This window comes from uncultured Pontibacter sp. (genome assembly GCF_947502515.1).
Lineage (GTDB): Bacteria > Bacteroidota > Bacteroidia > Cytophagales > Hymenobacteraceae > Pontibacter.
In genome coordinates, this window is sequence record NZ_CANNAI010000001.1 from 801,766 (window position 1) to 859,436 (window position 57,671).

General features: G+C 50.9%; 46 protein-coding genes (2 of these 46 only partly in view). 34 read left to right on the forward strand and 12 right to left on the reverse strand.

Translation table 11 applies throughout. The features are described from left to right. Positions 1-978, forward strand: the 3' portion of a protein-coding gene (locus Q1A54_RS03770) for a LysM peptidoglycan-binding domain-containing protein (RefSeq protein ID WP_299985123.1). 285 nt of this gene lie to the left of the window's left edge; the window shows 978 of its 1,263 coding nt (coding positions 286-1,263); the start codon falls outside the window, past its left edge; the stop codon is at positions 976-978. 2 nt (positions 979-980) lie between these two features. Then, positions 981-1,475 carry a DUF6702 family protein gene (locus Q1A54_RS03775; protein WP_299985125.1) on the forward strand — a complete coding sequence of 165 codons (495 nt, stop codon included), beginning with the start codon at positions 981-983 and terminating at the stop codon, positions 1,473-1,475. Here Q1A54_RS03775 and Q1A54_RS03780 read toward each other — a convergent pair. Together Q1A54_RS03780 and Q1A54_RS03785 are read right to left on the reverse strand one after the other, a co-directional pair. After that, positions 1,472-2,218: a DUF4184 family protein gene (locus Q1A54_RS03780; RefSeq protein ID WP_299985127.1), complete on the reverse strand. Its 747-nt coding sequence runs from the start codon at positions 2,216-2,218 to the stop codon at positions 1,472-1,474. The genes Q1A54_RS03775 and Q1A54_RS03780 overlap by 4 nt on opposite strands. Positions 2,219-2,240: 22 nt before the next feature. Further along, on the reverse strand, positions 2,241-4,226 hold the full coding sequence (locus Q1A54_RS03785; protein WP_299985129.1) for an OmpA family protein: 1,986 nt from the start codon (positions 4,224-4,226) through the stop codon (positions 2,241-2,243). A gap of 226 nt (positions 4,227-4,452) precedes the next feature. On the opposite strand from Q1A54_RS03785, the gene lon reads away from it, so the two are divergent. The 25 genes from lon to prfB all read left to right on the forward strand — a co-directional run bounded on the left by lon (position 4,453) and on the right by prfB (position 34,764). Beyond that, a complete protein-coding gene (gene lon / locus Q1A54_RS03790; RefSeq protein ID WP_299985131.1) occupies positions 4,453-6,939 on the forward strand; it encodes an endopeptidase La in 2,487 nt (828 codons plus the stop codon). Positions 6,940-6,942: 3 nt separating this feature from the next. Then, positions 6,943-7,992, forward strand: coding sequence for a type IX secretion system protein PorQ (gene porQ, locus Q1A54_RS03795; RefSeq protein WP_299985133.1), 1,050 nt, complete (start codon positions 6,943-6,945; stop codon positions 7,990-7,992). Positions 7,993-8,046: 54 nt separating this feature from the next. Next, entirely contained in the window at positions 8,047-9,441 is a 1,395-nt protein-coding gene (gene hslU, locus Q1A54_RS03800; RefSeq protein WP_299985135.1) for an ATP-dependent protease ATPase subunit HslU, read from the forward strand. 261 nt (positions 9,442-9,702) lie between these two features. Continuing rightward, positions 9,703-10,431, forward strand: a complete 729-nt coding sequence (locus Q1A54_RS03805) for an SDR family NAD(P)-dependent oxidoreductase (protein WP_299985137.1) — start codon at positions 9,703-9,705, stop codon at positions 10,429-10,431. A gap of 210 nt (positions 10,432-10,641) precedes the next feature. Continuing rightward, positions 10,642-11,061 carry a helix-turn-helix domain-containing protein gene (locus tag Q1A54_RS03810; RefSeq protein WP_007654454.1) on the forward strand — a complete coding sequence of 140 codons (420 nt, stop codon included), beginning with the start codon at positions 10,642-10,644 and terminating at the stop codon, positions 11,059-11,061. A gap of 120 nt (positions 11,062-11,181) precedes the next feature. Then, the gene (locus Q1A54_RS03815) at positions 11,182-12,522 is read left to right on the forward strand and encodes a hypothetical protein (RefSeq protein WP_299985139.1); all 1,341 of its coding nucleotides are present in this window, start codon (positions 11,182-11,184) and stop codon (positions 12,520-12,522) included. A gap of 29 nt (positions 12,523-12,551) precedes the next feature. Further along, positions 12,552-12,815: a DUF4212 domain-containing protein gene (locus Q1A54_RS03820; RefSeq protein WP_007655160.1), complete on the forward strand. Its 264-nt coding sequence runs from the start codon at positions 12,552-12,554 to the stop codon at positions 12,813-12,815. A gap of 26 nt (positions 12,816-12,841) precedes the next feature. Next, positions 12,842-14,533, forward strand: coding sequence for a sodium:solute symporter family protein (locus Q1A54_RS03825; protein WP_299985142.1), 1,692 nt, complete (start codon positions 12,842-12,844; stop codon positions 14,531-14,533). A gap of 334 nt (positions 14,534-14,867) precedes the next feature. Continuing rightward, positions 14,868-15,080, forward strand: coding sequence for a hypothetical protein (locus Q1A54_RS03830; protein WP_299985144.1), 213 nt, complete (start codon positions 14,868-14,870; stop codon positions 15,078-15,080). Between the two features lie 2 nt (positions 15,081-15,082). Next, the gene (locus Q1A54_RS03835) at positions 15,083-17,809 is read left to right on the forward strand and encodes a sensor histidine kinase (protein ID WP_299985157.1); all 2,727 of its coding nucleotides are present in this window, start codon (positions 15,083-15,085) and stop codon (positions 17,807-17,809) included. A gap of 4 nt (positions 17,810-17,813) precedes the next feature. Continuing rightward, complete coding sequence (locus tag Q1A54_RS03840) at positions 17,814-18,194, forward strand: response regulator (protein WP_299985159.1); 381 nt, start codon at positions 17,814-17,816, stop codon at positions 18,192-18,194. Positions 18,195-18,322: 128 nt separating this feature from the next. After that, complete coding sequence (locus Q1A54_RS03845) at positions 18,323-20,251, forward strand: propionyl-CoA synthetase (RefSeq protein ID WP_299985161.1); 1,929 nt, start codon at positions 18,323-18,325, stop codon at positions 20,249-20,251. A 194-nt stretch (positions 20,252-20,445) separates the two neighbouring features. Next, positions 20,446-22,377, forward strand: coding sequence for an acetate--CoA ligase (gene acs / locus Q1A54_RS03850; protein WP_299985455.1), 1,932 nt, complete (start codon positions 20,446-20,448; stop codon positions 22,375-22,377). 125 nt (positions 22,378-22,502) lie between these two features. Further along, positions 22,503-24,440, forward strand: a complete 1,938-nt coding sequence (locus Q1A54_RS03855) for a DUF294 nucleotidyltransferase-like domain-containing protein (RefSeq protein WP_299985163.1) — start codon at positions 22,503-22,505, stop codon at positions 24,438-24,440. Continuing rightward, positions 24,440-25,138, forward strand: coding sequence for a 3'-5' exonuclease (locus Q1A54_RS03860; protein WP_299985165.1), 699 nt, complete (start codon positions 24,440-24,442; stop codon positions 25,136-25,138). The genes Q1A54_RS03855 and Q1A54_RS03860 overlap by 1 nt, the downstream gene beginning before the upstream one ends. A gap of 64 nt (positions 25,139-25,202) precedes the next feature. Continuing rightward, positions 25,203-26,024, forward strand: a complete 822-nt coding sequence (locus tag Q1A54_RS03865; protein WP_299985167.1) for a retropepsin-like aspartic protease — start codon at positions 25,203-25,205, stop codon at positions 26,022-26,024. 98 nt (positions 26,025-26,122) lie between these two features. Beyond that, positions 26,123-26,302 (forward strand): hypothetical protein, encoded by a 180-nt coding sequence (locus Q1A54_RS03870; RefSeq protein WP_299985169.1) that lies wholly within the window; start codon positions 26,123-26,125, stop codon positions 26,300-26,302. Between the two features lie 181 nt (positions 26,303-26,483). Continuing rightward, positions 26,484-27,044 carry an NUDIX hydrolase gene (locus Q1A54_RS03875; protein ID WP_299985171.1) on the forward strand — a complete coding sequence of 187 codons (561 nt, stop codon included), beginning with the start codon at positions 26,484-26,486 and terminating at the stop codon, positions 27,042-27,044. A gap of 69 nt (positions 27,045-27,113) precedes the next feature. Continuing rightward, the gene (locus tag Q1A54_RS03880; protein ID WP_299985173.1) at positions 27,114-27,887 is read left to right on the forward strand and encodes a lysophospholipid acyltransferase family protein; all 774 of its coding nucleotides are present in this window, start codon (positions 27,114-27,116) and stop codon (positions 27,885-27,887) included. Further along, positions 27,862-28,149: an Asp-tRNA(Asn)/Glu-tRNA(Gln) amidotransferase subunit GatC gene (gene gatC / locus Q1A54_RS03885; RefSeq protein ID WP_007653720.1), complete on the forward strand. Its 288-nt coding sequence runs from the start codon at positions 27,862-27,864 to the stop codon at positions 28,147-28,149. The genes Q1A54_RS03880 and gatC overlap by 26 nt, the downstream gene beginning before the upstream one ends. Before the next feature lie 15 nt (positions 28,150-28,164). Beyond that, complete coding sequence (locus Q1A54_RS03890; RefSeq protein WP_299985174.1) at positions 28,165-31,209, forward strand: hypothetical protein; 3,045 nt, start codon at positions 28,165-28,167, stop codon at positions 31,207-31,209. Positions 31,210-31,219: 10 nt separating this feature from the next. Further along, a complete protein-coding gene (locus Q1A54_RS03895) occupies positions 31,220-31,942 on the forward strand; it encodes an ABC transporter ATP-binding protein (RefSeq protein ID WP_299985175.1) in 723 nt (240 codons plus the stop codon). A 3-nt stretch (positions 31,943-31,945) separates the two neighbouring features. After that, on the forward strand, positions 31,946-32,497 hold the full coding sequence (locus Q1A54_RS03900; RefSeq protein ID WP_299985176.1) for a cob(I)yrinic acid a,c-diamide adenosyltransferase: 552 nt from the start codon (positions 31,946-31,948) through the stop codon (positions 32,495-32,497). 32 nt (positions 32,498-32,529) lie between these two features. Further along, positions 32,530-33,603 (forward strand): branched-chain amino acid aminotransferase, encoded by a 1,074-nt coding sequence (locus tag Q1A54_RS03905; RefSeq protein ID WP_299985178.1) that lies wholly within the window; start codon positions 32,530-32,532, stop codon positions 33,601-33,603. Positions 33,604-33,686: 83 nt separating this feature from the next. Beyond that, positions 33,687-34,764, forward strand: a protein-coding gene (gene prfB / locus Q1A54_RS03910) for a peptide chain release factor 2 (protein WP_299985180.1) whose coding sequence is annotated in 2 segments (ribosomal slippage) — positions 33,687-33,746 and positions 33,748-34,764 — 1,077 coding nt in all. Because the reading frame shifts where the segments join, the coding sequence is not laid out codon by codon here. Positions 34,765-34,844: 80 nt separating this feature from the next. On the opposite strand, the gene Q1A54_RS03915 is transcribed toward prfB, so the two are convergent. Then, positions 34,845-36,308, reverse strand: a complete 1,464-nt coding sequence (locus Q1A54_RS03915; protein WP_299985182.1) for a SusD/RagB family nutrient-binding outer membrane lipoprotein — start codon at positions 36,306-36,308, stop codon at positions 34,845-34,847. Next, the gene (locus tag Q1A54_RS03920) at positions 36,308-39,499 is read right to left on the reverse strand and encodes a SusC/RagA family TonB-linked outer membrane protein (RefSeq protein WP_299985184.1); all 3,192 of its coding nucleotides are present in this window, start codon (positions 39,497-39,499) and stop codon (positions 36,308-36,310) included. Before Q1A54_RS03920 ends, Q1A54_RS03915 begins: the two co-directional genes overlap by 1 nt. A gap of 1,062 nt (positions 39,500-40,561) precedes the next feature. On the opposite strand from Q1A54_RS03920, the gene Q1A54_RS03925 reads away from it, so the two are divergent. The 3 genes from Q1A54_RS03925 (at position 40,562) to Q1A54_RS03935 (ending at position 45,993) form a co-directional block, all read left to right on the forward strand. Beyond that, entirely contained in the window at positions 40,562-43,687 is a 3,126-nt protein-coding gene (locus tag Q1A54_RS03925; protein WP_299985186.1) for a TonB-dependent receptor, read from the forward strand. An 18-nt stretch (positions 43,688-43,705) separates the two neighbouring features. Then, positions 43,706-45,286: a RagB/SusD family nutrient uptake outer membrane protein gene (locus Q1A54_RS03930; protein WP_299985188.1), complete on the forward strand. Its 1,581-nt coding sequence runs from the start codon at positions 43,706-43,708 to the stop codon at positions 45,284-45,286. Positions 45,287-45,378: 92 nt separating this feature from the next. Beyond that, positions 45,379-45,993, forward strand: coding sequence for a ribonuclease HII (locus Q1A54_RS03935; protein WP_299985189.1), 615 nt, complete (start codon positions 45,379-45,381; stop codon positions 45,991-45,993). Between the two features lie 8 nt (positions 45,994-46,001). On the opposite strand, the gene Q1A54_RS03940 is transcribed toward Q1A54_RS03935, so the two are convergent. The 3 genes from Q1A54_RS03940 to Q1A54_RS03950 are packed head-to-tail and all read right to left on the reverse strand — an operon-like array spanning position 46,002 to position 48,138. Beyond that, positions 46,002-46,436: a response regulator gene (locus Q1A54_RS03940; protein ID WP_299985191.1), complete on the reverse strand. Its 435-nt coding sequence runs from the start codon at positions 46,434-46,436 to the stop codon at positions 46,002-46,004. 46 nt (positions 46,437-46,482) lie between these two features. Beyond that, positions 46,483-47,952: an ATP-binding protein gene (locus tag Q1A54_RS03945; protein WP_299985193.1), complete on the reverse strand. Its 1,470-nt coding sequence runs from the start codon at positions 47,950-47,952 to the stop codon at positions 46,483-46,485. Positions 47,953-47,958: 6 nt separating this feature from the next. After that, entirely contained in the window at positions 47,959-48,138 is a 180-nt protein-coding gene (locus Q1A54_RS03950; protein WP_299985195.1) for a hypothetical protein, read from the reverse strand. Between the two features lie 220 nt (positions 48,139-48,358). On the opposite strand from Q1A54_RS03950, the gene gcvT reads away from it, so the two are divergent. Both gcvT and Q1A54_RS03960 read left to right on the forward strand, forming a co-directional pair. Next, a complete protein-coding gene (gene gcvT, locus Q1A54_RS03955; RefSeq protein ID WP_299985196.1) occupies positions 48,359-49,447 on the forward strand; it encodes a glycine cleavage system aminomethyltransferase GcvT in 1,089 nt (362 codons plus the stop codon). Between the two features lie 93 nt (positions 49,448-49,540). After that, the gene (locus tag Q1A54_RS03960; RefSeq protein ID WP_299985198.1) at positions 49,541-50,269 is read left to right on the forward strand and encodes a 2-phosphosulfolactate phosphatase; all 729 of its coding nucleotides are present in this window, start codon (positions 49,541-49,543) and stop codon (positions 50,267-50,269) included. 147 nt (positions 50,270-50,416) lie between these two features. On the opposite strand, the gene Q1A54_RS03965 is transcribed toward Q1A54_RS03960, so the two are convergent. The 3 genes from Q1A54_RS03965 to Q1A54_RS03975 all read right to left on the reverse strand — a co-directional run bounded on the left by Q1A54_RS03965 (position 50,417) and on the right by Q1A54_RS03975 (position 51,937). After that, entirely contained in the window at positions 50,417-50,743 is a 327-nt protein-coding gene (locus Q1A54_RS03965) for a nucleotide pyrophosphohydrolase (RefSeq protein WP_299985200.1), read from the reverse strand. Positions 50,744-50,766: 23 nt separating this feature from the next. Continuing rightward, the gene (gene dtd, locus Q1A54_RS03970) at positions 50,767-51,219 is read right to left on the reverse strand and encodes a D-aminoacyl-tRNA deacylase (RefSeq protein ID WP_299985202.1); all 453 of its coding nucleotides are present in this window, start codon (positions 51,217-51,219) and stop codon (positions 50,767-50,769) included. 67 nt (positions 51,220-51,286) lie between these two features. Beyond that, complete coding sequence (locus tag Q1A54_RS03975) at positions 51,287-51,937, reverse strand: hypothetical protein (protein ID WP_196114422.1); 651 nt, start codon at positions 51,935-51,937, stop codon at positions 51,287-51,289. Positions 51,938-52,074: 137 nt separating this feature from the next. Here Q1A54_RS03975 and Q1A54_RS03980 point away from each other — a divergent pair, with 137 nt between their 5' ends. Beyond that, a complete protein-coding gene (locus Q1A54_RS03980; protein ID WP_299985204.1) occupies positions 52,075-52,977 on the forward strand; it encodes a hypothetical protein in 903 nt (300 codons plus the stop codon). Here Q1A54_RS03980 and Q1A54_RS03985 read toward each other — a convergent pair. After that, positions 52,974-53,846, reverse strand: a complete 873-nt coding sequence (locus tag Q1A54_RS03985; RefSeq protein ID WP_299985206.1) for a universal stress protein — start codon at positions 53,844-53,846, stop codon at positions 52,974-52,976. The two genes, Q1A54_RS03980 and Q1A54_RS03985, sit on opposite strands and share 4 nt — an antisense overlap. Before the next feature lie 173 nt (positions 53,847-54,019). Here Q1A54_RS03985 and Q1A54_RS03990 point away from each other — a divergent pair, with 173 nt between their 5' ends. Beyond that, positions 54,020-56,734, forward strand: a complete 2,715-nt coding sequence (locus Q1A54_RS03990) for a hypothetical protein (RefSeq protein WP_299985207.1) — start codon at positions 54,020-54,022, stop codon at positions 56,732-56,734. A 140-nt stretch (positions 56,735-56,874) separates the two neighbouring features. Here Q1A54_RS03990 and corA read toward each other — a convergent pair whose 3' ends face one another. Continuing rightward, positions 56,875-57,671: the 3' portion of a magnesium/cobalt transporter CorA gene (gene corA / locus Q1A54_RS03995; RefSeq protein ID WP_299985209.1), read on the reverse strand. Its footprint extends 331 nt past the window's final position; 797 of the gene's 1,128 nt are visible here — the last part of the coding sequence; the start codon falls outside the window, past its right edge; it ends in the stop codon at positions 56,875-56,877.

Consider the following 57,671-nt stretch of genomic DNA (forward strand, 5'->3'; position numbering starts at 1 on the left):
AAGCCTGCTTCGGCTAACAGCCAGCAGCGCAACAATGCGAATACTTCGCCGCCAGCTTTAAAACCAGCAAACACCGCAGCCAATACACAGGCTACGCCAGCTAAGCAGCCTGTCGCCAAGACCCAGGCCGCACCACCGACACAAGCTTCCAGGTCAGCTGCTACTCCGCCTGCACAGTCAGCAAGAGCAACCAGTACGACTAACCCAACAGCCCCAGCCCGTACGCAGGCAAGTACATCGGCATCGGCTTCCAAGCTGCCTACGCTGGAAAGCAAGGAAAAGCAGCGCATCCTGGTGGTGCCGTTTGATCCCTATCTATACTTTTCTGACGCTGACGACGAAATCGCCCGTCACTCTAAGATACCACGTCAAAACGTGCGCTATGTGTTCCGTGGCAGGCTAAATGCAATGCTGGCGCCGGAGGGTTATGAAACGATCAACCTGCTGGGCGGTGTGTATCGCGACAGCGTGAGCGAATTGAGCTCCCTGTACAAATCTCTGAGCTACGGCTACCAGGACAACAAGCAGTCGCGCTACAACCACCAGCCAGCTGTAAAAGAGCGTGAAAACGCATTGGATTGGGTAAAACGCCAGAAAGAAAAAGTAAACATCAGAGGCGGGCAGCCAGCCACTGTGCCCGTGGCGCAGGACGAGAACAAGCACTTTGGTGTGAAGGTGAAAGACCCGAAATTCTTCTCACACTTCAACGGCCAGTATGGCATTGACTACTACGTGTTCATCAACCAGTTTGAGGTGAAGACCAATTACGAGAATTGCCTCGACCGCGCCAGCTGGAACTACGAACGCGATTTCCTGGTTCACTACTCAATCTATGACAGCAAGGGAGAGCTCGTGTCAGGCAACAAGGTGAAAGTGCCTTATCAGTCGAACATGAACGACGTGCAGCGCATTGTGAGCGACAATATGCCGAACATGGCCCGTCGCGTGCTGGCAGACCTTCCGCAAGCCCAGAAGTAAGTATGTTCCGAATAATCCTGTTGGCACTGATGCTCAGTTTTACGAGCCTTGCCGCCCACGCCCACGACTATCACGCCAGCATTACCGACGCCCGGTACAACCCGCGCACGCAAAGCCTGGAAGTAGCTGTGAAGGTGTTTATGGATGACTTGGAGAATGCACTCTCTCTCAGGAACAAATCAACGGTAAGGTATAGCCAGGCGCCGCAAGTGCAGCAAATGGTGCAGGACTACATGGGGGCGACACTATCTTTTGAATTGGAGAAAGGCAAACCGCTGAAACATACCTTTGTCGGAGCCGAGCAGGAGGCTGATGTCGTGTGGGTATACCTGGAAGTGCCTGTAAAGACGCAAAACCTCACCCACCTGTATGTGCGCAATGTTGTGCTGCAGGAGCTTTTCAACGATCAGATGAACATTGTAAACCTGGACTACAAAGGAAAGGTAAACAGCACCCTCTTCCAGAAGAACGACGGTACCCGCAAAATGTCTTTCTAAGAACGCTGCCTGCGCCAGCTCAATTGCGCCATTATACTGATGATGACCGTCGCCATCATAGAACCTGTCAGAAACGAAACCACCACACCCATCATTGAACGCATAAAAGCGCTGGCGTAAAGGGCATAGCCCATAAAGGCAAAACCCGCCATTGCTATACCTGTCCAGAACCACATTTTCTGCTCCAAACTCACCCTGTCAGGTATAGTCACCGTCGGCTGACGCCAGGTATAGAGGAGGATAAGAAAGCCACCTACCAGCGTACTGCTGTGCTGGATGATACGGCAAAGCATAATCTCTTGACCCATCACATGCACCATGCTGGTCAACAGGGGCAGCCGACTTGCGAAGTAACCTGTTTCGTGCGTAAAGCTATCCCAGAAAATGTGCGAAGCTGCGCCGATGATAACCGATGTTGCAAATACAAACCAACGCTCCTTTAGATAGGTAATCCACTTGAGCTGCGATACAGCCAGGGCGCGGCGTTTCAGCCAATCGGGGAGGTGTGCCACAGCTGGCCGACGTACGATTAGGTGAAAAACACTGGCAATAACCAGCGCCACTGGCAGGTTAAAGTATAGCAAGCCCTCCAGGGTATGGCCGCCATGCTTGAAAAGTGGGAGCAGCAGAAAATACTGAAAATCCGGAGCAATGCTGCCTGTGATCAGGCCGGTAGCCGAGAACCAGCGACTGTGTTTGAGCAAAGGAAGAATGGCAGCGGGATGCGCAGCGGTGAATGGCATAAGGTATAACAATCGAGGTAAACTACTTTCCTATACCTCGTCCCTGCAGTACTGGTTTTATTAGCCTGAACTCTACGCGGCGATTAATGCGGCGATCTTCTTCCGTTCTCTCTTCACGCAGCGGTTTGCTGCTTCCGTAGCCATAGGCATCAATCCGGCCATCGTCGATGCGCACTTTGTGCTGAATGTACATCATGATGGCATCAGCCCGGTCCTTAGACAGAATCTGGTTGAACTCAGGGTCTCCGGCACTGTCGGTATGGCCTGAGATCTCAAGTCGGTAACTTGGGTTTTCAGCCAGGTAATAAGCCACCTCATCCAATATTGGGTGCATCTCCGGTGTAATATTCGATTCGTTCGGTTCAAACTCAATATTTCGGAATACCATTGGGATGCTGTGATCAATCACTTTGGTCATAATCTGCAGCGAAGTATCCTGTTGCAGGGCCAGTTCCCGCTCGATGGTGAAGAAATCCGGACTCTGAATGATCATCATGTAGCGCGAATTGTCGATCAGGTTGAAGGCAAAGGAACCATCGGGACGAATGTACTTCGACGAGATCTCGATGCCGTTATCAAGGTCGATGATGGAGATGATGCCCGACAGCGGTTTATTGGAAACCGAGTCGCGCAAGACGCCTTCTACTTTAGTCACAGCCAGCGGATGTGCTTCCATCGGCAGCGGGAAAGAGTAAAGTTCCAGGTTCTTAATGTCGCTTTCTTCGGAACGGGCATAATACAGGTTCTGCGACTGCGAATCGATGGTGAAGTAGTACTCGCTGCCACGCCCGTTGACAAGAGGACCAATATTGCGCGGTTCCTGCCACTTGCCTCCTACCAGGTAAGTCTTGTAGATGTCGAAATCACCGAAATTGAATAACTGTCCACGGGAGCTGAAGTAGAGCACTTTATACTTTGGATGATAGAAGGGGCTTACCTCACTCTGGCGGGTGTTGATAACTGGCCCCATGTTCTGAGCCGGTGCCCAAGCCCCGTTCTTCAGCTTGTGTGTGAAATAGATATCAGACAAGCCAAAACCACCGAGGCGGTCAGAGGCAAAATAGAGCGTGTCCTCGTTAGGTGACAGAGTCGGCTGCGAGTCCCAGGAAGGGCTGTTCACGTTAGGGCCAAGGTTCTCAATTTCATGCCACTCACCATTGGGTTGCAGCGTGGCTTTATAGATATCGCAATTGCCAAAGCCGTCCGGTGACTCGCAACGGGCAAAGTAGAGGGTCTTGCCATCGCGGGTGAGTGTGGCGGAGCCTTCGTTGTAGATGCTGTTGATCGGCTTGCCAAATGACTGCGCTTCTGTCCAGTAACCATTGCTGTTATCAGAATAGTACAGGTCTTCGTTCGGCTTACTCTCTATACCCTGGAAGGTACGCTTTGAAGTGAAAATAAGCTTATTGTTGTCGGCACTGAGCGTAGGGCCATAGTCTTCGTAAGGAGAGTTGATGCTATTGCCCATGTTCAGGTATACCCCACGCGGCGGCTGGTAGGTCGAGATGGACTTGCGGTACTCCACCAGTTCATAATAGTAACTCAGCGGGACGTAGTAGTCCTTGGTGTTCTGCTCCAGCGAGTCGTAATAGGATTGTACCTGGCGCACATCGCTGCGGTGGTGCTTGAGAACGAGACGGTATACCTCCATGGCCTGGTCCATCATGTCCTGACGCTCATAAAGCTGACCTAGTCTCCAAAGCAGATTCGTGTCCTTGTAGAAGTTCTGAATGCCGAAATTGCGTACGTAGCGCTCCAGCAGGGGAAGTGCCTGCCCGTATTGCTTGCGTCGCTCCAAGCGCTGTATTTCCGAAAGCTTCTTCGAATCCTTGTAAAAGGTGATCTTGTTGAGGTTCGGGAATTCCAGGTGCATCTCCTGGTTCGGAGCCTTTTTCTTCACCTTTACATCAGGTCCGTCTTGCAATGGCGTATGCTTCAGCTGACCCATGCACAGGAGTGGAGCCAGCAAGAGCAGCAGGAAGAAAGCAGGAGTAATAAGTCGTTTCATCGGCACAGAGCATGATACCTGAAACCAAAGATATTATTTTTTAGCCTATGTTCTGAAACGATTTATTAATTATCCCTTATATTTTGTGGATAAGTGCCAACGCTGCTACCTGTGCGACAATTTGGGCGGGAGGGCGCACTTGGCACAGCTCTTGACTATTATACACTCCACAGGCATAAAGCGGAATTTCCACTATCTTTATGTCAATTTGGCACTGATACAACCTATGAACTATACACTGAAGAACTTTTTAAACCATCTTTTAATCGGAAACATGTCGATAGACGATAGCGACGATCTGATTCCGGTAATCACCACAGACCCTGATGAAGAAATGCTGCCGGAAGAGATGCCGGGCGAGCTGCCTATCCTGGCGGTGCGCAACACAGTATTGTTTCCGGGTGTGGTATTGCCTATTACCGTTAGCCGCAAAAAATCAGTGCGCCTGGTGCGCAAAGCCCATAAAGGCGATAAGATTATCGGTGTGGTGGCGCAGCGCAACACGAACAGCGACGATCCCACGGCCGAAGACCTGTACGACATCGGCACCATGGCCAAGATCCTGAAAATGCTGGTGCTGCCGGATGGTAACACGACCATTATCATTCAGGGGCAGAGCCGCTTCAAGATTGAAGAGGTGACGCAGGAGGACCCATACCTGTCAGCGAAGGTAAGCTACTGCAAAGACACCTTCCCAAATAAGAAGAGCAAAGAGGTAAAGGCACTGGTGCACTCGCTCAAAGATGCGGCTGCTAAAATGCTCAAGCTCAACCCCGAAATTCCGCAGGAGGCGCAGGTCGCCCTCGATAATATTGATAGCCCAAGTTTCCTGACCCACTTCCTGTCGAGCAACCTAAACGTGGATGTGGCGCAGAAGCAGAAGCTGCTGGAAGTGAACGACGGTGTAGAGCGCGGTACGCAACTCCTCGAAATCATGCTGCGCGAAATTCAGTTACTGGAGCTAAAGCAGGAGATCCATACCAAAGTACACACTGACATTGATCAGCAGCAACGCGACTACTTCTTGCGTCAGCAGATCAAGGTGTTGCAGGACGAGTTGGGGCAGGAGGGACCTGACCAGGAGATCGAGCGATTCCGGGAGCGTGCTCTTAAAAAGAAATGGCCAGAGCAGATTGCCAAGCATTTCAACAAAGAGATAGAGCGACTGGCCCGTCTCAATCCGCAGGCCGCCGAGTATCCGGTGGCGGTAAACTACCTGGAGTTTTTGCTGGACCTGCCTTGGAACGAGACCACCAAAGATAATTTCAACCTGAAGCGCACCAAAAAGATACTCGACACCGACCACTACGGTCTGGAGAAAGTAAAGGAGCGCATTATTGAGTACCTGGCCGTGCTCAAACTCAAAAAAGATATGAAGGCGCCGATCCTGTGCCTGTACGGACCTCCGGGTGTGGGTAAGACCTCGCTTGGTCGTTCCATAGCCACAGCTTTGGGTCGCAAATATGTCAGAATGTCACTGGGTGGTGTACGTGACGAGGCCGAGATTCGCGGTCACCGTCGTACCTACGTGGGCGCTATGCCGGGCAAGATCATCAGCCAGATTAAAAAAGTAGGCTCCTCCAACCCGGTGATCATCCTCGACGAGATCGATAAACTTGCCTCTGACTTTCGTGGCGATCCGTCTTCAGCCTTGCTGGAGGTGCTGGATCCAGAGCAGAATCATACCTTCATGGACAATTACTTGGATGTAGAGTACGACCTTTCGAAGGTACTTTTCATTGCCACTGCCAATTCTCTGGATACCATTCAGCCCGCCCTGCGCGACCGTATGGAGATCATCGAACTGACTGGCTATACCTTAGAAGAGAAGACCGAGATCGCGAAACGCCACTTGGTGCCGAAGCAGGTGAAGGAGCACGGACTGGAGGAGGAAGACGTGAAAATGTCAAAAGCCACCATCCAGAAAGTGATTGACGACTATACCCGCGAGTCAGGTGTACGAAGCCTGGAGCGCAAGATCGGGCAGGTGATACGCAACACGGCCAAGCAGAAGGCGATGGAAGAGAAATATACTCCTTCAATCAAGCCAGATGATGTGGTGAAGATTCTGGGGCCAGAGACCTTCGACAAGGAAATCTACCAGGACATCGACACAGCTGGTGTGGTAACGGGCCTGGCCTGGACCTCGGTAGGTGGTGATATCCTGTTTATTGAGTCCATTCTGAGCAAAGGCAAAGGCAAACTGACACTTTCAGGCCAGTTGGGCGATGTGATGAAGGAGTCTGCCATGACGGCGATCTCTTACCTGAAGGCTCATGCTGAGTTACTGGAGATTGACTACCGCCTGTTTGACCAATACGACTTGCACATCCACTTCCCGGAAGGCGCTGTGCCGAAAGACGGTCCTTCGGCAGGTATAGCGATCTTCACCTCCATTGCCTCTGTGTTCACGCAGCGCAAAGTGAAGTCACGTCTGGCTATGACGGGTGAGATTACGCTGCGTGGTAAGGTGCTACCGGTGGGCGGCATCAAAGAGAAGATTCTGGCTGCAAAAAGAGCAGGTATAACGGATATTATTCTTTGCCAGAAAAACCGCAAAGACATTACGGAGATTCCAGATCAGTACATCAAAGGTCTGCATATTCACTATGTGGACCGTGTAGATGAAGTCGTGCAGATTGCCCTGCTCAAGCAGAAGGTAAAGCATCCCCTGAAGTTGGTGGTGACGGAGAATGGGAGGAGTGAGGAGTAAGCCATGAAGCTGGCCGCCGCCTTTTTTCTTGCTGTGCTTCTGGGCTTTCCGCTCAGTGGTTGGGCGCAGGTAGGTGGGCAGCGCGGGTTTCCTTTTTTGCAGTTGCCGAGCAATGCGCGGGTGGCGGCGCTGGGCGGCGTGAACGTGAGTGCGCCGGGGCATGATGTGAACATGGTGGCTTCCAACCCAGCTTTGCTGAACGAAGCCATGGACCGTCAGTTGTCCCTAAGCTACGTTGGCTACCTGGCGGACATCAGACAGAGTAACCTGGCTTATGCCTTCAACACAAGCAGGTATGGGCGTTGGGCTGCGAGTCTGAATTACCTGAACTATGGTGATTTTGTGCAGCGCGATCACACAGGTATGGAAGAAGGCAGTTTTTCGGTGAACGACTATACCTTGGGCATTAGCCATTCGCGGCAGGCGGAGGCTTTTACAGTGGGTGCTACCGCCAAAGTAGCTGTCTCGAGTATGGTAGGCGACAAAGCGGTAGGTATACTGGCCGATGTGGGAGGTGCTTTTCAGCACCCTGAGCACGACCTGAGCATAGGAATGGCCTTTAAGAATATCGGTTACCAGGTGCGCTCCTTTACAGGTGCCGATCGGCAAGCGATGCCTTTTGACGTGCAGCTAGGTGCCAGCTATAAACCGGAGCACATGCCGGTAAGGCTTTCACTCACGGCACACCACCTGTACAAGTTTGACGTTGTATACCTGGACCCCAACACCTCGACAAGACTGGATGCCAACGGTAACGAGGTGGAGGAGGAGAAAAAGGTTGGTGACCAGATTGCACGGCATTTCGTGGTGGGCACAGAGTTCATCTTCAGCAAAAACTTTCAGGTGCGGGCCGGGTATAACCATTTGCGGCGCAAAGAGCTTCGGCTTGATAGCAATGCAGGTGGGGCGGGTTTCTCAGTAGGAGCTATGCTGCGGGTTCGGGCCTTCGAGTTGAATTACGGAAGCGCCTTTTTCCATCCGTCGGGCGGCACGCATTATATCACGCTCAGCACTGATACAGGCACCTTCCTGAAACGTAAGAGTAAAGATTAAGGCAGTTGGTACTATGAGTTCAGCTGCCAGTTTTATAAATTTTAAGTATAGAACATGTTAGATTCATTAGAGCATTTAACACCAGCCCAGATTGTTGAGGAGCTGGATAAATATATCATCGGGCAGAAAGACGCTAAACGAAATGTGGCCATCGCACTGCGTAACCGCTGGCGCCGTATGAACGCCGACGAGAATATCCGTCGCGAGATCGTGCCTAACAATATCCTGATGATCGGTGCAACGGGTGTGGGTAAAACCGAAATCGCCCGCCGTCTGGCCAAGATCGCCGATGCCCCTTTCACCAAAGTGGAGGCCTCTAAGTTTACAGAAGTAGGCTACGTGGGTCGCGACGTGGAAAGCATGGTACGTGACCTGGTGGAGCAGTCGGTGAATATGGTGAAGACCCGAAAAAAGGAAGAGGTGAAGCAGAAGGCCGCCGAGGTGGTGGAAGACATCATCCTCGATGCGCTGATTCCGCCAATACAAGGTGGCCGTGCTACGCCAAGCTTCTCGAGTACTTCTGAGTCAAACGGCATGCCGGACAATGACTACGAGCTGAACGAGCGCACCCGTGAGAAATTCAGAGAAAAGATCCGTAACGGCGAACTCGAAGACCGCAAGATCGAGATCCGCATTCAGCAGAGCGCCATGCCAGGTATAGGCGCGATGGGGCCAGGTATGGACGAGGCTTCCATGATGAACATCCAGGAGATGATCAGCGGCATGATGCCCAAGAAGACCAAGAAGCGCAAGGTGACCATCGCTGAAGCCCGTAAGATTTTGCTGGAGGAAGAAGCCTCTAAGCTGATCGACATGGACGAGGTAAAAGAGGAAGCGATCTTCAAAGCGGAAAATTCCGGCGTGATCTTCATTGACGAGATTGACAAAGTAGCTAGTGCCAGCAGCAAAGGCAGCGGCCCGGATGTGAGCCGCGAAGGTGTGCAGCGTGACTTGCTGCCAATCGTAGAAGGCTCTACGGTGAACACCAAGTATGGCGTGATCAACACCGACCATATCCTGTTTATCGCAGCCGGCGCGTTCCACGTAGCCAAGCCATCTGACCTTATACCTGAGTTGCAGGGCCGCTTCCCGATTCGTGTGGAGCTGCAGAGCTTGACCAAGGACGACTTTTACCAGATCCTGAAGTTTCCGAAGAATGCACTGACCAAGCAGTACGAGGCTCTGTTGAAAGCAGAAGACGTAGAGCTGAGCTTTGCTGACGAAGCATTGGATGAAATCGCCAACATCGCTTACGAGGTAAACTCAGAGGTAGAGAACATCGGTGCCCGTCGTCTGCATACTGTTATGAGTCGTCTCCTCAACGACATCCTCTTCGACGTGCCGGATAAGATCGGTGCCAATGCCCATATTGTGGTAAACCGCGAGATGGTGCTGGATCGTTTGGCTGACATGGTGAAGAATCGCGATTTGAGTCAGTATATTCTTTAAGTTTAGGAGCAAGTCGCTACCTGCCCGAATCGTGCGCATACTCTTTAGAGATCTGGCGCAGGAATTGTTCCCGTCACTTTTAAATCCAAACGAGTCTGTGACTCACGAAATTAAAAGCTGTTGTTTCCGCGAAAGCAGAGGCAACAGCTTTTTTGTTGAAAGTAACATCTGCCAGCAGGTATAGGTATAATCAATACACGATCCAAAATCGTATGTTGAGAACAACTCTTAACTCCTAAACTCACAAACTCCTAAACTCCCATGAACTACTACATCATCACCGGAACGAGCAAAGGTATAGGTAAAGCTATCGCTGAGGAATTACTGCAGGACGAGAGCAATTTTGTAATTGGTGTTTGCCGCAACAGCACCATCCAGCACAAGAACTACCGCCATCAGCCGCTGGATTTTTCGGATATACCTGCTGTGGAGCACAACCTGCATAAGGTGTTCGTGCCTTTTAAAGATGCTGAACGTCTTGTGCTGATCAACAATGCCGGTGTGCTGGGAGATATTGGCTACGTAGGCGAAGGGATGCCGAACGAGCGCTTTGAGTTTGTGTTTGATATCAACGTGATTGTGCCGGCCATGCTGATGAATACCTTCCTGCAGGTATACCAGTCGCTACAAATTCCGAAAGTGATCGTGAATATCAGCTCAGGAGCAGGAAAGTACCCGATAGACGGCTGGGCCAGTTATTGCGCCTCTAAGGCAGCGATTGATATGTTGTCGCAGACGATACAGCAGGAGCAGAATGTGCGGGCTACTGACGTGCGGGTATACGCCCTGTCGCCGGGTGTTGTAGACACTGCTATGCAGGAGCATATCCGGGAGAGCGATGCTGATAAGTTTAGCAATGTGCAGCGGTTTAGAGATTACAAGGAACAAGGTGAACTGGCCTCCCCGGAAGAAGTGGGACGCAAGATTGCCTGGTTTCTGAACAATACCGATAAATTTGATGAAGTGATTGTGTCTGTGCGGGACATGTAGTTTTAGTTCATCGTTTACACACACGATGGTAGAGCCTTGCCCATGTGGCAGGGCTTTTTCGTTTATAACACTTAGGTATGGCAACCGACTGATGTTTATACACGCATAACCTGCTGATACTGACAAAAATAGTTTTTAATGCATTGTTGCTAATTTGTTATAGTTATGCTAAATTGGTATAGTTGTTTTATAGCTATACCTGAGGCTATTATGAAAAACCCAATCTGCCCGAAATGTAATGCCCTAGAAGTCGTAAAAAGTGGCATCATCAACGATCGCCAGCGCTACCGCTGCAAGAAGTGCGGCTATTATTTTACGGTGAACAAACTCGGGAAGGGCATAGACAGCTACTATGTCACCAAAGCACTTCAGCTGTACATTGAAGGTATAAGCTATCGTGAGATCGAGCGGATTCTGGGCGTAAGCCACGTTTCAATTATGAACTGGGTGCGCAAGTATAAGATCAAGGCCCCGGAGCAAACAGAATATCATCCCACTTACAAAATACTGAACCACGCCGAACTGGTGGAGCATATGAAAAACAGCGCTAACCTGAAAGGCGCCGGTATGATGATCACCGAGCTTGGTGACAAGTACATGATGATCAAGTGGAAGCGGTTTAAAGACTGATGTATATCAACTTACCAAATATATACACCCCTTTACCCTTTTTCATAAATCTTCCTTAAAATAGATAAAGAATTCGGGGAAACAGCTGACCTCTCTTCACCTTAACATTTAGTATTCCAAATGAAAAAACTGTTACTATATGTAGCAGCAGGGCTGGTGCTTTGCTGCGTCGGGAGGAGTGCGTCTGCACAGGGCTCCACAGAGTATGGCGCTGGTATTAAGCTGCCTATTAATGAAGACGGATCTAAGTATATCCGCTTTATCACCTGGCATCAGGTATGGGTGAGGTATAACGAGCACAATTCGGGCACCATCCGTAACGGTGAGCCGGTTGACAATACGCTGGACTTCGGGCTGCGTCGTTCCCGCTTCCTTACCTATTCCCAGATTTCACCACGCTTTTTAGTGTTGCTACACTTTGGTATCAACAACCAAAATTCCATAAGTGGTGGCGTGAACCCAGCGCTGGATGGCAAGAAGCCTCAGATATTCATTCATGATGCCTGGACGGAATACAAGGTGTTCGACAAGGCGCTTTCAATCGGGGCGGGTCTGCATTACTGGAACGGCATCTCGCGGATGTCAAATGCCAGCACGCTCAACTTCATGACCATTGACGCGCCTATCTTCAACTGGGCCACCATTGATGCCGCTGACCAGTTCGCCCGTATGCTGGGCGTGTATGCCAAAGGAAAACTCTGCAAACTCGACTACCGCGTAGCCGTGAACGACCCCTTCCTGACCAACACGGCAGAGGCGATCGGGCCGGCAGCCAATTACAATCCGCAGAATAATAACAAGGTATACCAGGGCTATTTCAACTGGCAGTTCCTAGAGCAAGAGTCTAACCTGCTACCGTTCATGGTGGGGACCTACCTGGGCTCAAAACGAGTGTTCAACATAGGAGCTGGCTTCATGCACAACAAAGATGGCATGTGGCGTGAGCAGAATACCATCAACGGATTTATTGTAGAGAAAGAAAATATCAACCTGTTTGGCGTAGACGCTTTCCTGGACCTGCCGCTCAATACCGAGCAAAATACCGCTCTGACAGCCTATGGCGTGTACTATAACTACAATTTCGGTAGAGACAACGTGCGCAACATTGGCATCATGAACCCAGCACAGGGTGGCGGTGGCCTGAGAGGCAATGCGTTCCCGACCATCGGGACGGGCGACATCCTGTACGGTCAGGTAGGATACTTGCTGCCGAAAGACTTAATAACTGAAAAAGCCCGTCTGCAGCCTTACGCCGCTTATAGCTACGGCAACTTGGAAGGATTGCGCGACGCTGCCGGTGATAAAGTACCTGTAAAGGTACTCGACCTTGGCGCTAACCTCTTGCTTGAAGGACATCACTCCAAACTCACGCTCAACTACCGCAACCGCCCGGATTTTACTAACCCGAATAACCTGAGGTACCGTCCGGAAATCACGTTGCAGGCCATGATTTACTTGTAAGAACCTTAAAAAAACTAAACTATATACCCATGGAAAATAACAAGAACAGAATGCAGGAGTACTGGCAGCGCAACGTCCGGATACTGCTGACGCTATTGGGCCTTTGGTTCGCTGTTTCCTACCTGTTCGGCATTTTGCTGGTCGACGAGCTTAACCAGTTCCGTCTCGGGGGCTTTAAACTCGGCTTCTGGTTTGCGCAGCAAGGCTCCATCTATGTGTTTGTGGTCATCATCTTCATCTATGTATGGCTGATGAACAGACTGGACCGAGAATTTGACGTGCACGAAGACTAATCTCCCACCATACAATAGCTAAGACAATGGATATCTTAACCTGGACATACATCATCGTGGGCCTCACGTTCGCCCTGTACATCGGTATCGCCATCTGGTCGCGTGCTGGCTCTACAAAAGAATTCTACGTGGCAGGTGGTGGCGTTTCGCCGCTAGCCAACGGTATGGCAACGGCCGCAGACTGGATGTCTGCTGCCTCGTTCATCTCCATGGCCGGTCTCATCTCGTTCATGGGCTACGACGGCTCTGTATACCTGATGGGCTGGACGGGCGGCTACGTGTTGCTCGCTCTCTTGCTGGCGCCATACCTGCGCAAGTTCGGTAAGTTCACCGTGCCTGACTTTGTGGGCGACCGCTACTACTCCAAAACAGCCCGTCTGGTGGCAGTAGTTTGTGCTATTTTTGTGTCGTTTACATACGTAGCTGGCCAAATGCGTGGCGTGGGCATCGTGTTCTCCCGCTTCCTCGAAGTGCAGATCGAAACAGGTGTGATCATCGGTATGATCATCGTACTTTTCTATGCCGTGTTGGGCGGTATGAAGGGCATCACCTATACCCAGGTGGCACAGTATTGCGTGCTGATTTTCGCCTACATGGTACCTGCTATCTTCATTTCCATGATGCTGACTGGCAACCCGATTCCGCAGCTGGGTTTGGGCGGTACTTTGGCCGATGGTACTTATTTATTAGATAAACTGGACGGCTTGCTTCCGGAGCTTGGCTTCACAGCTTATACCGACGGCAGCAAAGCAACCATTGACGTGTTTTTCATCACGGCTGCACTAATGGTAGGCACAGCCGGTCTGCCACACGTTATTGTACGTTTCTTCACCGTTCCTAAAGTAAAAGACGCCCGTAAGTCGGCGGGTTACGCACTGGTGTTCATCGCCATACTGTATACAGCTGCTCCTGCAGTAGGTGCTTTCGGTATGTACAACATGCTTCAGACTACGAGTAACCAGCCGATTGCGAGCATGCCGCAGTGGGTGAACAACTGGGAGAAAACAGGTCTGATCGGCGTGGACGATAAAAATGGCGATGGTCGCATACAGTATGTGAAAGACCCGGCCGTGAACGAACTCAAGATTGACAAAGACATCATGGTGTTAGCTAACCCGGAAATTGCCCAGCTTCCAAACTGGGTGATTGCCCTGGTAGCAGCGGGTGGTCTGGCAGCGGCTCTTTCTACAGCAGCGGGACTCTTACTCGTAATCTCCACATCCATCGCCCACGACTTGCTTAAGAAGTCGGTGATGACAGGTATATCTGAGAAGCAAGAACTAATTGCAGCTCGTATCGCGGCAACTTTTGCGGTAGTGATCGCAGGCTATTTCGGTATCAACCCGCCAGGCTTTGTGGCCGAAGTAGTAGCCTTCGCCTTTGGTCTGGCAGCGGCATCTTTCTTCCCGGTGATCATTATGGGTATCTTCTCGAAGCGCATGAACAAGCAAGGCGCCATTTGGGGTATGATTTCAGGTCTGTTATTTACGATCAGCTACATTTCCTACTTCAAGTTCATCAACCCAGCCGCTAACGTGCCAGAAAATTGGTTCATGGAGATCTCTCCGGAAGGTATAGGCACCGTAGGTATGATCGTGAACTTCATCGTGTCATTTATTGTGTCCCGCTTCACGCCAGCCCCACCAGCCCACATTCAGGAGCTGATCGAGGACATCCGCATCCCACGTGGCGCCGGGGAGGCAGTGGCCGGACATTAAGATTGAATTGTTGAATGTAGATTGGTAAATTGTTGGATGGTTGATTTGGTGGTTTCCGCCGGTCAGCCATTCGGCAGTTTGCTGGCTCCCCAGCCCTCGCTCGCGTCCCGCGAGTGTGAGGAATTGGGTGGCGTCTCGCCACCTGTGCCTGGAGGCACAAACTTGCGGCTAGAGTCCGCTGGATAGCTCACACTCGCGGGACGCGAGCGAGGGCATAGCAACGAAGCTACTTGACTTATACCAGAAGCTAACTCTCAAACTTTCTAATTTAAACCAACTTTCTAACTCACTCAACCACTCAATCACTCAATCACTCAATCACTAACTAAACCCCATGCGTGACCGCTCTAAAGGCAGACGACTCTTTTTCATCAGTGCCCTATTTATGGTGCTATTGAATTTTCCGTTGCTTTCGATTTTCAATTCGGGGACGACGGTGAGCGGGGTGCCTGTGCTATACCTATACCTGACGGTGGTGTGGCTGGCCTGCATTGTGGCGATTGCGTTTTTCATTAACCGTCAGGACCCGCGTAAACAGAAGAAATAACCATGAACTACTGGCTTGTCATCGGTGTGTCGTTTTGCTACCTGGCTTTGCTCTTCGGGCTGGCTTCGTGGGCGGAAAGGCGTTCTGCTGCGGGCAGGAGTTTTGTGGGCAACCCCTACATCTATGCGCTCTCCATGGCCGTGTATTGCACTGCCTGGACCTATTATGGTTCGGTGGGACGGGCTGCCACCACGGGACTGGGCTACCTAGCCATCTACATCGGCCCGACACTGATGGCGCCGCTCTGGTGGGTGGTGCTGCGCAAGATTATCCGCATTTGTAAGGTGCAGCGCATAACTACCATCGCCGATTTTATCTCGTCGCGCTACGGCAAGAATATTACGCTCGGCAGCATTGTCACCATTATCTGCGTGCTCGGCATTATCCCGTACATCTCCATCCAACTGAAGGCCATTGCCAGCAGTCTGGACTTGCTCACAGGCATGAACGAAGTGGGCCATAGCCCATTGTTTGGCGACACGTCTTTCTACATCACACTGGGCTTGGGCTTGTTTACCATCGTGTATGGTACGCGGCATGTGGAGGCCACGGAGCGCCACGAAGGGATGGTAACGGCCATTGCTTTTGAGTCGCTGTTCAAGCTGGTGATTTTTATCGTGGCGGGCGTTTTTGTAACCTACGGCGTGTTCAACGGCTTCGGCGATATCATGCAACAGGCCACGCAACTCCCCGACTTCGAGCGGCTGATGACCTTTGACAATGAAAGCGGTTTTTCACAGTGGTTCTGGATGGTGGTGCTGTCTATGCTGGCCATTCTGTTCTTGCCGCGCCAGTTCCAGGTGGCCGTGGTTGAGAACGTGAACGAACAGCACCTGAACAAGGCTATGTGGCTCTTCCCGCTATACCTGTTTGCCATCAATATTTTCGTGCTGCCCATCGCTTTTGGCGGCGACCTGTTGTTTGGAAACGCAGGTATAGACGCGGACATGTTCGTGCTGGCAATCCCTTTGAGTGAAGGACAATCGCTGCTTGCCTTGATGGTATACCTGGGCGGATTTTCGGCGGCGACCAGTATGGTCATTGTGGCGACCATTGCGCTGAGCGTGATGGTGAGCAACAACCTGGTGATGCCGCTGCTAGTAGGTATACCTGCCATTAAAAACCAGTATCAGAACCAACTCACGAAGCTCTTGCTTTTCAGTCGCCGACTGGGCATTCTGGTGATTTTGTTGCTGGCCTACCTGTACTACAAGGGCGTGGCTGAATACTACTCGCTCGTGGAAGTCGGGCTGGTGTCTTTTGCAGCGGTGGCGCAGTTTGCGCCGGCCATTATTGGGGGGATTTTCTGGAAGGAAGGTACTAAAAACGGCGCGCTGGCAGGTATAGTGGTCGGTTCTGTGCTCTGGTTTTATACCTTGGTGGTGCCGTCGATGGTGGGGGTAGGCATGCTGCCCAATTCAATTCTGCAGAACGGTCCGCTAGGTATAGCCTGGCTCAAACCATTCGAACTGTTCGGCCTGCAGGGCATGGACTATATCTCACACGCCATGTTCTGGAGCATGTTCCTGAATGTGGGTCTCTACATCGGTGTGTCGCTTCTGAGCAAGCAAACATCGCAGGAGCGCAACCAGGCCGAAGTGTTTGTGGACATCTTCAAGTACTCCACGGTGTTCGAAAGCTCGATCGTCTGGAAAGGCACGGCCTACATACCGGACATTAAATCCTTGCTGGTGAACTTCCTTGGGGAGAAAAAAGCCGAGGTCGCCATGAAAGCCTACAAGCGTAAATACCCCGAACCTGAAGACGAATCAGGCAAGGCCGACCCGAAACTGGTGACTTATGCCGAGAAACTGTTGTCGGGTGTCATCGGTTCTTCTTCGGCCCGCATCATGGTGTCTTCGGTAGTGAAGGAAGAGGAGATCAGCATCGACGAAGTGCTCAACATTCTGAAAGAGTCCCAACAACTGATTTCGATCAACAACGAACTCCGACGCAAGTCGATGGAGCTGCGCCGCGCCACCGAGCAACTCCGCAGCGCCAACGAACGACTAAAGCAACTCGACGAACTCAAAGACGAGTTCCTGTCGACGGTCACACACGAGCTGCGCACACCGCTGACTTCTATTCGCGCTCTGTCAGAAATTTTATACGACAACCCGGAAATGGAGCGTGAGGACCAGGAGCATTTCCTACAGACCATCGTGAAGGAATCCGAAAGACTGACCCGACTGATTACGCAGGTGCTCGACCTGGAACGCTTCGAGTCAGGCAAGCAAAAGCTCAACCTCGGTCCTTTGCAGATAGAGGAGGTGGTGCGCGAATCGGTACAGGCACTGGAGCAACTGGTGCAGGAGAAAAACATCGAACTGGTGGTGGACGTGCAGCACAACCTGCCCGCTATCAACGGCGACAAAGACCGTTTGATGCAGGTGCTGGTCAACCTGATTTCCAACGCCATCAAGTTCTGCAATCCTGAGCACGGGCGCATTATCGTGTCGGGCTATTACATCGACGGGGATATCAAAGTGAACGTGGTGGACAATGGCAAGGGCATTGACCCCGAGTTTCACAAACAGATATTCGACAAATTTTACCAGGCCCAGAACCAAAACATCCGCAAGCCCGAGGGTAGCGGGCTGGGGCTGGCCATCAGCAAAAAGATAATTGAATCGCACCAGGGGCGCATTTGGGTGGAGAGTGAATTGGGCAAAGGATCGAAATTTTCGTTCGTGCTGCCCGTGAAAGTAAATGTGCCTGCAAACGTATAAAACTATGAGTACCAAGGAGAAATTGAAAGTGTTGGTGGTGGATGATGAGCCAAGCATACTGATGCCGCTGGAGTTTTTGATGCGCAAAAACGGCTATCAGGTGTTTGTGGCTCGCAACGGCACTGAGGCCATGGAGAGCGTGGACAAAGAGCGGCCCAATGTGGTTGTGCTCGATATCATGATGCCCGACGTGGATGGCTATGAGGTGTGCCGCCACATACGGGAAAGTGAGGCGATGAATGGGGCTAAGGTCATCTTCATGAGTGCCAAAACCAAGGACGCCGACATCAAGAAAGGTTACGACGTAGGGGCCGACCTCTACATCCCAAAACCTTTTTCGACACGCTTTCTAATGGAGAAAATTAAGGAACTGACGCAGGGTTGAGCCCTGAACAGGGGGAATGATGACAAAAGACTTTCTGGAATTGGGAAGCTTTTGCTTTGATGTTGTGAGACGAACATGTTTTAGTGCAGTAAGTGAACAATGACAGCTGGTTAAAAAGAACTGGAGATATGAAAACAGTAACCCAAACTTACAGCTCGTATGCCGAGGCTTACGAAAGAAGCATCAGCGACCCCGAGGGATTCTGGGGTGAACAGGCGCGGCAGATTGCCTGGTTCGAAGAGCCGAAGCAAATCCTGACCACCGACGAAAATGGCTTCTACCGCTGGTTCGCGGGCGGCAAACTCAACACGGCCTACCTAGCGCTGGACTATCACGTAGAGAACGGCCGCGCTGACCAAACTGCCCTGATCTATGACTCGCCCGTGACCAATACAATTCGCAAATACAGCTACCGCGAGTTCCGCGACATGGTGGCCCGTTTTGCAGGTGCGTTGCGTGGTTTGGGCGTGGGCAAAGGCGACACTGTGGTCATTTACATGCCCGTTATACCCGAAGCAGTGGTGGCCATGCTGGCCTGTGCAAGGTTAGGCGCCATTCACTCAGTGGTGTTCGGGGGCTTTGCGCCGCACGAGCTCACAGTGCGCATTGACGACGCCCGTCCCAAGGTGGTGATTTCTGCTTCCTGCGGTATTGAATTCGACAAGCACATTCCGTACAAGCCGTTACTCGACAAAGCCCTGAACGACAGTAAGCACAAGCCTGAGCACACCATCATTCTGCAGCGCCCTTACGTGGAGGCCGACATGCAGCCTGGTCGCGACCTCGACTACATGGACGTGCTGCAGAAAGCCCAACCAGCTGATTGCGTACCTGTAGACGCCCACGACCCGCTCTACATTCTCTATACCTCTGGCACCACGGGCAAACCCAAAGGCATCGTGCGTGACAATGGCGGCCATGCCGTTGCTTTGAAATTCAGTATGAAAGCCGTGTATGGCGTAGACCCTGGCGATGTGTTCTGGGCTGCTTCGGATGTGGGTTGGGCTGTGGGGCACTCGTATCTGGTATACGCTCCGCTGATCCATGGCTGTACCACCGTGCTCTTTGAAGGCAAACCTGTGCGCACTCCGGATGCGGGTACATTCTGGCGCATCATCATGCAACACGACGTGAAAGTGCTTTTCACGGCTCCGACCGCCATTCGCGCCATCAAGAAGGAAGACCCTGAAGGTATAGAGAAAATCAAGTATGACCTGCCATCGCTCAAGTACCTGTTCTTGGCTGGTGAGCGCTGCGACCCTGCTACTTACTACTGGGCTAAAGATTTGCTGCGCATACCTGTGGTGGATCACTGGTGGCAAACCGAATCAGGCTGGCCGATGGTGGCAAACATGGTGGGCTATGGCCTAAAGCCAGCTAAGCCCGGTTCGGCAGGCTTGCCGGTTTGCGGATATAAAGTAGAGATTCTGGGCGAGGAAGGGCAGGAGCTTATACCTGCGCAGGAAGGGTACGTGGCGGTAAAGCTGCCATTGCCTCCAGGTTGCCTGCCCACCTTGTGGGAAGACAATGACCGCTTCTACAAATCCTATCTTGACCGTTTCCCTGGCTATTACATGACAGGCGATGGGGGCTATATGGATGAAGATGGCTATATTTATATCATGGGCCGTATCGATGACGTCATCAACGTATCGGGCCACCGCCTCTCAACCGGAGAGATGGAAGAGATGGTTGCCTCGCACCCCGCCGTAGCCGAATGTGCCGTGGTAGGTATAGCCGACGACCTGCGCGGACAGCGCCCGATCGGACTGGTCGTGCTCAAGGACGGACAGAACATCAGTGAACAGCAAATCGAGCAGGAACTGATCGCCCTGATTCGGGAGAAAATAGGAGCCGTAGCTTACTTCCGAAACGCGCTTATCGTAAAGCGCCTGCCCAAGACCCGCTCCGGCAAGATACTCCGCAAGATACTGCGCAACATTGCCGACGGTGTGCACTACGCTATACCTTCCACCATCGACGATCCAGCTATACTGACTGAAATTCACGATGACCTGAAGGAGCGGAAGATTGGGAATGCTTTTTTGGAGGGATAATAATGCCCTCGCTCGTGTCCCGCGAGTGTGAGTTATTCAGTGGCGTCTCGCCACTTGTGACAACAGGCATATGAAAGGTGGCCAGAGTCCGCCTAATAGCACACACTCGCGGGACGCGAGCGAGGGAAGTAACAAATATACACCCGTAGGGACAAATCATAGCCTGTCCGTAATGTGCACCTTTATACTTGAACATAAACCTTAAACACCATAAACAAACCGATATCATGCCTAACATTCAAATCAAATCTTATCAGGAATACGAAGAGGCCTATAAGCGAAGTGTGGAAGACCCGGAAGGGTTCTGGTCCGATATAGCGAGCACTTTTACGTGGCGCAAGAAGTGGAACACGACACTGGAATGGAACTTCGAAGAGCCGAACGTGAAGTGGTTTAAGGGCGGCAGACTGAACATCACCGAAAACTGCCTGGACCGTCACCTGAAAACCCGTGGCAACAAGCTCGCCCTGATTTGGGAGCCAAACGACCCGAAAGAAAGATTTGTGCGCTATACCTACCGCGAACTCCACGAGAAGGTATGCCAGTTCGCCAATGTGCTCAAAAAGAACGGTGCCAAAAAAGGGGACCGCATCTGTATCTACATGCCGATGATTCCTGAGCTTGCTTTCGCTGTGCTGGCTTGCGCCCGTATTGGTGCCATCCACTCGGTTGTGTTCGCTGGATTCTCTGCCGTGGCGATGGCTGATCGCATCAACGATGCGCAGTGCAGCATGGTGCTCACCTCCGATGGTCTGAACCGTGGTGCGAAACAGATTCCGGTGAAGCGTGTTGTAGACGAGGCGCTCGAACGTTGCGACTCAGTGAAGAAAGTAATTGTGGTGGAGCGTCTGGGCTGGGCCGTGAACATGGTCGAAGGCCGCGACGTGTGGTACCACGACGAGGTTCAGGGCGTCAGCAAAGACTGTCCGGCTGAGGAAATGGACTCAGAAGACATGCTCTTCATTCTGTATACCTCTGGCTCCACAGGCAAACCCAAGGGTGTGGTCCATACCTGCGGTGGTTACATGGTGTATGCGCAGTACAGCTTCAGCAATGTGTTCCAGGTACAGGAAAACGATATTTACTGGTGCACCGCCGACATCGGCTGGATCACCGGCCATACCTATTTGCTTTACGGTCCGCTCTTGTCAGGCTCCACTTCATTGATGTTCGAAGGCGTGCCAACTTTCCCGGACATGGGCCGATTCTGGCAGGTAGTCGATAAGTTTGGTGTGAACATCTTCTACACTGCCCCAACCGCTATTCGTTCGCTTATGAGTGGAGACATCGACGATGTACTATCCTATAGCCTCGACTCCCTCAAAGTGCTGGGCTCGGTGGGCGAACCGATCAACGAAGAGGCATGGCACTGGTACCATACCCACGTCGGCAAGGAGCGCTGTCCGCTGGTAGATACGTGGTGGCAAACCGAAACCGGTGGTATCATGATCTCGACCATCGCTGGTATCACCCCGATGAAGCCAAGCCACGCAGCCCTGCCACTGCCAGGTATACAGCCGATTCTGGTAGATGCCGAAGGCAAGGAAATTACCGATAATGAAGTAGAGGGCTACCTCTGCATGAAGTTCCCGTGGCCAAGCATTATCCGCACCACCTACGGCGACCACGAGCGTGCCCGCCTGAGTTACTTCTCTACTTACAAAGGCCTGTACTTTACGGGCGACGGTGCCAAGCGCGACAAAGACGGCCTTTACCGTATCATCGGCCGTGTGGATGATGTGATCAACGTGTCCGGTCACCGCTTCGGAACGGCCGAGATTGAAGAAGCCATCAATCACAACAGCCATGTAGTGGAGTCAGCAGTGGTAGGCTATCCACATGATGTGAAAGGGCAGGGAATCTACGCTTTTGTGATCTGCAAGGATGTGCCGGAACGTGAGGATTACCTGCGTGCCGAGATCATAGAAACAGTGGTGGAGAAGATCGGTAAGATCGCTAAGCCTGACAAGATCCAGATCGTTAGCGGTCTGCCAAAAACCCGATCAGGCAAGATTATGCGCCGTATTCTGCGTAAAGTAGCGGAAGGCGATACGTCTAATCTGGGTGATACCTCCACTTTGCTTGATCCGGATGTAGTGGATGAGATTAAAGCGGGTGCTTTATAGAATTTAGATTGATAAGTTTAGTTGAATGCGTAAAGTCCTGCGACGTTTGTTGCAGGACTTTTGCTTTTTAGCCTCTTGCAATCCTCTCCTCAATCCCGTATCTTCATCAGGTATAACCCTAGGCTATGAAACCCTCCAATGTCATACAGGAACGCGTTCACGAGTTCTTGAATACCTACCCGCCCTTTAACCTGATTGATCCGGAAAAACTGCGGCAACTGGCCCGGCAGGTGCGGGTGCTATACCTGGAGCCGGAGCAGGTTTTGTTCTCGCAGGACGATTCCGCTCACGAACACTTTTATGTTGTGCGGCAAGGCTCTGTTCGACTAGAGCAAAAGACGGAGGCTGGCAATCCCAAATTGCTGGATGTGTGCGACGAAGGGGATGTGTTTGGAGTACGGGCACTGATCGCTAAAAAGAATTATTCCTCTACCGCCACCTCTGCCGAAGAATCACTGGTATACGCTATACCTATTGAGGCTTTTGAACCTATCCTCACCGAAAATCCGCAGGTGGCACTTTACTTCGCTGCGGGCTTTGCGGCGGGGCAGCCGGTACGCAATCCTACCCTGCGCGATGCACAAAGGGCACGGGTCGGACTGAGCACCATTGCACCTTCGTCTATACCGCTGCACCTCGAAGATGCCCTCAAAATTGACACGGCTAAAAGCATTGTGGCTTGTCCGCCTGACACTTCTATCCGGCTGGCCGCCCAGATGATGAGCGACAAAGATTCCAGTTTTATGATGGTAGTGGATGGCGAGGCACGGCCCTTGGGAATTTTGACTGACACCGACCTGCGCCGGCAGGTGGTAGCCGGGCATGTGGCCATTGATGATCCGGTAGAAGTCATTATGTCGTCGCCGGTGATTACGACCGTACCTAATCCGCCCATGGCCGATGCGCTGATCAATATGATCCGGAACAAAGTGAAGCACCTCTGTGTGACGACCGATGGCACTGTCAACTCCAAAGCCCTCGGGGTGCTCACCGAACATGACCTTTTACTGGCGCAGGGCAATAATCCGGCTGTGCTAATCTCCGAAATCCGCCAGACCCGCGACATAGCCTCCCTGCCTGCCATCCGCGACAGGGCTGAGGAACTGTTGCTGAAGTACCTGGAGCAGGAGGTGAGCATTTCGTTCATCGCCAATATCATCACCGAAATTAACGACGCGATCATCGTGCGGGCGCTGCAACATGCCGAGAATGAACTGGGCGAGCCGCCGCTGCATTATTGCTGGCTGTCACTGGGTAGCGAAGGCCGTGAAGAGCAACTCCTGCGCACCGATCAGGACAATGCCCTGGTGTTTGAAGATAAGAATGCTGCACTAGAAAAAGAGCATCAGGCTTACTTTCTGAAGCTGGGTGCTATTGTACGGGATATTCTGGTGCAATGCGGTTTTGAGAAGTGTCCCGCCGACATGATGGCCAGCAACCCGAAGTGGTGCCAACCGCTGCATACCTGGAAGCAGTACTTTTATAACTGGATACACGAGCCCACTGAGGAGGCACTAATGCATACCTCCATTTTCTACGACTACCGTCCCGTGTACGGCGACTTCAGTTTAAGTCATCAACTCACAGACTACATTTACGAGAACATCCAGCAGGAACGCATTTTTCTTCCCTTCCTGGCCAAACATGCACTGCAGAGTCCGCCACCACTAAGTTTCTTCCGCAACTTCATTGTGGAGCGGGGTGGGGAGCACAAAAACGAGTTCGACATCAAGCTGCGGGCCATGACGCCGCTTGTGGATGCCGCCCGTGTGCTCACGCTCGACAACCGCGTGGCCGGAGAGAACAACACTTTCAAGCGCTTCGAGAAACTGGCCGAGCTGGAGCCGCAAAATGCAGAGCTATACCGTGAGGCCGCGATGGCATACGAAATCATGATGCGTTTCCGGGCGCTTAGCGGCCTGCGCAATAAGAACTCCGGCCGTTACCTCAATCCTAACCAGCTCAATAAACTCGAGCGGCAGACGCTGCGCAGCACCTTCAAACCGATAAGCGACATACAGGAACTCCTGCAGGTGCGCTTTCAACTTAACTACCTCGGCTGATGGAGTGGCTGAAAGAGTTTATAAACCAGCTGCAACCGGTAGACAAGAATGCGCCGGCTTTTTGGCACAGGTATAGCGCCGCCCTGAAAGAGCAACCATCAAGAGACACTCCCTTGTCAGAGGCCGAATTTGTAGTGTTCGACACCGAAACGACCGGGCTGGACCAACGCAGGGACAAAGTGCTTTCCATCGGGGCGATAAAGATAAGGGGGCTGCAGGTGCTGGTGTCGGACACTTTTGAGTGTTTGGTGCAACAGGAAGGGGCACCAGCTACTAAAAGCGCTGAAGTGCATGGTCTGCTTTCGAGTCAGCTGCAGGGAGGTATAAACGAGCTGGAGGTGGTGGAGGACTTTGTTGATTTTGTCGGCAATGCTGTGCTGGTGGGACAGCACGTGGCTTTCGACATCGGCATGATCAACCAGATGTTGAAGCGGCAAGGTATAAGCGGCAAGCTCCGCAACCGCTCCGTCGACACAGCCCACCTGGCTATCCGGCTGGAGCGCCGCCATGCCGATAGCCATACCTTGAAAACCACTGAGTACAGCCTCGACGCTCTCTGCGAAAGGTATAATCTGCCCACCGACGATCGTCACACCGCCTCCGGCGACGCTTTTGCTACAGCTCTGCTGTTGCTTAAATTATTATCCTTGGCAAAAAAGCGGGGCATTACAACATTGGGAGAGCTGATAAAGGGCTAGCGTAATTATTCAGCCAAAATCTATCACTGACGTACATGCTTAGATGATCAGTCTATTTTTCAAAATGAAAACACTTTTCCTGGGTTTGGCCCTGTGCTTAGCCTTTGTTGGTGAAACTCTTGCGCAAAACACTATTCAGCTGAAAGAATATTTCAGAGAACTGAAGCAGGTGGACGTTACCATAGCAGGGCAGCCCTACACCTTCTTATTCGATACAGGAGGCGGCCAGACCTTTGTATCTCCGGAAGTGGCACAGAAAATCGGCCGACAACCTTATGGCAGCGCAACTGCCTTCCGCATGAACGGGGATATGTTTCGGTACCAAAAGCTGGATTCAGTCGAGATCAGGGTCGATAACATTCCGCTTTTTCATGCGACCGTTGGGGTATGGGATCTGATGAGCATACTGCCGGAAGGCCTTCCGAAAGTGGACGGGGTGATCTCGTTGAAATCCTTTCAGGACAGGATTGTGACCTTCGACCTGGCGGCCAGTAGACTCCAGGTAGAGACGCCAGCCACTCTTAGAAAGCAACAGGGCAGGCTAACGCTGCTGCCCAGCCGTTTCGCCAATGGGCTGGATGGTAGCGAGCTGACTATTTTCCTGGGTATACCTCATCAGGACCGCTCATACTGGTTTCTTTTAGACACAGGCAATATAAGCGAGGTGCTCCTTTCGCACCAGACAGCCTCCGGGTGGGGCCTTCAAAGCGATACGACAGTCCAGCGCACAGCCCTGAATCCGATTGCGATTCAACTTGGCAGGCGAAAACTGGTCAGCAAGGCTGCTGCAGAAAACATCATCTATGACGGGGTGCTGAACTACGATGTGATGCGTCAAACCAGAATGACCATTAACTTCCCGGCAAGGCAGGTATGGATGCATTAAAGTGGCGACATTCCTGCATCGCCTGTGTGCCTGGAATGTACGCAACCGGATAGCAGCAGGGATATCTGTATAATCAATAATTGAATGAAGCTGATATTATGAAAAAGTATCTTCTAACCTTCGCCTTGGGCGCTTTTCTGATGGCCAGCTGTAACAGCACGCCTGACACCGAGGAGACAACCATAACCCAACCAGAACCTGACACGGCACCCGCCGATACAGCTGGCGTGGAAAAAGATAATACCAGGGTAGAAATAGAAGAGGCTGATCGCCTCTGAAGAAAATCATCTATACCTTGTTATCTTTGCCCGCAATTAGATCTTAAACAAGCTCAACATCTGCCCAGAAGAGCCTTCAGTGCTGAAGGAGCAGTGGCTGTTGGCCGTGCCATCATCGGGGTAACTTCGCTGCCGTTAGGGGCGCAGGTAAAGATCAAAAAGATCGCCAAAAGAAAATAGCATGATAATCGACGAACAACATAACCCCTGGACCACCCTATCCAGCAAGCAGATATACCAGAACCCCTGGATCAGTGTGCGCGAAGACCAGGTGCTCAACCCGCGCGGCGGAGAAGGCATTTACGGTGTGGTCAGCTTCAAAAACAAAGCCATTGGCATTATACCTGTCGATGACGAAGGCTATACCTACCTGGTAGGGCAGTACCGTTATGCGCTCAACGAGTACAGTTGGGAAATACCAATGGGCGGCGGCCTGATCGAGAACGACATACTCGAGTCGGCGAAGCGGGAACTGCAGGAAGAGACCGGTTTTACAGCCGAAAAGTGGACCAACATCGCCCGCCTGCATACCTCCAATTCCGTTACAGATGAGGAAGGCTTTGTTTTCCTGGCACAGGAACTAAAGGCCGGCGAAACAGCTTTTGAAGAGACGGAGGAGCTTCACATCCGGCGGGTGCACTTTGAGGAGGCTGTGCGCATGGTGATGGACAACGAGATAACGGACGCCATCAGTGTGGCAGGTATACTCAAGGCAGCTATACTTTTGCAGCAAGGCGAGTAAGCATGATGAAGGCCAAGGAGGTGAAGCGCCCCGATTGATAACTGGTGGATTATTCTTACATTTGAAGGCATGAAAGCGCTTAAATACCTGTCCCATCGCATTTATACAACCTGGTGTGTCACCTGGTTTGTGATGCCCTTTGTGGTCACGTATCCGTTTCAGGCAGTGCTTATACGCAAGCAGCGCTGGTATCCGCGTGTGCACAGCATCAACCGCTTCTGGTCATCGTCGGCCCTGCGCATGTTCCTGACGCCTTTGCGGGTGGAGTGGCGTATGCGTTTCAATCCTGCCAAGCAGTATATTTTTACACCTAACCACAGCTCATACCTTGATATCCCGCTGTTGCTGCATGCCATTCCTGGTTTTATTAACTTTGTCGGGAAAAGCTCGCTTACCAGAGTGCCGCTGTGGGGAAAAGTGTACGAAAAGCTATACATTGCCGTAGACCGTAAGAGTGCGATCAGCAGTGCCAAGAGTTACATACAGTCCGTGCGCACGCTGGAGCAGGGCCGCAACCTGGTGATCTTTCCGGAAGGTACCATACCACCCACGGCAGGGGAGGAACTGCTGGCATTCAAGGATGGTCCTTTTCGCCTGGCAATAGAGAAGCAGTTGCCGGTAGTGCCGGTGACGATGCCCTACAATCACAAATTTTTGCCTGATCTAGATGGGAAGCTGAAAGTGCGCTGGCACCCGCTCAAGATCATCATACACGAGCCGATCGAAACTAAAGGCATGACGCTGCAGGACCTACCTGCGCTGAAGCAGGAAGTATTTCATATTATTCAGGAAGAACTTAAGAAACACAATACAATAGATGTCAACCGATATACAAACCATTAGAAAGATCGCGCACCTGGCCCGACTGGAGTTCAATGAAGAGAAGGAGCAGGAGATGCTGCAGGACCTGAACAAGATCCTGAACTGGGTAGACCAGCTTCGCGAACTTGATACCGAAAGTGTAGAGCCGCTTATTCATATGTCAGAAGAAGTGAATGTGATGCGCGAAGACCTGGCACAGAATACCGTATCACACGACGAAGCGCTGAAAAACGCACCTAGAAAAGACTCCGATTATTTCAGAGTACCGAAAGTGCTCGAATAGTCCGACGGTTTGTCTATGAACAAAATTAAGTTTTGGAACAGTTGGGATGCCGATACCAGGTATCCCTATCTGTTTTTGCTGATCGTGGCCGTGCTGGCGCTCATGCTGGGGGTATACCATTACTTTACCGGTGAGAGCAATTTTATGGCCTGGGATAAGCTGCCTGAACTACAGGTGGTGCAGGTGCCGGTGCACGAGTTTTCGCGCCTGCTGGAGCCCTTCACCCTGTATGCCGATGGCTACCTGCTCACAGAGCAGTACGATGTAGCAATGCCTGCCCTCAACAAGTTTGCCGCAGTAGCACTGGTGCTGTTGCTGGCTCTCTGCCTGGCTTTCTACACAGCGGCCATCACCACCATGAAGCGCATCCCTTACTTTGCAGGTATGCTGCTGCTCATGATGCTGCTGGCCTCCTTCAACCTGGACCTACTGGGGGTGATCGGCAGCAACACCGGGCAGACCACGCTGCTGGTATTCATCGTGTTCTTTGCTTTGGCCAGCTATGCTTTTCAGGCCTTTTACCAGCAGGTTTCCTTTAGTGTCAGGGTAATGGTGATGATCGCGCTGGTGAGTTTGCTGGGCTCCTTTGTGTACATGGAGTCAGACTTCCCGCCGCTACTGACCACCCTACACCTGGCCAACTACAGTTCGCTTGCGCTTATGGTAGCCTCCTTGCTCTTTATGATTTGGGTTGGGTACGAAAACATCAATGCCCTGCTTTGGGTCAATACACAGGCCGCTAAGCCGGAACGTCGCTTTAGTATATGGCAGTTTGTGCTCGTAAGCGTGCTATACCTGGTTACTTTGGTACTGCTATACCTGCGCCATGTGGGCTATGTAAAGGGCGATCTGTTTTACATCAACGCCTTTGTCATCCTACTGATCTCTGCAGTTGCCGGCTTTTGGGGCATGCGCCAGCGCGAAGTTCTGTACGGCAGGCTGTTCCCGTTCAAACCCACAGGTGCCATCATCTACCTGGTGTTTGCAACCATTACCTTCCTGAGCATTGGCTATGCCTATGCCACCGCCAACGACTCCGCTATTTCAGTTTTCCATAACCTGATCGTATACACCCACCTGGCCTTCGGAGCTTTCTTCTTTGTGTATATAATGGTGAACTTCGGGGACCTGATCAAGCAGCGACTGGCCGTTTACAAGGTGGTGTACGAACCCCGCAAACTGCCTGTGTATACCATCTACACCATGGGGGCTATTTTGCTGGCTATTCTGGTGATGCGCACCCAGTTCAGGGTGTACTTCAATGCCTATGCCGGTTACTACAACTACCTCGGCGACCTGTACCAGAGTTCCGACAATTCTATTCTGGCAGAGCGTTTCTACAGAGAAAGCGATCTTTTTGATAACCACAACATGAAGGCGAGCTTTAGCTTGTCGGCCATGTACCGTGCTCAGAACGAGCGCAACAAAGAAATTCTGAGTCTGCAGGAGGCGCTGGAGCGGAGCCCGAACCCGAAGCTCTACATCCGTTTGGCGAACCTCTACGACCGCAAGCAGTACTTTTTTGAAAAGCTGTATGTGCTGCAGCAGGGTGCGGAGGCTTTCCCTAGAAATGGGGAGATCTACAACAACCTGGCCCTGCTTTATGCCCAGACCAGTGTGCATGATAGTGTAGCTTATTACTTTGACCTGGCACAGCGTCACGCAGAAAACCAGGACCTGGTGCGCAGCAACCGTCTGGCTTACTATACCCGCCAGGCCATGCCAGATGAAGCCAAGGAACTGATCACGGAGATCCGCTCCACAAAATACAAGCCACTGCGAAGCAACATGGCTGCACTTAACCAGCTGCTGGGACAAACATCTGACATCAAAGAAGACGACTTTGTGGCGGATTCGCTGGAGCGGGTAGAGGATCTGACACTATTTTACAATAAAACCATTTCCAGTGTGAACAATGGCGATACATCGCTGTTGAAGCCTATCAACCGCTATCTTGGTTCTCAGGAGAACAGGCTCTTTATGGAAGACCTGCTATATCTGAAGGGCCTGGTGCACCACTACGATGGCAGGCCGAAAGAGGCACGCAGCGTGGTAGAGAACCTGGCACTGGCCGCAGGGGAGCGCAGCGGGTATTACTACAATGCGTTGGGGCATTGGATGATGGAGGAGGAGAACTACGGTGCCGCCGCCCATTATTTCAAGGAAGCCAAAGACAGAGGCTTTACGCAGGCCTTCCTGTCCCATGCCTATGCGCTGGCCCTCAATCACCAGACCGACGAGGCTGTAGATGCACTCCGCGAAGTTGCCTTTACAGAGGTAGAGTCGGCGGTTGCCGTGGCCCAGTCGCTGGAAGAGGTGCTGGAACAGGCGCCGTCTACCATCATCTCCCAGGCCCCGGACCACGACAAGGTGCAGTATCTGATCGCATACCTACCTGATTTGCTGCCCGAAGATGTAGACCGCATCGTGAAGAGCGTGCAGGAGAAAGACCTGCGCCGTGAGGCATTGGTAGCCAAGGTAGACTACTTTATGGGAAGACGGGAGTGGAAGCAGGCCAATCAGGCCATAAAAGAGGCAGCTACCGCCCTGCGGCCAGAAGGAGAGCTCCGCTCGAGACTTAACCTGCAGCAAATGCGCCTGTGGCTGAATACCAAGAACCACGAGGTGCTGGTGAAACGGATGGACAACCTATACCTGACACCAAAGGATAAGCGGCAGAAACTCTATTTCAGGGCTAAAATTGCCGAAGTAAAGGGGCGTGACCGTGAAGCTGCCGAGCGTTACAGCCAGGCACTCAAGATGCTGTTATACGATGAGCAGGTGGTAGAGGACGCTGCCGCTTTCTTTGCCCGATACAGTCCCGCTGAGATGCAGGCTTATGACATTCTGCTGGATGGAATTACCTACAATCCGTACTCTGCCAGGCTCTACAAAGCCTATGCGCTTGAGAGTGTGAACAGGGGACTTGTCAGCTATGCAGACCAGGCACTTGTTTCATTGCGCAGCTTGCTTCCTGCTTCAGAATATAGTACATTTAAAGAGAAATTTGATAAACAGCGCCGAGCTAAGGAGGCAGCGGCGGACCAGTGGCAACTCTAAAACAGGTTCTATGAGCACCATCATCGAGACACATGATATTTCGAAAGTATACCGCATGGGAAGCGAAACCATCCATGCACTCAAGTCCGTGTCTATCAGGATAGAGCGAGGAGAGTATGTGGCGTTTATGGGTCCTTCTGGTTCCGGAAAGTCAACGCTTATGAATATCATCGGCTGTCTGGACACACCTTCCGGAGGACAGTACGTCCTGAACGGGAATGATGTGAGCAACATGACCGATAATGAACTGGCCGAGGTTCGGAACAAGGAGATCGGTTTCGTGTTCCAGACCTTTAACCTGTTGCCACGTCAGAGCTCTCTGGAGAATGTAGCCCTGCCGCTGATCTATGCCGGATATAACAAGTCTGCGCGTGAGGAGAAAGCACAGCAAGCGCTGGAGAGTGTAGGCCTGGGTAACCGTGGCAAGCACAAGCCGAACGAACTGTCGGGTGGTCAGCGACAGCGTGTGGCCATTGCCCGTGCGCTTATCAATGACCCGAGTATCATCCTGGCTGACGAACCGACTGGTAACCTAGATACCAAGACCTCTTACGAGATCATGGAGCTGTTCGAGAACCTGCACGCCAAAGGAAATACCATCATCATGGTGACGCACGAAGAGGACATTGCCAAATATGCTCACCGGATTGTGCGCCTTCGCGATGGACTTATAGAATCAGACGAAATCAACCACGATGTGACAACGCATGCAAACCTAAACGCTGCGCAATAGCTCATGAAAATTTACACCAAGACAGGCGACAAAGGCACCACCTCACTTATAGGAGGTACTCGTGTAGCCAAGTCGCACCTACGCATAGAAGCTTACGGCACCGTAGACGAACTCAACTCATACATCGGACTGGTACGCGACCAGGAAGTAAACAAGAGCCGGGCCGACATCCTGAAAGAGATACAAGACCGCCTCTTCACCATCGGCTCCACACTGGCCACCGACCCTGACAAGAACACCAAAATGGTGACCCCCGACCTGCATGCAGAGGATGTCACCCTGCTGGAGCAGGAAATAGACAAGATGACGGCTGAAGTGCCCCCACTGCGTGCCTTTGTGCTGCCAGGCGGTCATCAATCCGTTTCATTCGGTCATCTGGCCCGCTGCGTATGCCGCCGTGCCGAGCGTCTGGCAATCCGCCTGCAGGAAGAGTCGCCGGTAGACGATCTGGTAATCATGTACCTCAACCGTCTGTCAGATTATCTGTTCGCTCTTTGCCGCAAAATGACGTATGAGTTACAGGCTGAGGAAATTGCCTGGAAGCCACGCGTCTGATTACATTGTTCAACTAATAATTCCCTTTATTTATGTCAGTTGATACCCTAACTATACCTACTCAGTGCGTCCCGCAGAGCCGCATTTCTGAGCTGGACTTCAACAATATTGAATTCGGTAAAATTTTTGCCGACCACATGCTGGTAGCCGACTACAAAGACGGCGCCTGGCAGAACCCCGAAATCAAGCCCTACGGCAACATGTCGCTTAGTCCGGCAACCTCAGCCCTACACTATGGTCAGGCGATATTCGAAGGTATGAAGGCTTATAAAAACGCAGACGGTGACATCCTGCTGTTCAGACCGCTCGATAACTTCAAGCGACTGAACATTTCCGGAGACCGCATGTGCATACCTGAACTGCCTGAAGAGATCTTCATGCAGGGTCTGGAGCAACTGCTGCGCCTGGACGCTGCCTGGGTACCGCCAACAGCTGGTTGCGCACTGTATATCCGTCCGTTCATTTTCGCAACGGATGAGTTTATTGGCGTGCGTCCATCATCAAGCTACCGCTTTATGGTGTTCAGCTGCCCGGTAGGTGCCTACTATGGTCAGCCGTTGCGCGTTGCCATTGAGCCGAACTATGTGCGCTCAGCAGAAGGTGGTGCCGGCTATGCCAAGGCTGCTGGTAACTACGGCGCTGCCCTGTACCCAGCACGCAAAATGCAGGAACGCGGCTACCACCAGCTTATCTGGACTGACTCGCGCGAGCACAAGTACATTGAAGAGTCCGGCACCATGAACGTCATGTTTGTGATTGACGGCAAGATTGTGACTCCGGCAGTGAGCACGACCATTCTGTCGGGCATCACCCGCGACAGTGTGCTGCAGATAGCACGTGACAAAGGTATACCTGTAGAGGAACGTAAAGTAGCAGTGAGTGAGATTGTGGAGGCTCACAAAGCCGGCAAGCTTCAGGAAGCATTCGGTACGGGCACCGCTGCTACCATTGCCCAGATCGCCACTATACATTACAACGGCGAGGACATGGACCTTCCGGCAATAGAAGGTCGCGAGATATCCAATGGCATTGCAGCAGAGCTGGATCGCATTAAAACAGGTCAGGCACCTGACCCGCACAACTGGATCTATAAGATCAGCCTATAGTAATCAGATAAAAGTAAATGCTGGACTGAAAGCGTATACGGCTTTTGGTCCAGCATTTTAGCGTTAAATAAAAAACAGAAAATATGACTTCAGAACAATTGAAGGAATTAAAGGCTCGTATTGAAGCCTTGAGGAGGTATCTTTGACTACGATAACAAGAAGCAACAGATAGCCGAGACAGAGAGGCAAACACTGGCACCTGACTTTTGGGACGACCCGAAAGCAGCTGAAAAAGTGCTTAAAGAGGTAAAGTCACTGAAGGTATGGACTGACCACTATGAAGAAGTGGAGAAAACGGTTTCTGACCTGGAAGTGCTTTTCGATTTCTACAAAGAAGGCGATGTGTCGGAAGAAGACATAAAGCAGGAAGCGAAAAAGGTAGAAGGCGCCATTGAAGGGCTGGAGTTCAAGCGCATGCTCAGTGGCGAAGAGGACCAGTTGAGCGCCATTCTGGAGATCAACCCGGGTGCAGGCGGTACCGAAAGCCAGGATTGGGCGGAAATGCTGATGCGCATGTACATCATGTGGTCCGAGTCGCATAAGTTTAGCGTGAAGCAGGTTAACTACAATCCGGGTGAGGGAGCAGGTATAAAGTCAGCTACCCTGGAGATCACCGGCGACTTCGCCTATGGCTATCTTAAATCTGAGATAGGTGTACATCGTCTGGTGCGTATCTCCCCGTTTGACTCAGGCGGGCGACGCCATACTTCCTTTGCCTCCGTATTTGCCTATCCGGTGGTGGACGATACGATCAACATCGAGGTGAATCCGAGCGACATTGAGTGGGACACCTTCCGCTCAGGAGGCGCCGGAGGCCAGAACGTGAACAAAGTGGAGACTGCAGTACGATTGAAACACAAGCCAACGGGTATCGTGATCGAGTGCCAGATCGAGCGCTCACAGCTGATGAACAAAGAGCACGCCTTACGCATGCTTAGGTCTAGGCTCTACCAGATAGAAATAGACAAGCGTAACGAAGAGCGGGACCGTGTGGAGAGTACTAAAAAACGCATCGACTTTGGCTCCCAGATACGCAACTATGTGCTGCATCCTTACAAGCTTGTAAAGGATATCCGGACAGGCGTAGAAAGGTCAGATGTGCAGAACGTGCTGGACGGCGACTTGGATGAATACATCAAAGCATTCCTGATGCAGGCGTAAGGAGAGCTTGAAGCTATACCTTATTCCACAAAAAAGAGGCTCCTCTACAGGAGCCTCTTTTTTGTGGAAAATATTGGAATTTACTGTGTGTCTGGCTGCCCATCCACCCACCATACCGGGTCGGAGAATATCTGCGTGCCCCTGATGTTTGGAACATTTGCCTCGTTTGTGTCCAATTCATTTTGCGCATATGGAAAACGAACCGGTGGAGGCGAGATCTGATGTTGGGCAACAAAGCCAGGGATGCCCGTTCTTCTCCAATCATTATAAGCCTCAAAGGGCTGGAACAGCCAGAAGGCAATCCACTTTTGGAGGATAATAGCCTCCTGTGAAACAGTGCTGGCATTTGCTGCTATATATGCATCAATTGCTGCAGCTGGTGCATTTATTTGTCTTTGCATGGCAGCCCTGATTCCATTTTGATAAGCCGTAAGCGCTTCGCCTGTATTGCCTAACCTCAGCTGTGCCTCTGCCTGTATGAAGAGCAATTCGTCATAAGTCATCATTGGCATAGGTGCGGTCGCATTAAGCACAGCCGCTGTTGGATCAGAGAAGGCTCTGTTTGCCTGGTCGTTTATCTGTGTTCCATTAGGAGCTCCTGTGATAACTCCCGGATCACGGGCAGGTGCTACCATGGCCCCCAGACGTGGGTCGTTCAGGTTTTGAAGGGTAGTCACGAAAGATTGGCTTACAGCGTGGTGACTACGGTCATTCGACTCCTGGAACCACGGATGTTCGCCGATTGCTGCGGCAGTGTATCGCCGGAAGACGAGGTTGTCTGCAGCGCTCTGAAAACCCTGTGCAGCCGCTTCCAGGGCAGCCGTTGCAGATCCCTGCGGGTCAATATTGCTCAGGCGGTTATAATAACGTGCCTTCAGAGAATAAGCAGCCCTTGTCCATAACTCAGCACTGCCCCCATAAATCAAATCCTGGTTGCCAGGTGAGGGAGCCGTTGTTGCTAAGTCAACGATCGCCTCGTCTAGCAGACTTTGTATCTGCGTATACACTTGCTCCTGCGAGTCGTAGGTAGGAGTGCGGTTCTCGACTCCCCGTCCAGCCTCTGCAGAGGGTACAGGTCCCCAGGCATCGGTCGCTACAGATAAGGTATAGGCCTTCAAAACTTTTGCTATACCTACGTGCCTGAAGTTTCCTTCCTCCTCACCGCCTGCAGAACCTCTTTCAATAATGATGTTAAGGTCAGGCAGCACGCCCGCATAAATGTTGTTCCACATGTTATTCACCAACGTGTTATTCTGGAGACCAGACCGGCGATCTGCTTCCTGTAACTGTGCGTGCACACCGGCGGTATGCTGTACAAAAACAGATGAATACCAGGCTAAGTCAGCCCCTGTAACAGCTGTGGGTACGTTTACTGTTACCTGTGGGAGCAGCAGGTTGACCGAGACTTGTTCCGGGCTATTGGGGTTGGTGTCAATTTCGTCTAATTTATCCTCGTCGCAGGCAGTGCCTCCTATAATAAGAGCCGCTGCTAAGAGAGAGCTGTAAAATCTATACTTCTTCATGATCGTGTGATTTCTGTCCATTAAAATGTTAACCTTAAACCAGCACCAAAGCTCCTTGCCTGAGGAAGTGTCACATACTCAAGTCCCTGGAAGTTAGTACCGCCACCCACGCTTGTCTCCGGGTCAAAGTTCGGGTAGTCTGTTATGAGAAAGAGGTTGCGGCCTGTCAGCACGATAGAGGCATTCCTGATGAAAGTGCGTTCTATCAAGCTTGTTGGTAAGGAGTAGCTTAGAGCCACTTCTCTGAGCCTTACAAAAGAAGTAGAGTAGACGTTTGATTCGTCGATGGCGTCCATGGCACTGGACCAGAAGTTCTGTCCTCTAACGATTTCAATGTCATTGTCTCCCTCTACGACAAGGTCACCATTAGTATCAAGGAAACCTTTCACGCCAGGATAGACATAAGCACTTTCACGGTCTTCTGTAATTTCAGCCATACCGTACAGTTTCAGAAGTCTTGTATTGCCCGCATACATCTTGCCACCCTTTCTCCAGTCTACCTGTGCAGTCAAATTGATGCCTCCGAAGGTGATGCCGTTTGTAAAGGATATTTCGAAGTCTGGCTGCACATTGCCTATGTTCTTAGCCTCACCAGCCAAAGGCATGCCGTAGAATGGATTTGGATTGCCACCTATGGTTTCACGGCTATCCACCACAACGTTGCCATTACCGTCCCTCACGAATGAGGAGCCAAAAATGATGGGATATAAAGCCCCTGCTTCGGCTCTTACGTTAGGTGTAACGAAGCCTCCCAAGAAGATATTCTCAACACCCTCGGCCAGCTCGACTACCTTGTTTCTGTATCGGGTGAAGTTTGTGGTGAACGTCCATTCGAAGTTGTCGTTTCTTACAGGGATAAGACTGAAAATCAACTCATGGCCTTTGGTTTCCAATCTACCGGCATTTCTAAACTCAGATGTAAAACCAGATGATGCGGCAACAGGGACGCTGAATATTTGGTCTTCAGTTGTCTGCACATAATAGGTATAGTCTAAGGTGATCCGGTTGTCCAGGAATCTGAAATCACCACCAAACTCAATTGTTCTGGTGTTTTGTGGTCTTAACTCTTCTGTTCTGAATACGGCGCTACGGGTATAACCAATCGTGTTATTGAATGGGAATTGGATACCGTCATTCAGGAAACCGCCCACGTTCAGGGCACCGCCAGGTATGAATATGTTTCTGGTTATGTAAGCCTGGTCAGGGGCCTGACCAGCCTCAGCATAAGAAGCCCTTAGTTTACCAAATGTAAGGATGTCATTCTGCAGCTCGAAGGCATCTGTAAATGCAAAACCAACGCCCACTGAAGGATAGAAGAAAGTGCGGTTTCCACGTGCCAGGTTAGACACATAATCCTGACGGGCAGATGCGTTTAAGAACAGATAGTCTCTGAAACCTACTTCGGCATTGGCATAAAAGCCAGCTACTCGTCTGCGGGTAATGGTCTCGCTGGCGTTCTGCACAACAGTGTTGCCAATGTTACGGAAACCACCTTGTGCAATACCACGGCCTACCGTTGAGATCAAGCGGTTTCTGATGTCGTATACCTCATTGCCAAGCAGCAGGTTAGCACTTATATCCTCTGAGAAATCACGGTTAAAGCTAACAGAGAGGTTAGAGTTAATCTGATTCTGATTGAAGGCATAGTCATTTATTTGGCCACCACTTGGCTGCGCAGTTCTACCTCCTGTAAAGCCTGAGCCAAGCTCGTATACCTCTTTACCATCTGTGATAAAAAAGTCTCCGCCAAGTCTATAGTTTAGAGTTATCCAATCGAGCGGTTTGTAGGAAACGTTTGCAGTGCTGATAATACGACGGGTATCTTCATAGAACTGGTTATTGGCCAGTGCCCAGCGTGGGTTATCGATCGCACCACGGTAGTTGAACTGTCTGTACGGGTTGAGTGGATCTGCAAAAGGGAGCCCCCACAGGTCAAAGTTTCTCGGTGCTGCATACAATGTGAAAAGCGGATTGGAAAGGTTAGACCCCCCAGGCACCTTATCAATGTGTACATCCGAATAGTTTGCAGAAGCACCAATCGTTACTTTGGGGTGAACATTAAATTCACCGGCAACCTTGCCGTTAAAGCGCTCCATACCTGTTGTCGGAATTATACCTTCCTGATCAGTGTAGCCTAAAGTGACAGCATAGTTACCTATCTGGCCGCTGTTGGCAATTGTAAGACTGTTTGTTGCCGTATGGCCAGTCTGGAAGAAGGGGTCCACATTGTCAAAGACCCTGTTTCCTGGCGCAGTTTCCCCGATGGCGTTGGTCACATCGCCGAGCTCACTTATTCTTGGTCCCCAGGATAGCGAGGAGTTGTTTGAGTATTGTCCACCAGAGCCCTGGGAGTAAGTGCTTTGTAAGTCTGGAAGCCGTGAGGCGCGGTCAATCTGGTAGTCAGAAGAGAAGGTTACTGTAGCAGCTTTTCTTTCCTCCAGGCCCCTGCCTCTCTTAGTTGTAATAATAACCACCCCGTTGGCAGCACGAACCCCGTACAAGGCTGCTGCGGCACCGCCTTTTAGCACAGATATTGATTCGATGTCATTTGGGTTGATATCTAGTGCGCGTGCTGAGGCATCGGTGCCGCTCACACCGCCAACACCTATACCTGCACCACCTGCTTGCTGGATGGCATCACTCTCGATTGGCATACCATCCACTACATACAGAGGCTGGTTGTTGCCTACCAGGGAGCGTGCTCCCCGAATCGTGATCTGCGAAGACGAACCCGGCATACCACTGGACTGGCGCACTACTACGCCCGCCACCTTGCCTTGGAGAGCATTAGTGACGTTCGGGTGGTTAGCACGTGTTACTGCTTCACCTTCTACCTGCTGCACCGAATAACTCAAAGCTCTTTCTTCCCTTTCAATACCAAAAGCTGTCACAACAACTTCGCTCAGTTGCCTGGTGTCTACGCTTAAGGCTACATCAATCGTGCTTTGATTATCGATATTGCGTGTAACGGTGGCATAGCCAATGAAGCGGTAGGTAAGTGTATTGGAGCCAGCCGGCACATTGATGGAGTATTCTCCGTTGGCTCCGGTAGCGGTGCCGACGTTGGTACCTTGTACCAACACTGCGACACCGGGCAGTCCTTGCCCTGTTTCCTGATCTGTCACGGTACCCGTAACCGTTCTAGTCTGGGCCATGCCTTGCTGAAAAAGAGCGAGCACCAGAATAAAACTTACTAGTAGTAGTTTGTTCATGTTCCCAAAAAGTTTTGGATTCAGACGATGTATAAAATCAATTCGGCAAAAGTGCCAGAAACTAAGACACTTAGTGGTGAGGAAGGATTAGAAGAGCCTTTTCTGCAAAAATGGACTCTGTAACGCTAAATCGAATGTTAAAACATTAAATATAGTAGTGTATTAATTTTTTAATGTTAAAATTCAATTTACTAATCATAACATTATACGTGTTAAATTTTAATTGGCATTTGATTTATAGCATTTTAACTAAAAAACAATGTTATAATATTGAGTTTTTGTTATTCATATATTTATATTTTTAATGTTATAATGTAGCTGTTTGACTGTAATCGGAGAGAGGGTAATCAGGAAGCAGGAGAGTGAAGTGAGCTGAAAAGTGCTTTTCAAATTTGTAGCTATGCTCCGCATCATAAGGTCTATGTCGAATGTTTCTAGCTAGGTGTGGAACGGCCAGGTGTGAGGTTATGCTGACAGCAATCTGGCTTTATGTAGTAAAGGATACTTATGATGGACCCTATTCGGGTTCAAAGTTGAAGGATTCTGGCCAATGCTGATTTGGAGAGCTGATAAAGCGGTGTGTGTTATAACACTGAATAAGAATAACTTATGAGTGTTGCGATTTGCTGTGTATTAATTGTTTTGGTGATATGTTGAGGTGACGTCTTCGGGTTGTATTTGGTATAAGTGTGAAATTCAGTGTGTTATATATAAATACATCTATTTTGAGATGATGGTAATTTGTAATAACACAAGATAAAGGTTTAAATAGCTGAAAAAGACGTAGATAAGGTTGGAGAATTTTAAATAGCAGTTTTGTATATATTGAAAAAATATTCTTAGTTTGGAGCATCCAAATAGTCTGTAAAGTTTGATTAAGTACTAAACAAGCTTGATTTATTTCTGTTAAGAAGCTAAATACCGACATACTTTTATGCAGCTTTTTTACCAGTCAGTTAACGATACTCTACGTGTACAGGCCAGCATATCGCATATGCTTATTGTAAATCTTAAACCTTAAATCTTAACTACTATTTATCTTTCACCTCAATTAACAGACCAATGAAAAAACTACTACTATTGAGTTTTGCGCTGGTATTCGTCGTGCTTCAACAGGCATTGGCGCAGGGCAGAACTGTTACGGGTACTGTGACAGACCAGTCGACTGGCCAAGGCCTTCCTGGTGTTGCAGTGCTTGTAAAGGGCACTAGCTCCGGTACGGCTACCGGTGCTGACGGTACTTATTCTATTAATGTGCCGGCAGACGGCAACACACTCGTTTTCCGCTTCCTTGGCTACAGAACAGTAGAGCGTCCTATTGGGACAGCCGCTACTATTAATGTGGCACTTGAAATCGACCAAAGACAACTAGATGAAGTTGTAGTGGTTGGTTATGGTACACAGCAGAAAAAAGACGTTACCAGCTCTATCGCGCAGGTAAAAGGTGAGACAATTGCCAACCTGGCAACGCCATCTTTTGACCAGCAGCTGGCAGGTCGTGCTTCTGGTGTACAGATCACGCAGCCTTCAGGTATCCTGGGTGCGCCTCCAAAGATCAACATCCGTGGTGTAAACTCTATCTCTTCCAACACGCAGCCACTTATCGTAATCGACGGTGTGCCTGCTACGTCTGGTAACCTGGGTGGATTTACGCCTTCTAACGCACTTGCTGACATCAACCCGAACGATATCGAGTCTTTCGAGATCCTAAAGGATGGTGCTGCTACGGCGGTTTACGGTTCACGTGCCTCTAACGGTGTAATTCTTATTACTACCAAGCGTGGTAAGTCAGGCCAGGCTAAGTTCTCTTATGATGGTTGGGCTGGTTCTGCCAAGGCAATCGAACTGCATGACCTGCTGAACGCACGTGAGTTCGTAGAAATCACAAACGAGAAATACGCAAACCTTGGTCAGACTTCTCCAGCTGCGCTAGGTGATGCCGACACTGACTGGAACGAGGAAGTATTCCGTAGAGCTTTCCAGCACAGCCACGCATTCTCTGCAAGCGGTGGTACTGATAAAACAAACTACTACTTCTCACTTGGTTACTCTAACCAGGAAGGTATCGGCCGTGCTAACAGCCTGGAGCGTTACTCTATCCGTACAAACCTGCAGACGAAAGTTACTAGCTTCCTGGATTTCGGTTTACAGGCTGGTTTGACTAACCAGATCAACTCTGGTCCACTTACAGGTTCTAACAACCTTTCTGGTAACATCTTCGGTGTGATCCGTATGCACCCTAACGTGCCGGTATTCAACCCAGAGCACCCAACTGGTTACAACATCGACTTCCAGGAGCCTAGAGCACTTGGTCGTGGACCGAACGCTGGTATCATCGCCAACGGTATTCCAAACATCCGTTTCGTGTTGGATAACAACGTACGTAGAGCTACTACTTACCGTGGTCTGGGTAACGTATTCCTGGATTTCAAACTGATCGACAACCTGCGTTTCAGAACACAGCTTGGTGCTGACTTGACACTGGTTGACGACTTCCTGTTCAACGACCCACGTCATGGTGACGGTCAGGGTTCTGGCGGTGTCGTTTCTCAGGCTTACTCTCCACTTAAGTCATGGAACTGGCAGAACATCCTGAGCTACAACAAGTCATTCAACGAGGTGCACAACCTGGATGCGACGTTGGTACAGGAATACAACAAAACAAGATCTAGCTTCTTCCAGGCACAGGGTACTGGTCTTTCTGACCGTTTCTTCAACGAAAACCTGGTATCTGGTGCATTTGCTAACCAGTTTGCCTTCGGTGGTATCGGTGAGAATGGTCTTGCCTCTTACCTGGGCCGTTTCAACTACAACTACGCCAGCAAGTACTATATCGGTGCTTCTATGCGTGCTGACGGTCTTTCTAAGCTTTCTCCGGAGAACCGTTGGGGTTACTTCCCTGGTATGTCAGCTGCCTGGAGAATCTCTGAAGAAGAATTCTTTAAGAACTCTTCTGCACTTAGCGTTATCTCTGACCTGAGACTGCGTGGTAGCTTTGCTGAAGTAGGTAACATCGGTATCCAAGGTAACTATCCTTATTTGGGTTCATTCGGTGCTGCTCAGTACGGTACTTTCAACGGTATTGCCTTCAGCAACACGGGTAACCCTGACCTGCGTTGGGAAGCACAGAAGATCACCGACTTCGGTATCGACCTGGGCTTGTTCGACGGACGTCTGAATGTTGAATTGGCTTACTGGATGAAGAATAACTCTGATATAGTTCTTCAGGCTCCAACTCCTCCATCACTGGGTGTGCCTAACAACTATATTACTCGTAACATCGGCCGCGTTGATAACAACGGTATCGAATTCTCAATTTCCGGTACAGTAATCGACAAGTCTAACTTCAGCTGGAACTCTAACTTCAACTTCTCTACACAGAACAACGAAGTGAAGTCACTGGTTGACGGGCAGGACATCGTGTATGAATACACGATCCACCGCGAAGGTGAGTCTATCAACTCTATCTATGGCTACCAGTACGAAGGTGTGAACACAGCGAACGGTAACCCAATCTACCGCAAAGGCGATGGCTCACTGGTACAGGGTAACATCACTGGCAACGGTGGTTCTGCTGGTGTGTACTACGGTTACGACCCTGCCAACCCAAGCGCACTGGGTGCACAGTCTTCTCTGTCATCTGCTGACAAAGTGATTCTGGGCAACACACTTCCTAAGTGGTTCGGTGGTTTTGATAACAACTTCAAACTGGGTAACTTCGATGCTAACGTGTTCGTTCGTTTCTCTGGTGGCAACAAGATCATGAACCGTACGCGTCAGGACCTTTTAACAATGGCGTTTGAGAACAACGGTCGTGAGATCCTTGGCAGATGGCAGTCTCCTGAAAACCCAGGTGACGGACAGACTCCAAGACTGGCTGCTGGTGCTAACTACGGTAACTTCATCAACACAAACGGTGAGTCTTCTTCACGTTTCGTTGAGAGCGGCGACTTCCTGAAAGTGAGCAACCTGTCCTTAGGTTACACACTGCCTAAGGCACTGTCTGAGCGCATCAGCGTTGACCGTCTGAGAATTTATGCTCAGGTACAGAACGCTTTCGTGATTACTGATTACACAGGTCTTGATCCAGAAACTTATACTAACCTGAATAACAACAACCTTGGTGTAGACTGGAACGGTCAGCCACAGCAGCGTGTGTTCACAGTTGGTTTAAACCTTGGCTTCTAATTTCTTAATTCCCTTAAAATGAAAAATAGATCATTCATCAAAAATAAACTGAAGTTAGCGTTGCTCGCCCCTGCGGTGTGCTTCTCCCTGATGCTGACTTCATGCGAGAAAGACGTAGTGGAGCTAGATCCATATGACCGTCTGACTGAAGCAAGTGCCTTTACAACCCCTGAGCGTGTAGAACTGGCTGTAGCTGGTGTGTATGACGCTGCTCAAAGTGGTTTCTATGCCGGTGGTGCTGTGCGTGGTTATCCGTTTGGTGCGGCTCACGTGTCGCAGGGCGATAACCGCGGTGAGGACATGCTGAACCTGGAGGCATTCTATGCCATCACGTACGGCTCTACTTACAATGCGGCTTCTGCTAACAACGTGTACCACTTCGAAACGCTTTACTCAGTAATCAACAAGGCAAACATTGTGATTGAGGGTGTTGAGAAAGCAGTAGCAGATGGTCTGATCACAGCTGAAGTAGGCAATGCCTACAGCGCTGAGGCTCGCTTCCTGCGCGCACTTTCTAACCACGAACTGCTGATTCACTTTGCTCGTCCTTACAACCACACAGCTGATGCTTCTCACCCAGGTGTTCCGATCAGAACAATTCCGGTGAACACGCCAGCTCGTGTTGAGGAGGCAAGACAACAGGGCCGTGACTCTGTAAGAGATGGTTATGCTGCTATCCTGGCCGACCTTGACTATGCTGAGACTAACCTGCCTGACACTCGTGCAGCTGGAGGTAAAATCTCAAGAGCTACAAAAGGTGCTGCTATTGCCATGAAGTCTCGTGTAAAACTGCACATGCGCGACTGGCAAGGTGTAGTGACTGAAGGTAACAAACTGATCTCAGGTACTGAGTCTTTCACCAGCCCGATCGGTGGTTACGCTTTGACTGCTTCTGCTGATGGTCCTTGGGCCAATAACTCTAGCAACTCTGAGTCGATCTTCTCTTTCATGAACACGGCTAATGATAACGCCAGTGTGAACGGTTCATTGGGTCAGATGTACAACGCCCTACCTGGTGGTCGTGCGCTGGTTGCGATCAGCCCGGTTATCTGGAACGCTGAGTTCTGGCCTGCAGATGACGACCGTCGTGATATCACAACAACTACTGCACGTGCTATCTTCAGCAGAAAGTACAGAGATGCTGGTACACAATCTGACTGGTCGCCAATCATCCGTTATTCGGAGGTATTGCTGAACGTAGCAGAAGCTGAGTCCAGACTTGGTAACAATGACAGAGGTCTTGCGCTTCTGAACGCGGTTCGTGGCCGCTCAACAGACCAGACTTACTCTGGCCTGACTGGCAATGCCCTGACACAGGCAATCGTGAACGAGCGTCGTATTGAGTTCCTGGCGGAAGGTATGCGCTGGAAAGACATCCACCGTCTGGCAAAAGAAGGTGTGTTCGGTCCGGCTGGTATACCTGCTAAGGTAGCCTCTGCTTCTAACCACATCCCGCAATACAATGCAGGAAGCGGTACGATGCCAGCTACTACTATACCGTTCATTCCTTACGAAGACTTCCGTTTCATCTGGCCAATTCCGGTTTCTGAAGTTGCCTCTAACCCTGTGTTAGCTGCTCAGCAAAACCCTGGATACTAAGCCTCACGGATAGTATAGATTTAAAAGCCCTGCCAGCGCAAGCTGGCAGGGCTTTTTGTTTTATTTTTGTCATTCAAATTTCTACTGATGCTATGGCACTTCTTCCCAACTACAGTGGCTATACCTTAGAGGCAGGTATAGACGAGGCCGGTCGGGGCTGTTTGGCAGGCCCTGTTGTGGCCGCTGCTGTGATACTACCACCAGACTATGACCATTCCCTGCTGAACGATTCAAAGCAGCTCAGCCATAAGCAAAGGCTGCAGCTGCGGGTCGATATTATACGTGATGCGGTAGCCTGGGCAATTGGTGAGGCAAGTCCTGTTGAGATTGATCAGATCAACATTCTGCAGGCTACCTACCTGGCCATGCACCGGGCTATTGAGGGGCTGGAAATGGAGCCTGAGTACCTGATTGTAGACGGTAACAGGTTCAAGGCATACGGCGCACTGCGCTATACCTGTGTGGTAAAGGGGGATGGAAAGTATCTGTCTATTGCGGCAGCCTCGGTGCTGGCCAAAACGCACCGCGACGAACTGATGTGCGCACTGGCAAAGGAGCACAGCCATTATGGCTGGGAGCGCAATGCAGGCTACCCAACGAAGGAGCACCGTAACGGTATTGCGCAGTTTGGGGCTACGCAGTACCATCGGCAATCCTTCAGGTTGCTGTCAGAAGAGCAATTGATGCTGTTTCCTAAAGAAGAATAACAGGCCCTCTATTTAAGTTTGATAAGGTCGAGAAACAGGGTGAAGTTATCGAGCGATGATGGGCTGGTTTCAAAGTTATCAAAGCTCATCGGTTTGACGATATAACCTGACACATTGAGCCGCTGAGCAGCCATACGATCCGTTTCTTCATTCGAAGTGGTCATGATAAACACCGGAATGTGGCTGAATTCCGGCTCACGGCGCAGCTCGGTTAAAAACTCCAGGCCATTCATGCGCGGCATGTTGATGTCGAGCAGAATCACACTGGGAGCGGGAGATATTTTGGGCACACCGCTTCCGCGCAGCATATCAAGTGCCTCACGGCCATTGCGAGCCACATGGATCGGGTGAGTAATGCCTATTTTTTTAAGTTCACGTTCCACATTCATAATATCCAGGTAGTCATCTTCTACTAAAAGGATATTAACTTCTTTATTTATCATAGCGCTTGTCGAAATTCAATGATCAAAATTAATATAAATCTTTCAATTACGCCTGGTTTTTAGGCCAGGTAAAACTGAAAGTAGCCCCTTGGCCGGGGCTGGAGGCCACCCAGATGTTCCCTCCGTGTCGCTCTACAATCTTTTTTACTATAGCTAGTCCCACACCTGTACTTTCGACCGCGTCACGCTCCTGCAGTGTCTGGAAGATCACAAATATGCGCTCGTGATACTCTGGGGCTATACCTGGACCGTCGTCTGAAACCGAGAAGGTATAAAAATTTTCTGCCTCCTGGCAAGTGATGTCGATATGCCCGTCCTCCCGGTCATGGTACTTGATCGCATTAGAGATCAGGTTAAGAAAAACCTGATGCAAATGCACCCGCTCTGTGTATATTTCCGGCATTCCGGGCCCAATGTTTATAGTAAACCCATTGGGTGCCGAAGCCATATCCGTAACCTCTGTTAAGAGCTGCTGGACATCCACCACTTCCTGCACATAGCTGTTCCGGTCCACGCGGGCAAGTGCCAGTATGCCGTTGATCAGGTTTTCCATGCGGTGTACCCGCACACGCATCATCAGCAGGTACTCTTTAATATTATCAGGCAGATTCTGCCCCATGTCTTCTTCTACCCACCGCGAGGCAACCTCTATGCCTCTCAATGGCGCCTTCAGGTCATGCGACACCACATAGGCAAACTGGTCCAGCTCTTTGTTCTTGCGATCAAGCTCCGAAAAGGTCTCGTCAATCGTGGCTGACATCCTGTTAAGGGAGTGTGACAGCTGGCTGAGTTCGTCTTTAGACGTATCCACGATCTGGGTCTGGTAATCTCCTTTCGAGATCTTCTCGGCCAGTGTTACCATTTTCATGATACGGTTAGAGATGATCCGGGTAATGTACCATGCCCAACCGAGACCCAGCAACACCGATAATATGGTAAGAACGGTGGATACTTGCCTTGTAGTATTGATACTGGTGTTCAGCCGGTCATTTCTTTCCCCACGCAAAGTATACTCATGCGAGTTGAACACGCGGAAGTCACTTCGGATGGTGTCCATCAATACTTTTTCGCCCAGCACCAGCGTATCGAGTTTCATGTCGAAGGCCCGGGAAGAGACATCCAGTGTATCGCTTCTCTTCATCTCGATAAGCGGCTCCGCATATTGCGTTATCCAGTCATCATGCGTCCTGATGATTTTATCCAGTTTCTGCTTCTGGCTCTCAGAAGCAGTATAATTCCGTACATCTTCCCGAAGCCTGGTCAGTAGTCTTTTCGCTTCGTGATAAGGCTCCAGAAATACTTCGTTCCCGTTGAGCAGGTAGCCACGCAAACCTGATTCCATGTCGATGATGTTGCGCTGTAGCGAAGCAGAGTTTCGGACTACGATCTGAGAGCGTGTTACCCAGCGCATGTTTTCGATCACATCCTCCGACAACCTGAAGTTTACGATGGCAACAGTGGTGAAAAGCAGTGAAATCAGGACAAACCCGATAAACAGCTTGGTTGATAGCTTCATGGACTATTATCTGATTAGCGCCAGACTGAGCTTTTGGTTAGACAGATGATATCCTGCTAAATTAGCAAAAATGGAGCGAAGCAAAATAAAGCGCCAGGCAAAACGGGTGGTCAGGCTTGGCGCAGGTAGATAAAAATCAGGCACACTTGTCCTGCGTGCGAAGGTGAAATAAGAAGTAGATGGCATGTTCCTTTTGGCTAAAAAAGTGACGGCTTGGTTTACGTGCCGGATCAGACAAGGTTATGCACATACGGGTGTGGAAAAACGGTTGCAGGCGATCAGTGACAGACGGGTTTCCTGATTAATAGCTTTTGGGCTATATAAATCCTGTTCCTACATAAAATTTCGGAAGCGGTTTTATTTTACTTAATTTTGGGCATCTACTTTATTAGCAATCAAATCTGATATGGAACTGAAGAAAATAGCTTTGAATGATGTGCACGAGTCGCTGGGTGCGAAAATGGTGCCTTTTGCAGGGTATAACATGCCGGTGCGCTACTCGTCTGATCTGGAAGAGCACAACACCGTGCGCAATGCCGTAGGCATATTCGACGTGTCGCACATGGGCGAATTCCTGGTTAAAGGCCCTGAGGCACTTGACCTGATCCAGCGCATCACTTCAAACGACGCTTCTAAACTGACCCCGGGCAAGATCCAGTACTCCTGCTTCCCGAACGAGGATGGCGGCATCGTGGACGACCTGCTGGTATACTGTATGGCTGAGAACGAGTACATGCTGGTGGTGAACGCCTCTAACATCGAGAAGGACTGGGATTGGGTGAACAAGTACAACACCAAAGGCGCGGAGCTACAAAACATTTCGGACGAAATGTCGCTGTTTGCTGTGCAGGGACCCAAGACAGTAGAGGCACTGCAATCGCTTACTTCTGTGGACCTGGGCAGCATGGTATACTATACCTTCGAGAAAGGTGAATTTGCCGGTGTGCCTGATGTTATACTCTCTGCCACAGGCTATACTGGCTCTGGTGGATTTGAGATCTATGTGAAGAATGAGGACGCCGAGAAGGTGTTCCATGCGATCATGGAAGCTGGTAAAGAGCAGGGCATCAAGCCAATTGGTCTGGGCGCCCGCGACACACTGCGTCTTGAGATGGGCTTCTGCCTCTATGGCAACGACATCAACGACAGCACTTCGCCCCTGGAGGCTGGTCTGGGCTGGATCACCAAGTTTGATAAGGAATTTGTAAATTCAGAAAACCTGAAGGAGCAGAAAGCCGCTGGTGTGAGCAAAAAGCTGGTTGGTTTTGAGATGTTGGAGAAAGCTATACCTAGAGCGCATTACGAGATCGTGAATGCCGAAGGTGAGCAGATCGGTGAAGTTACGTCCGGCACGATATCCCCATCTTTGGGCAAAGGCATCGGTATGGGCTATGTGCAGACCGAGTACAGCAAGCCAGGCACAGAGGTGTTTGTACGCGTGCGCAACAAAGACATGAAAGGCCAGATCGTAAAGCTGCCATTTGTAAAGAAGTAATCTGATTGTTGATTGCTGGTTGTTAATCGTTGTTCGCTGAGACAGACCTGTTAACAATCAACAATCAACAATATAACAATCAACAATTAGACAATGCCGAGTATAGATGTGTGCTACAGCCCGGAGCTGTTGCACTTGTATGAACTGGAGGGGAAGGCAGTGGTGGCCGTGGATATTCTGCGTGCTACCTCTACGATGGTGACCGCCTTTGCACATGGCGCCACTGATATTATACCTGTGATGCAACTCGAGGAGTGCCGCACCTACGCCGAGCAAGGCTGCCTGACAGCGGCTGAGCGCAATGGCATCAAAGCCGAGGGTTTTGACCTGGGCAACTCGCCTTTTGCTTACATGAACGGGCAAGTGAAGGACCGTACGGTGGCCATTACCACCACAAACGGCACCCGTGCCATCCGCATGTCGGAAGCAGCGCAGGAAATTATAGTAGGGGCTTTTCTGAACCTGGAGGCTGTTGCGCAGCACCTGCGTGAACTGCAGCTGGATGTGCTCGTGGTCTGCGCCGGCTGGAAAGGCAAGTTCAACCTCGAAGATACACTGTACGCCGGCGCACTGGCTGAGCAACTGCAGGGTGAGTTTGAGTTTGAGAATGACGCCACACTGGCTTCGCTATACCTGTACCACGCCGCTAAGGATGATATGGTCACGTTCCTGCGTCAGTCCTCTCACGTGCGCCGCCTCGAAAACCTCGAGATCCACAAGGATATCGAGTTCTGCCTCCAGCACGACACCTACAACGTGCTGCCGGTATGGAAAGGGGACAGGTTGGTAGACCTGAAAGAGTTTAAGAGTTTGGGAGTTTAGAAATCTCAGAAGAAAGGGTTTATTTGCTTTCAACAGGCAGATCTTGTATTAATAATAACCACTTAATAGAATAGGGCCGGTCTTGATAGACCGGCCCTATTCTATTTTAAGCTTCACTCTTAATTCTTCCTTCTTAAACTCCAAAACTTACTTCAGCTTCTCGTTCTGCTTGTGTCTTTCGCTGTCGCGGGAGGTTTTCTTGTCCAGGTTTTTGCGGAGGGCTTCGGTGAGGTCTATACCTGTCTGGTTGGCGATGCAGATGAGCACAAAAAGCACGTCAGCCAGTTCGTCGGAGAGCTGCTTGCCTTCATCGCTTTTCTTAAAAGACTGCTCGCCGTACTGCCGTGACATGATGCGGGCGACTTCGCCTACTTCCTCGGTGAGGATGGCCATATTGGTCAGTTCGTTGAAATAGCGAACACCGTTTTCCTTGATCCAGTTGTCAACGATGGTTTGGGCTTCTGAGATGGTCATAATGTGTTCTCTGTAAATTTAAATTATTCCCGGTTTTTGGAATCGATGGTAATAGTGACAGGGCCATCGTTGAGCAGGGCCACTTTCATGTCAGCACCAAACTCGCCGGTCTGTACTTTTTTGCCCAGTGCCTCCTCAAGCAGTACTACAAACCGCTCATACAGAGGTACAGCTACGGCAAGGGGAGCGGCCTGGATGTAAGAGGGGCGGTTGCCTTTTTTTGTGAGCGCATAGAGCGTAAACTGGCTGATCACGAGCAGGTCGCCTTGTACATCCTGCACGCTCAGGTTCATTTTGTCATCGGCATCGCTGAAGATGCGGAGCTGTACCACCTTGCTGGCAATCCATTTCAGGTCTTCTTCTGTATCGTCGTTGGTGAAGCCTGCCAGCAGCAACAGACCGAGGCCGATCTCGCCCTTTACCCGGTGGTCGATGGTAACGGAAGCTTGGGTAACGCGTTGGATGACGATGCGCATGAGGTATACCTTTGGTTCAGCAGCAAAGGTAAGTTTTCTGAATCACTTATGCCCTGGGCGGTTTTTGTTAATCAACATAGCCTTCATACCTGATCCGGTTCACTTTACCGTTTTTCAGGAAGAAGCGCAGCGAGATAGGAGCGCCCTCTACGGAAGTAGCCACAATTTCAGAATTGGTCTGTAGAATCCGCACATCAAAGTTCTTGAGCTTGGTCATCAGCTCAGGCTGGCTCATACCTACCTTCATGTTGTTGCGTAGGGCAATGCCCGCATTGCGGATGTCAGCTACCTGCAGCAGCAAGTCACCGGTCTGGGTAGGAGCGTAGAGCTCGATCACCGATTCGCCAAAACGGATGGTATAGATCGTGTCCGTAATAGCCGGGCGGTGAATATTTTCCACCGGGTCGGCATCGAGTGTGAAGTCAGTGCTGATGCGGGCAAAGTAAGCATCCAGTTTCTTGCTCTGGCGATAGTCCGACAGAAATGGGTTGCCCAGGAAATCAATCGTAGCCGGAGGTCCGCCCGTAGAGCGCTTGGCCAGCATGGTGTCGGGCTCCATGTGCTGCGGGTTACGCTCCTGGGGTTCGTCCGAGTGCTCGTCGTGCGTGCCTTCAGTGCTGCAGGCACCCGCCGTGGTAGTGATCAGCAACAGCAGAACCAGCAGGCGTACAGAGAGGCTGTACCTGTGTCGTAGGCTGAGGCTGATAAGATGTAACATGGTGTAGATTAAAAAGCGGGCAAGCAAATTATACTTTACATACGAGAACTGACGTTCTTAAAGTTTTCACTAATTGGAAATTTATTCTGTAGCTTCTGCGGGCTAGAAAGTATAATTTTGCGCAAATATCATTATTTATGTCATTACAACAAATAGCTTTGGTCACTTGTCAGAGCTTAGGCGATTATACTACCAATGCCGATAGCGAAGATGAGCGTCTGTACCGTTTTTTAGCGGGAAAAGGCCAAGAAATTTCTTTTCAGGTATGGGATGATGAGCAGGTGGACTGGACTGCTTTCGACGCCATTATCATCAAATCACCCTGGGATTACTTCGATAAAATAAACGCCTTCTATACCTGGCTTGATAAGCTGGAAGCAATGGGCTGCCCGGTGCTCAATCCCGTGAAGACACTGCGATGGAACGCTGACAAACAGTACTTTAAAGATATGCAGGCGCAAGGTGTTAAGATTGTGCCTACCGTGTGGTTGGAGCAGGGCAGTCGCTTTGATGCTGAGGCGGTATTCCAGGCGATCGGACGCGACAAGATCATTGTGAAACCAAGGGTAAGCGGTGCCGCCAAGAATACCATGGCCATCAGCAGAGCAGAGGTTGGCGCTTACGCGGATCGTATCAATGCCCTATTGCAGCATGAGCCATTCCTGGCACAGCCCTTCCTCGAGGAGATCAGAACACAGGGTGAGTGGTCCTTCCTTTTCTTTAACGGCAGGTATAGCCATGCCGTGCTCAAAACAGCCAAGTCAGGCGACTTCCGGGTACAGCACTTCTTCGGTGGCAGCGTACATACGCCTACGCCCCCGGCAGGTATGCTGCAAACCGCCACTACCATCGTGAAGCAGTTTGCACAAGACTGCCTGTACGCCCGCGTTGACGGGGTGGAGCTGAACGGCGAACTGGTGCTGATGGAGCTCGAACTGATCGAGCCTTTTCTTTTCCTGAGCACGAGCGAAGGCGCTTTGGATCGCTACTACCAGGCCTTACAGCAATTGCTTGCCCAACCTGTGGAGGGTAGAGCCTAAACTCTGCTGTGGAATACCAGCACTGGCATGGGCGCATGCAGCACCATCTTTTTGGCCAGACTGGGGTTAAACAATGACTCAAACGTACTGCGCTCCTGTGTGGTGAGGGCAAGCAGGTCGATGCCTTCGCTGCGGGCAAAGTCCTGCAGGGATTGTGCCACGTCGTCACCTTCGAGCAGGGCATAGCGGATGTCACTTTCAGGGGCTTGTTGCAGGTTTTGCTGCAATTGCAACAACTTTTCGCGGTCCTCTTCCGGATCGTCTGAAATGTGCACGCAGTAGATCATGGGCTGCAGGTGGCTGAACAACTTCCGGATGCGATCTATGTCGGTAACGTCTGTCTTGCCGAAGTTCGTGGCGTAGAGAATGCGACTGGGTATAGCACCCTCGTAGTGGCTGGGTACTGTCAGGATGGGTACATTGGTTTCCTCCATCACCTTGGTGGACACCGTGCCGAATACCGCACGGCCTATGCTGGACTCTCCTTTCGTGCTCATCACCACCAGTGCGGGCCGGAAGCGCTCTGCCTGTTCCAGTATTTCCTCTTCCGGAAGGCCGTGTATAAAAGCACGCTCCATTTGCAGGTTGCTATCCAGGCTGCGCGCTTTCGGGAGTAGCTCCCGGTACAGTTCTTCAAGCTGTTCCTGTGCCTCCAGTTCATTGCGATGCAACACGCGTTCTGCAATTTGATCGGATGGGCTGAGGCCAGCGGCGCTGGCGGGTATGGGGTCGCCATCGGCCAGGTAATCCTGGAAGCAGTGCAGCAGCAGGAGCTTAGCGCCAGGCACGCCGGCGGCAAGCTGCAGTGCGTAGTGGCAGGCTTTGGTAGAGCCCTCCGAAAAATCAACAGGTATAAGAATGCGATACATAGATGGCTGTGATGGGTTGGCCCATATATACGCACGCGCTGGTGACCGGGTATACCTGCCATGGCCAAAATTGGATAAATCTGGATGTTTTATGTAAGGAATAGCACTGTAGCAGTTTGACTCGGGTGATTTCTAATTTTTTCGGTTAATTTGTAACCTCATACACCTTCGCTATGCCGCAACGCATTGTCTTTTACTTCATCGCATTTGTAGTGCTGGCCTCTCTGGTCTATTATGGCTTTAGCAGGTGGCAGGACTCCCGACTGAAGGTGGACCTTTGGACGCTGGTGCCTGAGACGGCAGCTTTTGTGGTGGAAACAAACAACCACAGCGAGCTGAGAGAGCACCTGGAGGAAACCGCGCTATGGGAAAGTTTCTCGCTGCTTCCGGTAACGCAGCGCTTTCAGGAGAACATGGCCATGCTCGACAGTGTGGCCCCCGGCAACCAGCGCCTTGATCGTTTCCTGGACAAAAAGAACATACTCACCTCGGTCCATGTGCTGGGTAAAACCGACGTGGAGTTTGTGTACTACATACCGGTAGTGTCGGTGGGGGAGCACCGCTTTCTGCGCACTCTCACCGAAAATCTTGTCAAAAGTCCGGCATTTACGGAGCAGAGCCGCGAGTACCAGGGCATGCTCCTGACCGACGTGACCAACACGCAGTTAGGCACCAGCTTCACCTACTTTTCTTATCACAACAACATCATTCTGAGTGCCTCGCCTGTGCTGGTAGAAGAGATCGTGCGCCGCATCAAACGTGGAAAGCTGACCTCCATCGCCACGGACTACAAGAAGGTAAACTACCTGAGCCAGGCTGATGTGTATGCCAACGTGTTTGTGAACTACCGTGCCCTGCCTGACCTGCTGGGACTCTTTGTGCAGGAAGACCTGATGCCGCAGGTGCGCTACCTGAGCAGCTTTTGCCGCAATGCCATGCTGGAGCTCAAGCTCGACCGAAACAAGCTTTTCCTAAACGGTTTCTCAAATCCAGAGACACTTGAAGGCTCTTTTCAGGCGCAACTACACCCTTCCAAACCACGCCCGCTCGAAATCAAGCTGCTGCTGCCTACCCGCACCGCCATGCTGATGCACTTTGGAGTAGGGGAGGTGGCGCGTCTTCGCGATGGCAAAGCTCCCAAAGATGTGTATAGCCCCACCATCGATAGTCTGGCTCGGTCCTTTAATCAGGAGATCGCGCTGGCTTACATGGAGTCCTACAACATGAACACGAGCCCCGACAAAATGGTGATTGCCCGCATGGAAAGCAGCGGCAAAACCGGGGCCCGCCTTCAGGCATTGGCACAACAGCTAAGCAAAGCTCAAAACGAGAAGATCTATACCGAGCAATACGGCAACTATACCTTGCAACTGCTGGACCTGGAAGAACTGCCCGCCCGTCTGTTTGGCAGCCTGTTCTCCGGCTTTGAACAGAGCTACGTGCTGCAGCTCGACAATTACATGATCTTCTCACCGGATATCGCCAGCCTGCGTGCGCTCATCGACGACATCAATGCAGGAGAGGTATGGGGGCGCTCGGTGGCACAAAAATCTTTTCTGGAGGAAACGCTGCAGGAAGGTAACTTCAGTCTGTACCTGAATACTGTTAATGCCTGGTATATCCTGAACCGCTATGTGCAGGAAGAGAACCGTGAGGATCTGCTGCAGAACTCCAGCCTGATCAGGCGCTTTAACCAGGTGAGTGTGCAGTTTGCCCGCGCCGAAAACCAGTATTATACCAGTGTGCTGTTCAGGAGGCAGGAGCGCAGTACCGACAGCATACAGGAAGGCTTTGAGGAAGAACTGACCATTCCATTTGCAAGCCGCCTCATATCACCGCCTTATCCGATTCAGAACGCCATAGACCGTAGTCGTGAAGTGGTAGTACAGGACTCTATGCAGGTGCTGCACAATATTACCTCCACCGGCAGTCGCGGCTGGACCGACTCCTTGCAAACCCAAGTGCGAGGCAGTCTGCAGCAGGTCGAACTCGGCAACGACAAACGACTGCGCTACGTTTTCGCGACTGCCACCCGTATCCAAGCCATCGACAACCTGGGGCGTAATCTGGAGCACTTTCCTTTTAATGTAGGCGACACGCTTCGCCTGCAGCGCCTGGCCGTGTTCGATTTCGAGAAAAACCGTGACTACCGCTTTCTGGTGGATGACGCCCTGGGTAACCTGTACATGTTCGACACACGAGGCAATGCTATACCTGGCTGGCAGCCGCGCCGCATGGACTACCGTTTGGCCGCTACCCCGCAGCATGTGCGGGTAGGAGGTCGCGATGTCATCCTGGTCTTGCTCGAAAACGGCTATGTGTACGCCCTGAACACTAAAGGTGAAACCTATCCGGGCTTTCCCTTCAGTTTGCGGGTGCCAATCACATCAGAAGGCGTCATACGGGCCGGGGCTGACTTACGCCGCTCTGTAGTAACAGTAGTGACACGTTACGGAGAAGTAGTGGAATTCAACCTGCAGGGACAGGTGGTGAAGCGGGAGCAGCTGCCGCGGCCAAGCAAGAGTGCCATGTTTGACCTTGTGCCCGATGCCAGTGGCCGCTCCTACATCATCGTGCGTCAGGACCAGGGGAAAGTAGCTGCCTTCGACCAGGACCTGGAGGAGCTTTTTGAGAAACGCTATGTGACCTCAACCCCGAAGATCGTGCAGTACTTCAACTTTGGAGGTGGCAATCAGGTATACGCCATCACCGAAACCGGCCCACAGAAAACATACCTATACGGTCCGGATGCCCGCCTGATAGGGGGCAGGTCGCTGGAAAGCAACCAAGCCGTGAGCATCCACTACAATGAGGTGGGCAATAACTACTCTGTGTACAAAGTGTTCCGCAACGAACTGCAGAAACTCAATTTTAAGCTGCCGAATTAGAACTGCTTAATCTTCCTTACAGTTCTACTAAGTAGATTCATTCTGCTTTATTTTGTCATCCTGTAAGGATCTTGGTAATCGAGGGTATAAGGCTGTTATTCAAGGGTTAGCTTTCAGGAATTGCAGGTATGAATTCTCACTTAAAAACTTTTAAACCAACCTTTCTTATAAAACAGGTATAGCTGTACCAGCACCAGCGTGGTCATTAGCATCATCAGAATTGGATAGCTGTAAGGCTGGTATAGCTCCGGCATGCTCAGTCGGAACACTTCGCCTGTTTCAGGGTCTTCGCGCGAGAAATTCATACCATATACTCCGGCAATAAAGCTCAGCGGGATAAAGATACTGGAGATGATCGTGAGCACTTTCATGATCTCATTCATGCGGTTGCTCACCGTAGACATGTAAAGCTCCACCAAACTCGTCGACATCTCCTTATGGCTGTCAATCAGGTCGATTAGCTGGATGGTGTGGTCGTAAGCGTCACGGAAGTATACCTTCAGGTTGTCAGGTATAATGTCCTCGTCCATGCGCAGTAGTTCATTCATTTTGTCGCGCTCCGGCCAGGCGATACGGCGCAGCTTGATCAGCTCGTTCTTCAGATCGAGGATCTCCCGCAGGGTCTGCTTCGAAGGCTTATCCAGGATCTTCTGCTCCAGCTCTTCAATGTAAGTGCCGATGGCTCCCATAACCGGAAAGTAATAATCGAGCACCACATCCAGGATGGCATACACCACATACATCGGCGGTCGCTGCCGGATGATGCCTTTGCCAACCCGGATGCGCTCACGAAGCGGATCAAGACAATCATCGTAGTCGCTTTGTAAGGTCAGCACATAGTTGGGACCTGAGAAAACCGAGAGCTGCACATCGTCCAGGGTATGGTACTCTTCCTTCCAGCGCAGCATGCGGGTAATGATGAAGAGGCGGTCGTCAA

What these genes read in the sequence shown, in the direction of transcription:
- Q1A54_RS03980 (WP_299985204.1), top strand. Translation starts at nt 52,075, where the DNA reads ATGTCATTACAACAAATAGCTTTGGTCACTTGTCAGAGCTTAGGCGAT.
- Q1A54_RS03805 (WP_299985137.1), top strand. Translation starts at nt 9,703, where the DNA reads ATGAACTACTACATCATCACCGGAACGAGCAAAGGTATAGGTAAAGCT.
- Q1A54_RS03835 (WP_299985157.1), top strand. Translation starts at nt 15,083, where the DNA reads ATGAACTACTGGCTTGTCATCGGTGTGTCGTTTTGCTACCTGGCTTTG.
- Q1A54_RS03845 (WP_299985161.1), top strand. Translation starts at nt 18,323, where the DNA reads ATGAAAACAGTAACCCAAACTTACAGCTCGTATGCCGAGGCTTACGAA.
- Q1A54_RS03940 (WP_299985191.1), bottom strand. Translation starts at nt 46,436, where the DNA reads ATGATAAATAAAGAAGTTAATATCCTTTTAGTAGAAGATGACTACCTG.
- Q1A54_RS03960 (WP_299985198.1), top strand. Translation starts at nt 49,541, where the DNA reads ATGCCGAGTATAGATGTGTGCTACAGCCCGGAGCTGTTGCACTTGTAT.
- Q1A54_RS03875 (WP_299985171.1), top strand. Translation starts at nt 26,484, where the DNA reads ATGATAATCGACGAACAACATAACCCCTGGACCACCCTATCCAGCAAG.
- Q1A54_RS03880 (WP_299985173.1), top strand. Translation starts at nt 27,114, where the DNA reads ATGAAAGCGCTTAAATACCTGTCCCATCGCATTTATACAACCTGGTGT.
- Q1A54_RS03865 (WP_299985167.1), top strand. Translation starts at nt 25,203, where the DNA reads ATGAAAACACTTTTCCTGGGTTTGGCCCTGTGCTTAGCCTTTGTTGGT.
- Q1A54_RS03905 (WP_299985178.1), top strand. Translation starts at nt 32,530, where the DNA reads ATGTCAGTTGATACCCTAACTATACCTACTCAGTGCGTCCCGCAGAGC.
- Q1A54_RS03915 (WP_299985182.1), bottom strand. Translation starts at nt 36,308, where the DNA reads ATGGACAGAAATCACACGATCATGAAGAAGTATAGATTTTACAGCTCT.
- gcvT (WP_299985196.1), top strand. Translation starts at nt 48,359, where the DNA reads ATGGAACTGAAGAAAATAGCTTTGAATGATGTGCACGAGTCGCTGGGT.
- Q1A54_RS03935 (WP_299985189.1), top strand. Translation starts at nt 45,379, where the DNA reads ATGGCACTTCTTCCCAACTACAGTGGCTATACCTTAGAGGCAGGTATA.
- Q1A54_RS03810 (WP_007654454.1), top strand. Translation starts at nt 10,642, where the DNA reads ATGAAAAACCCAATCTGCCCGAAATGTAATGCCCTAGAAGTCGTAAAA.
- Q1A54_RS03975 (WP_196114422.1), bottom strand. Translation starts at nt 51,937, where the DNA reads ATGTTACATCTTATCAGCCTCAGCCTACGACACAGGTACAGCCTCTCT.
- Q1A54_RS03950 (WP_299985195.1), bottom strand. Translation starts at nt 48,138, where the DNA reads ATGCCATCTACTTCTTATTTCACCTTCGCACGCAGGACAAGTGTGCCT.
- Q1A54_RS03895 (WP_299985175.1), top strand. Translation starts at nt 31,220, where the DNA reads ATGAGCACCATCATCGAGACACATGATATTTCGAAAGTATACCGCATG.
- Q1A54_RS03990 (WP_299985207.1), top strand. Translation starts at nt 54,020, where the DNA reads ATGCCGCAACGCATTGTCTTTTACTTCATCGCATTTGTAGTGCTGGCC.
- Q1A54_RS03890 (WP_299985174.1), top strand. Translation starts at nt 28,165, where the DNA reads ATGAACAAAATTAAGTTTTGGAACAGTTGGGATGCCGATACCAGGTAT.
- Q1A54_RS03855 (WP_299985163.1), top strand. Translation starts at nt 22,503, where the DNA reads ATGAAACCCTCCAATGTCATACAGGAACGCGTTCACGAGTTCTTGAAT.
- Q1A54_RS03945 (WP_299985193.1), bottom strand. Translation starts at nt 47,952, where the DNA reads ATGAAGCTATCAACCAAGCTGTTTATCGGGTTTGTCCTGATTTCACTG.
- dtd (WP_299985202.1), bottom strand. Translation starts at nt 51,219, where the DNA reads ATGCGCATCGTCATCCAACGCGTTACCCAAGCTTCCGTTACCATCGAC.
- Q1A54_RS03870 (WP_299985169.1), top strand. Translation starts at nt 26,123, where the DNA reads ATGAAAAAGTATCTTCTAACCTTCGCCTTGGGCGCTTTTCTGATGGCC.
- Q1A54_RS03920 (WP_299985184.1), bottom strand. Translation starts at nt 39,499, where the DNA reads ATGAACAAACTACTACTAGTAAGTTTTATTCTGGTGCTCGCTCTTTTT.
- Q1A54_RS03830 (WP_299985144.1), top strand. Translation starts at nt 14,868, where the DNA reads ATGCGTGACCGCTCTAAAGGCAGACGACTCTTTTTCATCAGTGCCCTA.
- hslU (WP_299985135.1), top strand. Translation starts at nt 8,047, where the DNA reads ATGTTAGATTCATTAGAGCATTTAACACCAGCCCAGATTGTTGAGGAG.
- Q1A54_RS03840 (WP_299985159.1), top strand. Translation starts at nt 17,814, where the DNA reads ATGAGTACCAAGGAGAAATTGAAAGTGTTGGTGGTGGATGATGAGCCA.
- Q1A54_RS03825 (WP_299985142.1), top strand. Translation starts at nt 12,842, where the DNA reads ATGGATATCTTAACCTGGACATACATCATCGTGGGCCTCACGTTCGCC.
- Q1A54_RS03925 (WP_299985186.1), top strand. Translation starts at nt 40,562, where the DNA reads ATGAAAAAACTACTACTATTGAGTTTTGCGCTGGTATTCGTCGTGCTT.
- gatC (WP_007653720.1), top strand. Translation starts at nt 27,862, where the DNA reads ATGTCAACCGATATACAAACCATTAGAAAGATCGCGCACCTGGCCCGA.
- Q1A54_RS03775 (WP_299985125.1), top strand. Translation starts at nt 981, where the DNA reads ATGTTCCGAATAATCCTGTTGGCACTGATGCTCAGTTTTACGAGCCTT.
- Q1A54_RS03785 (WP_299985129.1), bottom strand. Translation starts at nt 4,226, where the DNA reads ATGAAACGACTTATTACTCCTGCTTTCTTCCTGCTGCTCTTGCTGGCT.
- Q1A54_RS03900 (WP_299985176.1), top strand. Translation starts at nt 31,946, where the DNA reads ATGAAAATTTACACCAAGACAGGCGACAAAGGCACCACCTCACTTATA.
- lon (WP_299985131.1), top strand. Translation starts at nt 4,453, where the DNA reads ATGAACTATACACTGAAGAACTTTTTAAACCATCTTTTAATCGGAAAC.
- Q1A54_RS03780 (WP_299985127.1), bottom strand. Translation starts at nt 2,218, where the DNA reads ATGCCATTCACCGCTGCGCATCCCGCTGCCATTCTTCCTTTGCTCAAA.
- Q1A54_RS03930 (WP_299985188.1), top strand. Translation starts at nt 43,706, where the DNA reads ATGAAAAATAGATCATTCATCAAAAATAAACTGAAGTTAGCGTTGCTC.
- Q1A54_RS03815 (WP_299985139.1), top strand. Translation starts at nt 11,182, where the DNA reads ATGAAAAAACTGTTACTATATGTAGCAGCAGGGCTGGTGCTTTGCTGC.
- Q1A54_RS03820 (WP_007655160.1), top strand. Translation starts at nt 12,552, where the DNA reads ATGGAAAATAACAAGAACAGAATGCAGGAGTACTGGCAGCGCAACGTC.
- Q1A54_RS03965 (WP_299985200.1), bottom strand. Translation starts at nt 50,743, where the DNA reads ATGACCATCTCAGAAGCCCAAACCATCGTTGACAACTGGATCAAGGAA.
- Q1A54_RS03860 (WP_299985165.1), top strand. Translation starts at nt 24,440, where the DNA reads ATGGAGTGGCTGAAAGAGTTTATAAACCAGCTGCAACCGGTAGACAAG.
- porQ (WP_299985133.1), top strand. Translation starts at nt 6,943, where the DNA reads ATGAAGCTGGCCGCCGCCTTTTTTCTTGCTGTGCTTCTGGGCTTTCCG.
- Q1A54_RS03985 (WP_299985206.1), bottom strand. Translation starts at nt 53,846, where the DNA reads ATGTATCGCATTCTTATACCTGTTGATTTTTCGGAGGGCTCTACCAAA.